At 58.0% G+C, this 57671-nt stretch carries 51 protein-coding genes (2 of these 51 cut by a window edge); 28 read left to right on the top strand and 23 right to left on the bottom strand.

Translation table 11 applies throughout. The features are described from left to right. The 6 genes from puuD to QZ862_RS03585 all read right to left on the bottom strand — a co-directional run. Positions 1-427: the 5' end (the start) of a urate hydroxylase PuuD gene (gene puuD / locus QZ862_RS03610; RefSeq protein ID WP_296097571.1), read on the bottom strand. Its footprint begins 821 nt before the window's first position; only the first 427 of its 1248 coding nucleotides appear in the window; its start codon is at positions 425-427; its stop codon lies off the left edge, out of view. 113 nt (positions 428-540) lie between these two features. After that, on the bottom strand, positions 541-1434 hold the full coding sequence (locus tag QZ862_RS03605) for a LysR substrate-binding domain-containing protein (protein WP_153311811.1): 894 nt from the start codon (positions 1432-1434) through the stop codon (positions 541-543). Between the two features lie 243 nt (positions 1435-1677). Beyond that, on the bottom strand, positions 1678-2508 hold the full coding sequence (gene xdhC / locus QZ862_RS03600) for a xanthine dehydrogenase accessory protein XdhC (protein WP_296097569.1): 831 nt from the start codon (positions 2506-2508) through the stop codon (positions 1678-1680). A gap of 9 nt (positions 2509-2517) precedes the next feature. Next, positions 2518-4857 (bottom strand): xanthine dehydrogenase molybdopterin binding subunit, encoded by a 2340-nt coding sequence (xdhB, locus tag QZ862_RS03595; protein WP_296097567.1) that lies wholly within the window; start codon positions 4855-4857, stop codon positions 2518-2520. 3 nt (positions 4858-4860) lie between these two features. Beyond that, positions 4861-6330, bottom strand: coding sequence for a xanthine dehydrogenase small subunit (xdhA, locus tag QZ862_RS03590; protein ID WP_296097565.1), 1470 nt, complete (start codon positions 6328-6330; stop codon positions 4861-4863). Between the two features lie 55 nt (positions 6331-6385). Next, the gene (locus QZ862_RS03585; RefSeq protein ID WP_296097545.1) at positions 6386-7162 is read right to left on the bottom strand and encodes a 3-hydroxybutyrate dehydrogenase; all 777 of its coding nucleotides are present in this window, start codon (positions 7160-7162) and stop codon (positions 6386-6388) included. Between the two features lie 155 nt (positions 7163-7317). On the opposite strand from QZ862_RS03585, the gene glpK reads away from it, so the two are divergent. From glpK to sbmA, 4 genes are all read left to right on the top strand, one after another. After that, on the top strand, positions 7318-8811 hold the full coding sequence (glpK, locus tag QZ862_RS03580; protein WP_296097543.1) for a glycerol kinase GlpK: 1494 nt from the start codon (positions 7318-7320) through the stop codon (positions 8809-8811). Between the two features lie 141 nt (positions 8812-8952). Continuing rightward, complete coding sequence (locus tag QZ862_RS03575) at positions 8953-10014, top strand: LLM class flavin-dependent oxidoreductase (protein ID WP_296097541.1); 1062 nt, start codon at positions 8953-8955, stop codon at positions 10012-10014. Positions 10015-10069: 55 nt separating this feature from the next. After that, positions 10070-10822: a type I methionyl aminopeptidase gene (map, locus tag QZ862_RS03570; protein ID WP_296014518.1), complete on the top strand. Its 753-nt coding sequence runs from the start codon at positions 10070-10072 to the stop codon at positions 10820-10822. Between the two features lie 184 nt (positions 10823-11006). Then, the gene (sbmA, locus tag QZ862_RS03565) at positions 11007-12278 is read left to right on the top strand and encodes a peptide antibiotic transporter SbmA (protein ID WP_113261591.1); all 1272 of its coding nucleotides are present in this window, start codon (positions 11007-11009) and stop codon (positions 12276-12278) included. A 171-nt stretch (positions 12279-12449) separates the two neighbouring features. On the opposite strand, the gene QZ862_RS03560 is transcribed toward sbmA, so the two are convergent. Beyond that, positions 12450-13442, bottom strand: coding sequence for a polysaccharide deacetylase (locus QZ862_RS03560; RefSeq protein WP_296097538.1), 993 nt, complete (start codon positions 13440-13442; stop codon positions 12450-12452). A gap of 138 nt (positions 13443-13580) precedes the next feature. On the opposite strand from QZ862_RS03560, the gene QZ862_RS03555 reads away from it, so the two are divergent. The 4 genes from QZ862_RS03555 to QZ862_RS03540 all read left to right on the top strand — a co-directional run bounded on the left by QZ862_RS03555 (position 13581) and on the right by QZ862_RS03540 (position 17405). Continuing rightward, positions 13581-14165: an NnrU family protein gene (locus QZ862_RS03555; RefSeq protein ID WP_296097536.1), complete on the top strand. Its 585-nt coding sequence runs from the start codon at positions 13581-13583 to the stop codon at positions 14163-14165. Between the two features lie 157 nt (positions 14166-14322). Continuing rightward, entirely contained in the window at positions 14323-14994 is a 672-nt protein-coding gene (locus QZ862_RS03550; protein ID WP_296014514.1) for a tetratricopeptide repeat protein, read from the top strand. Between the two features lie 132 nt (positions 14995-15126). Next, positions 15127-16551, top strand: a complete 1425-nt coding sequence (gene der, locus QZ862_RS03545) for a ribosome biogenesis GTPase Der (protein ID WP_296097534.1) — start codon at positions 15127-15129, stop codon at positions 16549-16551. A gap of 245 nt (positions 16552-16796) precedes the next feature. Further along, on the top strand, positions 16797-17405 hold the full coding sequence (locus QZ862_RS03540; protein WP_296097532.1) for a DUF2026 family protein: 609 nt from the start codon (positions 16797-16799) through the stop codon (positions 17403-17405). A gap of 157 nt (positions 17406-17562) precedes the next feature. Here QZ862_RS03540 and QZ862_RS03535 read toward each other — a convergent pair whose 3' ends face one another. Both QZ862_RS03535 and QZ862_RS03530 read right to left on the bottom strand, forming a co-directional pair. Beyond that, entirely contained in the window at positions 17563-18612 is a 1050-nt protein-coding gene (locus QZ862_RS03535) for a bifunctional monoglucosyl/glucuronosyl diacylglycerol synthase (protein ID WP_296097530.1), read from the bottom strand. 237 nt (positions 18613-18849) lie between these two features. Then, positions 18850-19767 carry a sugar kinase gene (locus QZ862_RS03530; protein ID WP_296097528.1) on the bottom strand — a complete coding sequence of 306 codons (918 nt, stop codon included), beginning with the start codon at positions 19765-19767 and terminating at the stop codon, positions 18850-18852. Positions 19768-19933: 166 nt separating this feature from the next. On the opposite strand from QZ862_RS03530, the gene QZ862_RS03525 reads away from it, so the two are divergent. Beyond that, positions 19934-21607 (top strand): alpha-glucosidase family protein, encoded by a 1674-nt coding sequence (locus QZ862_RS03525; RefSeq protein ID WP_296097526.1) that lies wholly within the window; start codon positions 19934-19936, stop codon positions 21605-21607. 48 nt (positions 21608-21655) lie between these two features. Here the strand turns inward: QZ862_RS03525 and QZ862_RS03520 are convergent, their stop codons facing one another. The 3 genes from QZ862_RS03520 to QZ862_RS03510 all read right to left on the bottom strand — a co-directional run bounded on the left by QZ862_RS03520 (position 21656) and on the right by QZ862_RS03510 (position 25757). Then, entirely contained in the window at positions 21656-22609 is a 954-nt protein-coding gene (locus tag QZ862_RS03520) for an HD-GYP domain-containing protein (RefSeq protein WP_296097525.1), read from the bottom strand. Positions 22610-22759: 150 nt separating this feature from the next. Continuing rightward, positions 22760-24466, bottom strand: a complete 1707-nt coding sequence (ade, locus tag QZ862_RS03515) for an adenine deaminase (protein ID WP_296097523.1) — start codon at positions 24464-24466, stop codon at positions 22760-22762. Positions 24467-24650: 184 nt separating this feature from the next. After that, positions 24651-25757 (bottom strand): branched-chain amino acid ABC transporter substrate-binding protein, encoded by a 1107-nt coding sequence (locus tag QZ862_RS03510; protein WP_296097521.1) that lies wholly within the window; start codon positions 25755-25757, stop codon positions 24651-24653. A gap of 308 nt (positions 25758-26065) precedes the next feature. Here QZ862_RS03510 and QZ862_RS03505 point away from each other — a divergent pair, with 308 nt between their 5' ends. Continuing rightward, positions 26066-27235 (top strand): DUF3095 domain-containing protein, encoded by a 1170-nt coding sequence (locus QZ862_RS03505; protein ID WP_296014501.1) that lies wholly within the window; start codon positions 26066-26068, stop codon positions 27233-27235. A 314-nt stretch (positions 27236-27549) separates the two neighbouring features. Here the strand turns inward: QZ862_RS03505 and QZ862_RS03500 are convergent, their stop codons facing one another. The 4 genes from QZ862_RS03500 to QZ862_RS03485 form a co-directional block, all read right to left on the bottom strand. Then, the gene (locus tag QZ862_RS03500; protein WP_296014500.1) at positions 27550-27867 is read right to left on the bottom strand and encodes a metalloregulator ArsR/SmtB family transcription factor; all 318 of its coding nucleotides are present in this window, start codon (positions 27865-27867) and stop codon (positions 27550-27552) included. Positions 27868-28434: 567 nt separating this feature from the next. Further along, positions 28435-29481: a choline ABC transporter ATP-binding protein gene (gene choV, locus QZ862_RS03495; RefSeq protein WP_296097520.1), complete on the bottom strand. Its 1047-nt coding sequence runs from the start codon at positions 29479-29481 to the stop codon at positions 28435-28437. Next, positions 29478-30329, bottom strand: coding sequence for a choline ABC transporter permease subunit (gene choW, locus QZ862_RS03490; RefSeq protein WP_296014496.1), 852 nt, complete (start codon positions 30327-30329; stop codon positions 29478-29480). Before choW ends, choV begins: the two co-directional genes overlap by 4 nt. Before the next feature lie 93 nt (positions 30330-30422). Beyond that, positions 30423-31307, bottom strand: a complete 885-nt coding sequence (locus tag QZ862_RS03485) for a choline ABC transporter substrate-binding protein (protein WP_296082071.1) — start codon at positions 31305-31307, stop codon at positions 30423-30425. A gap of 284 nt (positions 31308-31591) precedes the next feature. On the opposite strand from QZ862_RS03485, the gene QZ862_RS03480 reads away from it, so the two are divergent. The 4 genes from QZ862_RS03480 to QZ862_RS03465 all read left to right on the top strand — a co-directional run bounded on the left by QZ862_RS03480 (position 31592) and on the right by QZ862_RS03465 (position 35361). Further along, complete coding sequence (locus QZ862_RS03480; protein ID WP_296014495.1) at positions 31592-32173, top strand: thymidine kinase; 582 nt, start codon at positions 31592-31594, stop codon at positions 32171-32173. A 131-nt stretch (positions 32174-32304) separates the two neighbouring features. Beyond that, complete coding sequence (locus QZ862_RS03475) at positions 32305-32754, top strand: pseudoazurin (protein ID WP_296082059.1); 450 nt, start codon at positions 32305-32307, stop codon at positions 32752-32754. Positions 32755-33019: 265 nt separating this feature from the next. Then, on the top strand, positions 33020-34057 hold the full coding sequence (locus QZ862_RS03470; protein WP_296097517.1) for a hypothetical protein: 1038 nt from the start codon (positions 33020-33022) through the stop codon (positions 34055-34057). Between the two features lie 104 nt (positions 34058-34161). Further along, positions 34162-35361 (top strand): DUF2333 family protein, encoded by a 1200-nt coding sequence (locus QZ862_RS03465; protein WP_296014491.1) that lies wholly within the window; start codon positions 34162-34164, stop codon positions 35359-35361. 108 nt (positions 35362-35469) lie between these two features. Here QZ862_RS03465 and QZ862_RS03460 read toward each other — a convergent pair whose 3' ends face one another. Further along, positions 35470-36186 carry a LuxR family transcriptional regulator gene (locus tag QZ862_RS03460; protein ID WP_296097515.1) on the bottom strand — a complete coding sequence of 239 codons (717 nt, stop codon included), beginning with the start codon at positions 36184-36186 and terminating at the stop codon, positions 35470-35472. 209 nt (positions 36187-36395) lie between these two features. Then, positions 36396-36917, bottom strand: a complete 522-nt coding sequence (locus tag QZ862_RS03455; protein ID WP_296082069.1) for a TIGR00645 family protein — start codon at positions 36915-36917, stop codon at positions 36396-36398. A gap of 361 nt (positions 36918-37278) precedes the next feature. On the opposite strand from QZ862_RS03455, the gene QZ862_RS03450 reads away from it, so the two are divergent. Beyond that, positions 37279-39525, top strand: a complete 2247-nt coding sequence (locus tag QZ862_RS03450; RefSeq protein ID WP_296097513.1) for a TonB-dependent hemoglobin/transferrin/lactoferrin family receptor — start codon at positions 37279-37281, stop codon at positions 39523-39525. Between the two features lie 41 nt (positions 39526-39566). Here QZ862_RS03450 and QZ862_RS03445 read toward each other — a convergent pair whose 3' ends face one another. Beyond that, positions 39567-40520: an extensin family protein gene (locus tag QZ862_RS03445; RefSeq protein ID WP_296097512.1), complete on the bottom strand. Its 954-nt coding sequence runs from the start codon at positions 40518-40520 to the stop codon at positions 39567-39569. A gap of 295 nt (positions 40521-40815) precedes the next feature. On the opposite strand from QZ862_RS03445, the gene QZ862_RS03440 reads away from it, so the two are divergent. From QZ862_RS03440 to queF, 7 genes are all read left to right on the top strand, one after another. Further along, complete coding sequence (locus tag QZ862_RS03440) at positions 40816-43005, top strand: anthranilate synthase (RefSeq protein WP_296097510.1); 2190 nt, start codon at positions 40816-40818, stop codon at positions 43003-43005. 60 nt (positions 43006-43065) lie between these two features. Further along, positions 43066-43773, top strand: a complete 708-nt coding sequence (locus tag QZ862_RS03435) for a TIGR02117 family protein (protein ID WP_363315897.1) — start codon at positions 43066-43068, stop codon at positions 43771-43773. Between the two features lie 156 nt (positions 43774-43929). Beyond that, complete coding sequence (locus tag QZ862_RS03430; protein WP_296097509.1) at positions 43930-44562, top strand: LysE family translocator; 633 nt, start codon at positions 43930-43932, stop codon at positions 44560-44562. A 99-nt stretch (positions 44563-44661) separates the two neighbouring features. Next, positions 44662-45123, top strand: coding sequence for a pyridoxamine 5'-phosphate oxidase family protein (locus tag QZ862_RS03425; RefSeq protein WP_296097506.1), 462 nt, complete (start codon positions 44662-44664; stop codon positions 45121-45123). A 73-nt stretch (positions 45124-45196) separates the two neighbouring features. Then, the gene (locus QZ862_RS03420; protein WP_296097504.1) at positions 45197-45586 is read left to right on the top strand and encodes a glyoxalase superfamily protein; all 390 of its coding nucleotides are present in this window, start codon (positions 45197-45199) and stop codon (positions 45584-45586) included. A gap of 126 nt (positions 45587-45712) precedes the next feature. Then, positions 45713-46630, top strand: coding sequence for a cation diffusion facilitator family transporter (locus tag QZ862_RS03415; protein ID WP_296018002.1), 918 nt, complete (start codon positions 45713-45715; stop codon positions 46628-46630). A 3-nt stretch (positions 46631-46633) separates the two neighbouring features. Next, the gene (gene queF, locus QZ862_RS03410; RefSeq protein ID WP_062426350.1) at positions 46634-47098 is read left to right on the top strand and encodes a preQ(1) synthase; all 465 of its coding nucleotides are present in this window, start codon (positions 46634-46636) and stop codon (positions 47096-47098) included. 98 nt (positions 47099-47196) lie between these two features. Here the strand turns inward: queF and QZ862_RS03405 are convergent, their stop codons facing one another. Further along, positions 47197-47994, bottom strand: coding sequence for a DUF2076 domain-containing protein (locus QZ862_RS03405; protein WP_296097501.1), 798 nt, complete (start codon positions 47992-47994; stop codon positions 47197-47199). A 101-nt stretch (positions 47995-48095) separates the two neighbouring features. Further along, the gene (locus QZ862_RS03400) at positions 48096-48686 is read right to left on the bottom strand and encodes a HupE/UreJ family protein (protein ID WP_296097500.1); all 591 of its coding nucleotides are present in this window, start codon (positions 48684-48686) and stop codon (positions 48096-48098) included. Positions 48687-48921: 235 nt separating this feature from the next. Between QZ862_RS03400 and QZ862_RS03395 the strand changes: the two genes are divergently transcribed. From QZ862_RS03395 to leuA, 3 genes are all read left to right on the top strand, one after another. Then, positions 48922-49503, top strand: a complete 582-nt coding sequence (locus QZ862_RS03395) for an ATP-dependent Clp protease proteolytic subunit (protein ID WP_144621303.1) — start codon at positions 48922-48924, stop codon at positions 49501-49503. 174 nt (positions 49504-49677) lie between these two features. Continuing rightward, entirely contained in the window at positions 49678-50874 is a 1197-nt protein-coding gene (locus tag QZ862_RS03390) for a benzoate/H(+) symporter BenE family transporter (RefSeq protein ID WP_296097498.1), read from the top strand. Between the two features lie 317 nt (positions 50875-51191). Next, positions 51192-52901: a 2-isopropylmalate synthase gene (leuA, locus tag QZ862_RS03385; protein ID WP_296097496.1), complete on the top strand. Its 1710-nt coding sequence runs from the start codon at positions 51192-51194 to the stop codon at positions 52899-52901. Between the two features lie 47 nt (positions 52902-52948). On the opposite strand, the gene QZ862_RS03380 is transcribed toward leuA, so the two are convergent. Next, positions 52949-53914, bottom strand: a complete 966-nt coding sequence (locus QZ862_RS03380; RefSeq protein ID WP_296097618.1) for a metallophosphoesterase — start codon at positions 53912-53914, stop codon at positions 52949-52951. Between the two features lie 186 nt (positions 53915-54100). Between QZ862_RS03380 and QZ862_RS03375 the strand changes: the two genes are divergently transcribed. Continuing rightward, on the top strand, positions 54101-54511 hold the full coding sequence (locus QZ862_RS03375) for an NUDIX domain-containing protein (RefSeq protein ID WP_296097494.1): 411 nt from the start codon (positions 54101-54103) through the stop codon (positions 54509-54511). Here QZ862_RS03375 and QZ862_RS03370 read toward each other — a convergent pair. Further along, positions 54502-55506: a glutathione S-transferase family protein gene (locus QZ862_RS03370; protein WP_296097492.1), complete on the bottom strand. Its 1005-nt coding sequence runs from the start codon at positions 55504-55506 to the stop codon at positions 54502-54504. The two genes, QZ862_RS03375 and QZ862_RS03370, sit on opposite strands and share 10 nt — an antisense overlap. A 288-nt stretch (positions 55507-55794) precedes the next feature. Between QZ862_RS03370 and QZ862_RS03365 the strand changes: the two genes are divergently transcribed. After that, complete coding sequence (locus tag QZ862_RS03365; protein WP_296097489.1) at positions 55795-56361, top strand: N-acetyltransferase; 567 nt, start codon at positions 55795-55797, stop codon at positions 56359-56361. Positions 56362-56449: 88 nt separating this feature from the next. Further along, positions 56450-57671: the 5' portion of an MFS transporter gene (locus tag QZ862_RS03360; RefSeq protein WP_296078680.1), read on the top strand. It continues 92 nt past the right edge of the window; only the first 1222 of its 1314 coding nucleotides appear in the window; it begins with the start codon at positions 56450-56452; its stop codon lies beyond the right edge, outside the window.

The raw sequence follows: 57671 nt of genomic DNA, 5'->3' as shown, positions 1-57671 counted from the left end.
ATTTGCAGAGGAAATCGTAAAACAGCCAGCCGACGGCAAGCGAGGCGAGCGACAGGCCGATTGCCTGCAGCTGCGTCAGTTCCAGCACCGAATGATCGATGAGGAAGAGGTCTGCCCCGCCGTAATAGACGATACAGAGCATGGCAAAGCCGGAGAGCCAGGTGGCGTAGCTTTCCCATTTGAACCAGGTGAGATGTTCCGGCATCTGCGCGGGCGCGACCAGATATTTCTGGATGTGATAGAAGCCGCCACCATGCACCTGCCACTCCTCGCCATAGGCGCCGGGTGGCATGTTCGGGCGTTTGACCAGCCCGAGATCGAGCGCGATGAAGTAGAAGGAAGAGCCGATCCAGGCGATGGCGGTGATCACGTGCAGCCAGCGAACGGCAAAGGCCATCCATTCCCACGCAATGGCGTATTCGTACATTCTGTTCCCCTGTCTTTGCGTCGCACAATGCGAAAAATCGCTTGCCTAGGGAAGGGGCAACATCGCGTTTTGCGCAGGAATGTCGTCAGCCCTTAACCGACCCGTTATCGATCTTATAGATCGTCAGGAAATTCCGACAGCATCCAGTCCCTGAAGATTTTGATCTTCGGCACGTTGCGACGGCTTTCCGGATAGACCAGCCAGTAATCATGCCCATCGTTGCAGACGAGATCGAAAGGCTGGATCAGGCGCCCGGCGGCCATATCCTCGGCAAAATGAGTGGGATTGACGATGGCGACACCGTGGCCAGCCATGGCCGCCGCCGCCTCCAGATATTGGAAGCCAAAATTGCTGCCGGTGCGAGTGTCGAGATCGGTCTCGTGAACGCCGGCCTCTCGAAACCAGTGCTTCCACCACCGGTCCTGCGGGCTGATGATGGTAAGCTTCAGCAGGTCGGCGGGCTCTTTCAGGCCACCCAACTTTTCGACCAGCAGCGGGCTGACGACGGGGGCAAAATCGAGGCGCATGATGCGGTGGCAGATGAGGCCCGGCCAGTCGCCTTTACCCCAGCGAATGCCCAGATCGATGTTCTCGCGCAAGAGATCGACAATCTCGTTGCTAAGCGCGAGGTGAACGGCTGTCTTGGGGTTGGCCGCCTGGAAGCTCCCAAGCCGCCGGGCAAGCCATTGCTGAGCAAAGGTCGGCGTGGCGGAGATCGTCAGCACATCGGAGACGCTCTTCCTTGTATCCGCAACGGCCGCTTCCAGCATGGTCAGGGCTTCGGATGTCTGTCGCGCAAGCTTTTCTGCCGCCGATGTGAGTGTGACCTGCCTTGGACGGCGAACAAAGAGCGTGGCGCCCACATAATCCTCCAGAAGCTTGATCTGATAGCTCACCGCCGTCTGCGTCATGCCAAGCTCGTCGCCTGCCTTGGTGAAGCTCAAATGCCGGGCAGCGCTTTCGAAGACGCGCAGCGCATTCAGCGGAAAGTTTCGCGACATCTTCATGGATAAGCTCTCTTCATCTATTCAGGCTGACGTTTCATTGGTTATCGGCGTCAAAATCAAGCATATTTTTCTCACAGCATCAAAACAGCTCAGGAGAAGAGACGATGGGTGCCATGACGTTGAACGTCTGGCTGCGCTTTTTTGCGTGGCTATGGAAGACCGACTGGTTTGGCGAAGGCTACAGGCCTGCAAACAGGCTCGATGACGATGCGTTGAGCGAACATCTCAAGCGCGATCTTGGCTTCATCGAGGGGCGGAGCCGGATCGGGCAGGGCATTGAACGGCAAAGCGATGAACTGCGTGAAGCACTTCGGCAGTTACCAAGGCCGCTATGACGGCGGGGCGTTTGTCTTTGACGACGGTGCCGCCGATGGGTAGCACGAGATTGTCGAGTGTGCCGCCGTGCCCTTCGCGGGAGAGCCAATTCGCGAAGGTGGCGCGCTTGGTTCTCGATCCAATCATGCCGACATAGGCAAGATCGTTTCGGCCGAGGGCTTCCTTCGCGATCAGAAAATCCAGCGCGTGGTCATGGGTGACGATGATTGCCGCAGCGCCTGCGGGGATGTCGCTGACCATCGCTTCGGGCATGGCTGCCAGATGCGTCGATACATTGTCCGGTAGCCCGATCAACTCCTCGCGGCGCGTCTCGATGACGGAGACGGAAAGGGGCAGAAGCGACAGGCTGTTTGCAAGCGCTTTCCCTACATGGCCAGCACCGAAAATGAAGACGGCGGGTTGCCGATCCTCGACCTCTCTCATCCGTTCGGTCAGCGCAGCCGAGACAGCCTCCGTCACCCGGGTGAAGCGCAGCAGGGTGCGACCGCCGCAACATTGGCCGATTTCCGGGCCTAGCGGAATGTCGAGCGCATCGACATTTGTTCTGCCCTCCAGCATGGCGCGCGCATGATCGATCGCCATATATTCGAACTGACCGCCGCCGATTGTTTCCCAGATGCGGGTTGCCGAGACCAACATGAAGGTACCAGCCTCACGCGGAGAAGAGCCCTTGACGGCTTCGATCTCCACGAGGATGGCTGGGGCTTGAGCGAGGAAGGTGGTCAGTGGTTCCGGCACGGGTTTGCCTCACACCTTCTTCAACCGCTCCACCGCCATCAGCACCCGCTCAGGCGTTGCCGGGGCATCGAGGCGTGGGCAGACCTTGTAATCGGCAACCGAGGCAACCGCCATGGACAGCGCTTCCAGCACCGAATTGGCCAGCATGAAGGGCGGCTCGCCGACGGCCTTGGAGCGACCGATGGTGGGCTCGGCGTTTTCGGACCACTCCGCCAGCTTGACGTTGAAGATTTTCGGCCGGTCGGAGGCAAGCGGGATCTTGTAAGTGGAGGGCGCGTGGGTGCGCAGTCGGCCCTTGCCATCCCACCACAGTTCCTCCGTCGTTAGCCAGCCCATGCCCTGAACGAAGCCGCCTTCGATCTGGCCGATATCGATGGCCGGGTTCAGCGACTTGCCGACATCGTGGAGAATATCGGTGCGCTCCATCATATATTCGCCGGTCAGCGTATCGATGGTGACTTCCGAGCAGGAGGCGCCATAGGCATAGTAATAGAAGGGCGTGCCGCGTCCGGCGGCGCGGTCCCAGTGGATTTTGGGGGTCTTGTAGAAGCCTGCGGCAGAGAGTTGCACGCGGGCGAAATAGGCCTGACGCACAAGATCATTGAAGGCGATTTCTTCATCGCCAATGCGGACGCGGTTCGGCAGGAAGGCGATATCCTGTTCCGTGACGTTCCATTTTTCCGCGGCAAACTTGATTAGCCGTTCCTTAATCTGACGGGCGGCATCGAGCGCTGCCATGCCGTTGAGATCCGTGCCGGAAGAAGCGGCAGTCGCCGAAGTGTTCGGAACCTTGCCGGTGGTGGTGGCGGTGATCTTCACCCGGCTGATATCCACCTGGAACGTATCGGCAATGACCTGCGCGACCTTGGTGTAGAGGCCCTGGCCCATTTCCGTCCCGCCATGGTTCAGGTGGATGGAGCCGTCATTGTAGACATGCACCAGAGCACCCGCCTGGTTGAAGGCGGTCATGGTGAAGGAGATGCCGAATTTGACCGGTGTCAGCGCAATGCCCTTGCGCAGGATCGGGCTTTCGCGGTTGAACGCGACGATCGCCTCACGGCGTGCGCGGTAGTCGCTGGAGGTCTCCAACTCCTCCACCACGCGGGCAATGATGTTGTCTTCTACTTCCTGATGATAGGGCGTAGTGGTGCGGCCCGAGCCGGTCTCGCCGTAAAAATTCAGCTTGCGGATATCGAGCGGGTCCTTGCCCACCGCATAGGCGATTTCCTCGATGAAGCGTTCGGCCCCGAGCATTCCTTGCGGGCCGCCGAAACCGCGAAAGGCGGTATTGGAAACCGTGTGGGTTTTCAGTGGCTTGGAGGCAAGCTTTACATGCGGATAGAAGTAGCTCGAATCCGCATGAAAGAGCGCTCGATCCGTGACGGGGCCTGAGAGATCCGATGAGAAGCCGCAGCGGGCGGCGTATGTTGCATCAACGGCATGAATGCGGCCTTCGTCATCGAAGCCGAGTTCGTAATCGACGCGGAAATCGTGGCGCTTGCCGGTGGCGACCATGTCCTCGTCGCGGTCCGGACGGATTTTGACAGCACGCTTCAGCTTCTTGGCGGCAATCGCGCAGAGTGCGGCAAACTGGTTGCCCTGCGTCTCCTTGCCGCCGAAGCCGCCGCCCATGCGCCGAACCTGCACGGTGACGGCATTGGAGGGTACCTGCAGAATATGGCTGACGATGTGCTGGATTTCGCTTGGATGCTGGGTGGAACTCCACACCGTCACCTCGTCATCCTCGCCGGGCACGGTCATGGCGATATGGCCCTCGAGGTAGAAATGTTCCTGACCGCCGATGCGCATCGTGCCGGTCAGGCGTCGCGGTGCGACATCCATCTCCACTTCAGCCTCACCGCGTTGCAGCACCATGCCGGGCGTCACCAGCGGCTCACCATTTTCAAGGGATGAGTCGATATCGGTAAAGTGCGGCAAATCCTTGTAAGTGATCTTTGCCTTGCGGGCCGCATGGCGAGCAATCTCGCGGGTCTCGGCAAAAACGGCGAAGATCGGCTGGCCGTGGAATTGCACCAGCGTTTCGGCCAGCAGTGGCTCGTCATGGCGCCCGCCGGAGGAGACATCGTTTTCGCCCGGCACGTCCTTGCCTGTCATGACCCAGACAACGCCGGGCGTTGCCTCGACTTCGGAGAGATCGATGGACAGGATTTCGGCATGCGCCCGGTCCGACAGGCCGAGCGCGCCATGGATGAGGCCTGCGGGTTCCGGAATATCATCGATATATTCGGCACTTCCGGTGACATGCTTATGCGCTGAATCATGGCGAAGCGATCCGTGCATCTTGCCATCGACTTCGTTCTTGGCGCGTTCGAATGTGGTGGTGTCCATGGATCAAACCTCCTCAAGCGTGAAGCGCTTGATTTCCTGCGGTGTCCCCGATGTCTCCAGGAAGAAACGGGTCAGCAGGTTCTTTGCCGTTAGCTGGCGGTACTGCGCGGTGGCGCGCCAGTCGGTCAGCGGCTGGAAATCCGCGTCGATGGTATCGCGCGCGGCATCTATGGTACTTTGCGTCCAGGCCTTGCCCTTCAGCGCCTCTTCCAAAGCCGTGGCGCGCTTTGGCGTACCGGCCATGCCGCCGAAGGCGATGCGGATATCGCTGACCGTGCCGTCTTCGCCAAGCGCGAGATGATAGGCGGCGCAGAGTGCCGAGATATCCTCATCGCGGCGCTTGGAAATCTTGTAGATGGCAAAATGAGTGTCGGTTGCAGGCAGCGGCACCTCGATCTTCTCGACGAATTCTCCGGGCAGACGGTCCTGCTTGCCATATTCAATGAAGAAAGTTTCGAGCGGGATCGTGCGGCTGCCGGAAGTGGAGCGCAGCGTCAGCGTCGCGCCGAGTGCAATCAGCGGCGGGGGCGTATCGCCGATGGGCGAACCATTGGCGATGTTGCCGCCGATCGTTCCCATGTTGCGCACCTGTTGCCCCCCGAGGCGGTCGATCAGGCGACCGAAGGCCGGGATATGGTCGGCAAGCGTGTTGAAGGCCTGGGCGTAGGTCACGCCGGCGCCGATCGAAATCATGCCTTCCGACACGGAGATCGATTGCAGCTCGCTCAGGTGATTGATGAAGATGACGGTCTTAAGCTCCCGCATCTGCTTGGTGACCCAAAGGCCCACGTCGGTGGAACCGGCAACGATAGTGGCCTTCGGTTCCGCAGCATAGGCATTGGCAAGATCGGTGAGGTTGCCCGGAATGATGGTGCGATGACCATCCTTGGTCACGGTGATCGTGTCGTTCTGCTGGATGCCCCAGAGACGCGACATGATGGTGGAGCGCTCGCTTTCGATGGGGTCGAAAAGCGTGCTGGGCCGTGCGGCGGTGACACTCTCGGCGGCTTTGACGATGGGCTCATAGCCGGTACACCGACAGAGGTTGCCTTGCAGCGCTTTCTCGATCTCAGCCCTCGAGGGCTTGTCGCTGGAAAGCCAAAGACCGTAGAGCGACATAACGAAGCCCGGCGTGCAAAAGCCGCATTGTGAGCCGTGATAATCCACCATGGCCTGCTGGACCGGGTGAAGCGTACCGTCCTTTCGCGCCAGATGCTCGACCGTGACGATATGGGTGCCATGCAGCGAGCCTAGGAAACGGATGCAGGCATTGACGCTTTCGTAGCGCAGCGAGCCTTCCAGCAACCTGCCGATCAACACCGTGCAGGCGCCGCAATCGCCCTCCGCACAGCCTTCCTTGGTGCCCGTCAGGCGTTTGCGCAGCCTCAGATAATCGAGCAGGGTTTCCGTCGGCGCAAAGTCCGACAGAGTGATCGTCTCGTTATTGAGGATGAAGCTGATTGCGTCTTTCATGCACTGCCTTCGTATCTGTTTCGGAGTCCACCCGAATGAAGTGATTTATTCGGGTCTATTGCGCCGTCCAGCCGCCGTCGATGGAAATATGCGTGCCGGTTATCTGCTTGGCCGCGTCACTTGCCAGGAAGAGCGCGGTGGCGGCCACATCCTCGACATTGACGAATTCCTTAGTTGCCTGCAGGCGTAAGAGAACATCGTTCTTCACGGCTTCCTCGCTGATGCCACGCGCCTTTGCAGTATCCGGTATCTGTTTTTCCACCAGCGAGGTCAGCACATAGCCGGGGCAAATGGCGTTGACGGTGATGCCGGTTTCCGCCAACTCCAGTGCAGCGGATTTCGTAAGCCCCATGATACCATGTTTTGCCGCAACATAGGCAGATTTGTATGGCGAGGCCACAAGCCCATGGGCGGAGGCGATGTTGATGATGCGGCCTCTGCCTGCTGTCTTCATCAGCGGGATGACGGCGCGCATGGTGTGGAAGGCGCTCGTCAGGTTGATGGCGATGATACGGTCCCATTGTTCCAGCGGGAATTCCTCCACCGGTGCTACATGCTGGACACCGGCATTGTTGACCAGCACATCCACCGAACCAAGCTTCTCATGCGTGGTCTTGACGAGGTCGAAAATCTCTTCCGGTTTCGTCATATCAGCGGGGTGATAGAGCACGCGGGTGCCGCTTTCTGCCTCCATCAAAAGCCTGTTGCTTTCGATATCGTCGGAATCGCCGAAGCCGTTCAGCATGACGTTGCAGCCATTATTGGCGAAGGCTTGCGCGATGCCTAAGCCAATTCCGCTGGTCGAGCCGGTAACGATCACTGTCCTTAGCATGCGTTCCCCTTTTTTGACGTCGATGCAAGACTTTAGACAACGTTATGCTCAAACCGGGGGAACTGGCAATTGGATTCGAAACGGACGCCGCTTGTGGCTTGACTTTGTCTGTTGAGCATATTGTGGTGCGCGCGATTGATTTCAGGGAGGAATGAATGGGCGGATACGTTATCGCCATTGACCAGGGCACCACGTCGACGCGCGCGATCATCTTCGATGAGTCCATGAAGGTTGTCGGATCAGGCCAGAAGGAGTTTCGCCAGATCTTCCCGAATTCCGGGTGGGTGGAGCACGATCCCGAGGAAATCTGGGAAACGGTCGTCTGGTCGATCAAGGAAGCTCTCAAGAAAGCCAATCTGCAGGCATCCGACATTGCAGCCATCGGCATCACCAATCAGCGTGAGACGACGCTGATCTGGGACCGCGAAACCGGCAAACCGTTGCACAATGCCATCGTCTGGCAGGACCGGCGCACGGCAAAGCTTTGCGACAAGCTGAAAAAGGCCGGCCACGAAAAGATCTTTGCCAAGCGCACCGGTCTGCTGCTCGACCCATATTTTTCCGGCACCAAGCTTTCCTGGCTGCTCTCCAATGTGAAGGGTGCGCGCAAGCGGGCGGAGAAGGGCGAGCTTTGCTTCGGAACGGTCGATACATTCCTCATCTGGCGACTGACGGGCGGCAAGTCCTTCGTGACCGATGCCACCAATGCTTCGCGCACGCTGATGTTCAACATCGAGAAGAATGTCTGGGACAAGGAACTCCTCGACATTCTTGATGTGCCCAAATCCGTGCTGCCGGAGGTTCTGGATTGCGCCGCAGACTTCGGCGTGGCGGATGGCGAGCTGTTCGGCGCGGAAATCCCGATCCTCGGTGTCGCCGGAGATCAGCACGCCGCTGTTATCGGGCAGGCCTGCTTTTCGCCGGGCATGCTGAAATCCACCTACGGCACAGGCTGCTTTGCGCTGTTGAACACCGGCGAGGACATCGTCCGGTCCAAGAACCGCCTCTTGACGACGATCGCCTATCGTCTGGACGGCAAGTCCTATTACGCGCTGGAAGGTTCGATCTTCGTTGCCGGTGCTGCGGTCCAATGGCTGCGCGACGGGCTCAAAGTCATCGGCTCTGCTTCGGAAACCGGAACGCTGGCAGACAAGGCGGATGATGCGCAGGAGGTGTATCTCGTGCCGGCCTTCGTCGGTCTTGGCGCGCCCTGGTGGGATGCGGAAGCGCGTGGCGCGATGTTTGGCCTGACACGCGGTACCGGTCCTGCGGAGTTCGCGCGCGCGGCACTGGAAGCCGTCTGCTATCAGACGGGTGATCTTCTGGATGCCATGCACAAAGACTGGAAGAACGACGATTGCGATATCGTCCTTCGCGTCGATGGCGGCATGGTGGCTTCCGATTGGACCATGCAGCGCCTGTCCGACTTGATCGATGCGCCGGTGGACCGTCCCGTGATCCTTGAGACGACGGCACTCGGTGCTGCCTGGCTTGCGGGCAGCCGAGCAGGGGTGTGGCCGGACATGAAGGCCTTTGCCGAAACCTGGGCGCGCGACCGCCGCTTCGAACCGAAGATGGATAACGAGGTTCGTGCACGCAAGCTGAAAGGCTGGAAGAACGCGGTGCGCCGCACGCTCAGCAACGTTTGAGCGCTGCTCCATCCATCGAGAAAATCGAAGTTTCCGGTTCAGATTTTGAATTTGCGCCGGGAACCTTCGATGTCTATCTGAGGGCATGAGCGTAGCCAGTTTTTGCAAGCGAGCGCTCCGGACAAAGCGAGGAGCGCACCCATGGAACTTGGCCTTTACACATTTGCCGATGTCAATCCGAACCCGGCTGATGGTCGTGGCCCGGAAGGTGTGCGTCGCCTGAAGAACCTTTTGGAAGAGATCGAGCTTGCCGATCAGGTGGGGCTCGATGTTTTCGGGCTGGGGGAACATCATCGTCCCGACTATGTCGTCTCTTCGCCTTCGACCGTGCTCGCGGCTGCGGCGGTCAAGACGAAGACCATCCGCCTTTCCAGTGCCGTTTCGGTTCTGAGCTCCGATGATCCGATCCGCGTCTTCCAGCAGTTCGCCACCGTCGATCTGTTGTCGAATGGGCGTGCCGAGATCATGGCGGGGCGCGGCTCCTTCATCGAGTCCTATCCGCTCTTCGGCTACAATCTCGAGGACTATGACGATCTCTTTGCCGAAAAGCTCGACCTGCTTCTGGCAGTGAGAGATCGCGAAATCGTCACCTGGTCGGGCGAAAAGCGTGCGCCGATCAACGGGCGCGGTGTCTATCCCCGTCCGTTGCAAGAGGCTCTACCCGTGTGGATCGCGGTTGGCGGCACACCGCAATCGGTGGCGCGTGCCGGGGCCATGGGTCTGCCGGTAGCGCTTGCCATCATCGGCGGCGAGTACCGTCGCTTTGCGCCTCTATTCGATCTTTACCGGGAAGCGGCGCGCCGGGCAGGCCAGCCGGTTGAGAAGCAGAAGACCAGCATCAATGTCCACGGCTTCATTGCCGATACCACCGACAAGGCAGCAGACCAGTTTTATGGCCCGCAGGCGGAGGTGATGAACCGCATCGGCCGCGAGCGCGGCTGGGGCCCGACGAACCGGGCGCATTACGATATGGCGCGAAGTGCCGAGGGCAATCTTTTTCTCGGTGAACCGGAACTGGTGGCGGAAAAGATCATCAAGGCGCATGGCGTCTTCAAGAATGATCGCTTCCTGTTGCAGATGGCAATTGGCCTGATGCCGCATGATCAGATCATGCGCGGGATCGAACTCTACGGCACGAAAGTCGCTCCAATCGTCAGAAAAGAATTGACTGGCACTGCCGATAGGGTGAAAGCCTCGCCATAAGCGGGCGCTTTTTGGCGCCCTTTGCCGAAGACATTGCGCAGGATATGGACGCAGAATGGTTATCTCGACGGAAGAAGAGCTCGACAAGCTGAAGGATGTTGGCCGGATTTGCGCGCTTGCGATGCAGACCATGGCCGACGCGCTTGAGCCGGGGATCACCACCGCCGAACTCGACGCCATCGGTCGCAATATCCTGGAAAGCAATGGCGCGCAGTCGGCACCGGAATTCTGCTACCAGTTTCCGGGCGCCACCTGCATCAGCGTCAATGAGGAAGTGGCTCACGGCATTCCCGGTTCGCGTATCATCAAGGCGGGCGATCTCGTCAACATCGATGTCTCCGCCGTCAAAGATGGCTTCTTTGGCGATACCGGCTCGTCCTTTGCGGTGCCGCCGGTCAAGAAGGAGATCGAGCGTCTTTGCCGCGATGGCAAGCGCGCCATGTGGACCGGCTTGCAACAGGTCAAAGCTGGCCGCCCGCTTGCTGACATCGGCAACTCCATCGGGGCTTTCGCCAAGAAGAACCGCTATACGCTGATCACCAATCTCGCCAGCCACGGCATTGGTCGCTCGCTCCATGAGGAGCCGAAGGAACTTGCCACCTGGCCGGACAAGGATGAAACCCGGATCATGACGGAAGGCCTGGTGTTTACCGTCGAGCCGTTCCTCTCCATGGGCGCCTATTGGGCCGAGGATGGCGATGACGATCCGTGGACGCTGTTCAGCGACCCGAGCGCACCGACCGTGCAGTTCGAACATACGGTGGTGGCCACCAAAAACGGACCGCTGATCCTGACGCTTGCCGAGTAAAAGGAATTCTGTTGCACGGCTGCGCTGTAGTGCTGTCGTAATGATCAAGCCAAACTTGCCCGTTTTGCCTTACATCTTCGTAACTTAGCGTTTGCTGCATTGCGTCGTGCAAATCTCTGGCCTAATTTCTCCCCAAATCTGCTTCGCCAATAATGGCTGATCTCAAGCTCGCGAGAGTTCGAACGTGTTTCATTCCTTCTTTCCCAAACCCAAGCTGTTTTTTACCTCTGCCATTGTTTGGGCGCTGGTTGCGATCTTAGGCTGGTATTTTGTTGTCGATCCGTGGGGGCGTTCTCTTGGCTACGTGATGCCTGAGCAGGAACCCTACGATCTCACCTATTTCCTCGTTCCAGCAAATCTCTTTTTCTATTCATATCTGGCGCTTTGCCTTGCAGCTTTCGGTCTGTTCTGGACCATCGTTGCACGGGAGCATCCGTGGAAATATTGGTCTGTCTGGGGCTCGCTTCTGATCATTGCCGTCACCTATTTCGGTGTCCAGGTCACAGTCGTCATCAACAACTTCCGCCGCCCCTTTGGTGACCTTTTGCAGAATGCGCTCAGCAAGCAACCCGGTATCACCACCTGGGATTTCTACAGCCTGCAGATCGTCTTCGCGAAGCTTGTCTTTTTCAGCATGGCGGTGTCGATCCTGACCGACTTCTTCACCAGCCATTATATCTTCCGCTGGCGCACGGCGATGAATGATTTTTACATGTCGAAGTGGGAGAAGCTGCGTCATATCGAAGGTGCATCCCAGCGTGTGCAAGAAGACACAATGCGCTTCTCGGCTACCCTGGAAGGCCTTGGCATCACGCTGATCAATTCCGTCATGACACTGGTCGTGTTTCTACCAATTCTGTTTGGGCTTTCGAGCTATGTGAGCGAGTTGCCGATCATCGGCGAGGTGCCGCACGCGCTGTTCTGGCTTGCCATCCTCTGGTCTGCCTTCGGCACCGTGTTGCTGGCAACGGTCGGTATCAAACTGCCGGGGCTTAACTTCCGCAACCAACGTGTCGAAGCCGCTTATCGTAAAGAGCTTGTCTACGGTGAAGACCATGCTGACAGGGCCGACCCGATCACGGTCAAGCAGCTCTTCTCAAATGTGCGGAAGAACTATTTCCGTATGTATTGGCACTATCTGTACTTTAATGTCGCGCGGTATTTCTACATTCAGGCAGATGCCGTGTTCCTGCTGCTGATGCTGGTCCCGACCATCGTTGCCGGCAAGATCACCTACGGTATCTATCAACAGATCGCGACCGCTTTCGGTCAGGTCAGCAATTCGTTCCAGTATCTGGTGAACTCCTGGACCACGATCATCGAGCTGCTCTCGATCCATAAACGCTTGAAGGCATTTGAAGCGGCCATTGATGACAAGCCTTTGCCGGAAATCGACCAGCGCTATTTGAAGCGTGAAGCTGAAGAGGGCGAGTTGGCTGCAAATAAGCCCACATAACGTGGGTTGAAGCCCTTAATGCTGTCTTTTCTTGATCCTCGGGCTCGACCCGAGGATTTTTGTTTCAACGGTTACGAATGGTCGGGTAACGCACGACCATCGCGCGGAAATGGTCGTCTGTTCTTCTGCGCCATGCAGCGGACAGGCGCGAAACCTACCGCTAATGCTCTCTCACCCTTGCGACTTTTCCTTACGCCGCGCGTCGATCATCGGCATCGCCTCTTCATAGCTGACGCAGGCGACATCATCCTTTTTGCAGACTTCCCGCAGCAGGCGCTCATAGGCGTTCCAATAGGCACCGCCGTTCATCTTGACGAAATGGAAGCCGAGCTGGAGCGGAATGCGTTCGCCCTCGTATTGCTTGTCGAAGGCGGCGCGGAAAGCCTTGTAGGCGCGCTCTTCGAACTCGGCTGACTTGGCGGGCGTTTCGATCGCCATGGAGTGGCGGACGAAGAGATTGTAATCCATGGCGATGATCGGCCGGTCGCCCGGTCCTTCAGGGATCAGCGGCAGGCCGAAATGTTCGATGCCGTCCTTGCGGATGGGCCATGCCGGTCCTTTGGTGATGCTGGTGGCGTCGAAGACGAAGCCGTGCTTCTTCTGGGCTGCGGTGAGGGCATCGCTCTGCGATAGATAGGGTGCGCGAAAGCCATTGATGCCCCGCACGAAATCGTGCCAGCCCTGCGGCTCCTCATCCTTCTTGCCGATTGCCGCCCAGGCGTTTCCAAGCGTGCTGGTGAAGGTGGTAAATTCTGCGTCCCATTGATCCGCCGTCCAGTTGCCGCCATCGAAATGGCCGCAGGTGTGGTTGGCGATTTCGTGGCCTTCCTGGTGAGCGTCCCAGATGTGTCGCAGGCGCGTTGCCACCTCTTCCACCGACTGGCCGAAGCCGACATTGGAGCGGCCGAGTTTCTGGCCGGGGCCCTGATAGCTCTTGGCGCTGGTCTTGCGGTCCATCACCAGCGTGCAGGCAAGAAAATAGGTGAAATGCGCGCCGACTTCCTTGGCGGTCGCGCGGCTTCTTTGCCAGAGCGCGTTGTCGCCTGCGCCATCAAAGGATACCAGCACCAACTGCTTTGGCCTGGGTGACGCTTGCACATCTTCCGCCTGCGCTATCGACGCAGAGGCAAGGAGGAGGGGCAGGAGGGCAAGCGAACGCAACATCAGGAACCACGCAGAATTTTCAAAAGCGGCCTTTTGAGCTTGGAATAAGGCGAAGCTTTGATTTGACTGGCTTTTCGGGGGATTTAGCCATAACTCATTGTCAAAAGATTATCTTCCCTTCCGCGCAAGGACGCCCACATGCTTCTGCTCGTCGTTTCCCTCATCCTGTTCTTCGCCACCCATTCTCTCAGGCTGGTTGCTCCAGCGTTTCGTGCGCGTCTGATCGACGGGCTGGGCGAAAAGCCCTTCAAGGGCGTCTATTCGGTCGTCAGCGTTCTCACCATCGTTTTCATTGCCTACGCCTTCAATGAAGCGCGACAGGTTACGGGGATGCTATATTACCCGCCAGTCTGGATGGCGCATATTGCCGTGACGCTGATGCTCATTGCGATGATCTGTCTTGTGGCGAGTGCCTTGCCAGCCGGGCACATCGTGGCGAAGACGAAGCATCCACTGGTGCTGTCGGTGAAGATCTGGGCTTTTGCGCATCTTCTCGCCAATGGCGAAACATCGTCTGTCATTCTGTTTGCCTCGTTCCTCGCTTGGGGCGTGGTGATGCGGATATTCCTGAAGCGACGTGCGCGTGCGGGCGAAAATCTCGTTCGTCCGTTCGTTGCGGCGCGTTACGATTTGATCGCGGTGCTTCTCGGCGTCGTGCTGTGGGCCGCTTTCATCTGGAAGCTGCACGAATGGTTGATTGGCGTCCAGCCGATTGCGATGTAGGAAACTGACGTTTCCCCCTTACATCTCAAGGAAAATAGGCTAGAAGGCCCACCAATAAATGTGGTTGGCCTTTTTGCGGCTTGCCGCAACAAGATTGCCTTGGCATGTCCGCAGACCGATCGGCGTTCGCCTCTCGGTGCGGGTAACGGAGAATTCGATGGCGCACGAGAATGACAGCTTCATCCGCGAAGTGAACGAGCAGATCCGCTCCGAGCGGTTGAGCAATTTCTGGGGACGTTATGGTGCGGTCGTGATTGGCGCCGCCATTTTGATCGTTCTGGCTTCCGCTGGCGCCGGCATCTACGAATATTGGAGCAACAGCCGTGCCTCGGCTTCCGGTGACCAGTTCGCCAACGCCTTGAAGCTTGCTTCCGAAGGAAAGAACGACGAAGCGCTGAAGGCCCTGTCCGATCTGGAAACGGCGGGCCACGGTTCGTATCCGGTTCTGGCCAAGTTCCGTGCGGCCACGCTTTTGGCACAGAAGGGCGACACCGCCGGAGCTGTCGCTGCGTTTACCGCAATTGGCAACGATACCAGCGCGCCCCAGATTTTCCGTGACATCGCCAAGGTGCGCGCGGCGTGGCTCCTCGTTGATAATGGCACCTACGAGCAGGTTTCAGCGCAAGCAGAAGCCCTCTCGGATGATGCTCAGCCGCTGCGCAATTCGGCACGCGAAGCGCTTGGTCTTGCTGCTTACAAGGCCGGTAACTTTGCCCAGGCAAAGCAGTGGTTCGAACTCATTACCGGCGATGCTCAGGCACCACGCAATGTCGCGCAACGCGCGCAGATCATGCTCGATAATATTGCCGCATCCGGCAAGGCAGCGTAAATTCTCATTTCCTGCGGCACGTTGCTTGGCCCATGGGTGGGGCATGACGTGCTGCAAAGGTTTTCTGTTGAAGGCGTCGGACCGGAGCCCGTTGGGTTTCCGGTCCGACGCTATAGAAGTTAGGGCACTATCATGACTTTCACCGTCGCCATCGTCGGACGTCCGAATGTCGGCAAATCCACGCTTTTCAACCGTCTGGTCGGAAAGAAGCTGGCGCTCGTGGACGACACGCCGGGTGTTACCCGCGACCGTCGTCCGGGCGACGCAAAGCTCATAGACCTGCGTTTCACCATCATCGATACCGCAGGTCTCGAGCAGTCCGCACCGGAGACGCTGCAGGGCCGCATGTGGGCGCAAACGGAAGAGGCGATCGAGGAAGCCGATCTGACGCTCTTCGTCGTGGACGCCAAATATGGCCTTACTCCTGCCGACGAAACGCTGGGTGAAATGTTGCGCCGTCGCGGAAAGCCCGTCGTGCTCGTTGCCAACAAGTCCGAAGCGCGTGGCTCGGACGGCGGTTTCTATGACGCCTATACGCTCGGTCTTGGCGAGCCATGCCCGATTTCCGCCGAGCATGGTCAGGGTATGATCGATCTGCGCGATGCCATCGTTGCCGCTATTGGGGAAGATGTTGCTTTTCCGCCGGACGACGCTTTCGAAGAGGCCGAAACCGATGTCGTGCTTTCCGGCGACGAGGAAGAAGACGAAGATTACGAGCCCGCCTATGACGATACCAAGCCACTGCGTGTGGCGATTATTGGCCGTCCGAATGCTGGCAAGTCGACGCTGATCAACCGCTTCCTCGGTGAAGACCGTCTTCTGACCGGCCCGGAAGCCGGTATCACGCGTGACAGTATTTCGGTCGAATGGGACTGGCGCGGCCGCACCATCAAGATGTTCGACACGGCCGGTATGCGTCGCAAGGCGAAGGTGACGGAGAAGCTCGAGAAGCTTTCGGTGGCGGATTCGCTGCGCTCCATCCGCTTTGCCGAAACCGTCGTCATCGTCTTCGATTCGACCATTCCTTTCGAAAAGCAGGATCTGCAGCTCGTCGATCTGGTCATTCGCGAAGGCCGCGCTGCGGTTCTGGCCTTTAACAAGTGGGATCTGGTGGGAGACGCGCAGGCATTTCTTGCCGATCTGCGCGAAAAGACCGAGCGCCTTCTGCCACAGGCGCGCGGCATTCGCGCGGTGCCGATTTCCGGCCAGACGGGCTACGGCCTCGACCGGCTGATGCAGAACATCATCGACACCGACAAGGTCTGGAACCGCCGCATCTCCACCGCCAAGCTTAACCGTTGGCTGGATATGCAGGTCACCCAGCATCCGCCACCGGCTGTATCGGGCCGTCGTCTGCGCCTGAAATACATGACGCAGGTCAAGGCTCGCCCACCGGCCTTCATGATTTCCTGCACCCGGCCTGAGGCTATTCCGGAATCCTACACGCGCTACCTCGTCAATGGTCTGCGCAAGGATTTCGATATGCCGGGCGTACCGATCCGGGTGCATTATCGCGGCTCCGACAATCCGTTCGAGCACAAGGCGAAGAAGCGGTAGTCGGTGTGAAGTTGAGGCACGCGTAAGTCCGTAAGTCCGTCACTCCACGCTCTGCGTCATCCTCGCCCTGAGGCGAGGATCCATGTTTGGAAGCGCTTGACGGTGACTTTGTGGATCCTCGGCTCAAGGCCGAGGATGACGGCAGAGGAATTGGCGGCGCGGGAGAGAGCGTCTTTTGTCCATGCCAACATCGCGACCTACCGCCCGCATGCGTCTTACGAACTTGAAATGACAGGTCAAACATCATGCTGATCAAGCAGAGCGACTATCATCGCATCTATCGTGTCATCAACAGCCTGCTTCTCAACGAGAACGCCGATCCGGCGACGGCGTCTATGTATTTCAGCACGTTCGGCGCGTTCATTCTGGAGCATCATTACAAGGTGAAGGCGAAGCCGAAGGGTGGGCTGGCGGCCTATAACCTCGGCGGCACGATGCTGCTCTTTGCCGATCATCGCGATGACGGGCATGTGACGGGTGCTGGCGAAAACTTCCATTGCTGGGTGGAGGCGGAGGACTGGGTCATCGATTTCATGGCACCGGCGTTTCCGCAGGCCGCGCAGGGTCTCTCGGTTCCGGCTAAGATGTTTCAGAAGCCCTTGTCATCCATGGCTTCTTCCATCAACGACCTTTCGCAGTCGGGCGACTTCTTCTTCAAGCATGAAGCAGATGCGATGGCCAAGCGCTTTGCCGACTGGCGCAAGCATGGCATGATCGGCGATCTCGCCTCGATCGCCGCCGGCTGGTTTCGCAAATCGCCGAAGCAGATGCAGAGTGACATCTCGGTCAGCGACAGCAACGGCAAAAGCCGCACTATTCCGCTTGTCGGCAATATGCTGATCGGTTCGTGGTGAGTAAATAGGACGGCCTGCGTAACCTCGCGGCAGCCGCCTGACGTCAATCAGCAGCCCGACCCCGTTCTAAAGATAACGGCAGTCGCGTCCTGACGCCTTCTGACAGTAATGGGCGCGTGCGTCTACTGAAAATGCAGGCCGCTCACTCGTAATCCGCTCACAGCGCATGGGCGGCGCAGAAGCCCGGGAGGCCGCTGGTTGCCGCAGAGGTCACATTGTCAAGGAACTGGCGCGACGCCTTTTCCCAGGAGTAGTTGCGGGAAACCGCAAGAGCTGCTTCCGGTGAGCAATCCAGCGCGGCAAGGCAGGCCTTGCGCAGATCCTCAGACAGCGCACCGGCTTTCGGATGACCGCCGAGAATATCAACCGGACCGGTTACCGGAAAGGCTGCAACGGGAACGCCGCTCGATAGCGCTTCCAGAATGGTGTTGCCGAAGGTATCGGTTTTGGAGGGGAAGACAAAGACATCGGCCTGAGCATAGGCCCTTGCCAAGTCTTCACCGGTCTTCACGCCGGTAAACAGGACGTCCGGGTGTTTCTGTTGGAGCTCGGTGCGCGCGGGTCCGTCGCCCACCACGACCTTGGAGCCCGGCAGATCAAGATCGAGAAATTCGGGGAGGTTCTTTTCCACCGAAACGCGGCCGATCGTCATGAAAATCGGGCGGGGCAGGCCGAAGGGGCGTTCGTCCTTCGGTCTGGGACGGAAGAGCTTGGCGTCGATGCCGCGGCTCCAGCGCTTGAGGTTCTTGACGCCCCTGGATTGGAGTTCCGTCTCAAGGCTTGGCGTTGCCACCATGCAGGCGCTGCCGCCATTGTGGAACCAGCGTACGAAAGCGTAGAGCCAGCTTTCCGGCACGGGGAAGCGGGCCGCCACATATTCCGGGAAGCGCGTGTGGTAGCTCGTTGAAAAGCGCATACCGTGCTTGATGCACCAGCGGCGCGCCATGAAGCCGAGTGGACCTTCCGTGGCAATATGGACGTAGGACGGCTGCCCCTTCTCGATCTCTGCCGAAACGCGACGATAGCTTGCGACTGAGAGACGAATTTCCGGATAAGTGGGGCAGGGTATCGAGTGAAAGCTTTGTGGCGTGACCATGCAGACGTCCACACCCATGCGCTCCAGCTCGGCATTGGTGTTCTCGATGGAGCGGACGACGCCGTTGACCTGTGGATGCCAGGCATCCGTGACGATGGTAATTCTGGTCATGCTGTGCCGACCCTCGCGCACTTGCGACTCCCGGTGATTTACCGGCCTTCGCGTGTATGCGACGGACGTGTTACAGCATCATGTCACAGCCTATCCAACAATCCCCGTTGGCTGCCTGGAAATGGCAATTTCCCATGCTTGCGGTGCTGATCGACGCTCGGCAGGCGGCGCTCCGGTTCCCGAAATCGACATTTTCGGCAGCACAACGACAGGTCTCGAACAGACTGTCCTCGTCTTCTATGCCTTGGGCAGGAGCTCGGGGCTGATCAGAGCGCCGTGGTGACCGATGACGGTTGCCGCTGCCTTGGCCGAAAAGGTTGCGGCTTCTTCCGGTGTGCTGCCGGTGACGAAACGTGAAAGGAAGGCGCCGTTGAAGCTGTCTCCGGCGCTCGTTGTATCCACGACCTTGACCGCCTGAACGGCTGGCGCATGGCTGCGCTCACCGCCGAAATCGAGTGTCGCGCCCTTTGCGCCATCTTTCACCACGATATTGGCGACGCCGAGTGCGCGGTAGCGGGCAATGGTGGCTTCCACATCGACATCGCCGAAGTTGCTCGCCTCGTCGTCGAAGCTTGGCATGACGAGCGTAGCCGCGCGCGCGCCGTTTGTGATGGTTTCCAGCATGATCTCGCGATTGGCCCAAAGGCGGGGGCGAATATTGGGGTCGAAGACCACCTGTTTTCCAGCGGCTTTCGCACGACGCAGTTCAGACAGGAAGCTGTCGACCGCTAGCGGGGTGGCAAGAATGGCGAGCGTGATGCCGGAGAAATAGACGATATCGGCAGCCTCCATGGTGCTGCGCAGATGGTCGGCATCGGTGGCAAGCTGGCGGGCGGCAGAGGTGCTGCGCCAATAGCTGAAGGTGCGCTCGCCGTCTTTCAGATTGATGAGGTAGAGGCCGGGCGTGCCGCCCTGGATTCGGGAGATGTGTTTCGTGCCGATGCCAGCACCTTCGATGAAGGACAGCATTTCCTGAGAGAGCGGATCGTCACCGAGCGCGGTGAAATAATCCACCGACCAGTCCTGCGGCAGGCAGGCGCGTGCATACCAGGCGGTGTTCAGCGTGTCCCCGGCAAAGCCCTTGCGCAGAAGACCGTCGCCAGCCTGCGAAAGCTCCACCATGCATTCGCCGATCGAAAGAAACCGTCCACCCACTGCACTCTCCTCGTGTCGTGACGCTTCGCCATTACGACGCCACAGCCCCGCTTGCAAGGGCGATGGATGCCGTTTGAAGGCGCGATCTCACATTCAATCGGCATTCGCCGTTTACGGATCAGTCTGGGCTTTATATGGTTGGGCACCTTCACTTCGGAGATCGTTCATGCCGCAAGCCACGTCTACCACCGGACACAAAGTTCACGATGCAGACTGGTGGAGGGGAGCGGTCATATACCAGGTCTATCCACGCTCGTTTCAGGACACGACGGGGGACGGTTTCGGCGATCTTGCCGGCATCACCAAACATCTGCCCTATATCCATGCGCTCGGCGTGGATGGTATCTGGCTCTCGCCGTTCTTTACCTCGCCCATGGCGGATATGGGTTATGACGTTTCGGATTATTGCGACGTGGACCCGATGTTCGGCACACTTGCGGACTTCGACACGCTGATCGCCGAGGCGCATCGGCTGGGACTGAAGGTCATCATCGATCAGGTGATTTCGCATACGTCCGATCAACATCCGTGGTTCAAGGAAAGCCGGACCAGCCGCACCAATGCGAAAGCGGACTGGTATGTCTGGGCAAACCCGAAGCCGGATGGCACGGCGCCCACCAACTGGCTCTCCGTTTTCGGCGGGCCCGCCTGGGAATGGGATGGAGTGCGCAAGCAATATTACATGCACAACTTCCTCGGCTCGCAGCCGGACCTTAATTTTCATAATCCGGAGGTGCAGGATGCACTGCTGGAAACCGTCCGGTTCTGGCTGGAGAGGGGTGTGGACGGTTTCCGCCTCGACACGGTCAACTACTACTTCCACGACAAGCTGCTGCGTAACAACCCGCCGCACGAACCCGATAGTGACGATGCCGGTCTCGATGCGCCGGACGTCAATCCCTACGGTATGCAGAGCCATCTCTACGACAAGACACAGATCGAGAATCTCGCCTTTCTCAAACGCTTTCGTACTCTTCTGGATGAGTATGAGGGGCGAATGACCGTGGGCGAGGTGGGCGATGGCGCACGTTCGCTGAAAACGGTTGCTGCTTACACGGCGGACAATGACAAGCTCAACATGTGCTACACCTTCGATCTGCTTGGGCCGGACTTCACAGCCAGCCATATTCGCGGCGCAGTCGATGGTTTCCAGAAAGCCGTGACCGACGGCTGGGTGTGCTGGGCCTTCTCCAATCATGACGTGATACGCCATCTGACGCGCTTTGCGGAAAATGTGGAGGAGCAGACCCGTGTCGCGAAACTTGCGATTTGCGTGCTGGCATCGCTGCGCGGCTCCATCTGCCTGTATCAGGGAGAGGAACTGGCGCTGACGGAGGCCGACCTTGCCTTCGAGGATCTGCGCGATCCCTATGGTATCCGCTTCTGGCCTGCCTTCAAGGGTCGCGACGGGTGCCGCACGCCGATGGTGTGGGAAACAGGCAAACCGCATGCCGGCTTCACCACCGCCGAAAAGCCTTGGCTGCCGGTTCCCTACGCCCACGCGATGCTGGCCGCCGACGGGCAGGAGCGCAAGCCGGATTCGGTTCTCAATCACTATAAGGCGATGCTAGCCTTCCGGCGCAGCCATTCTTGTCTTCGTGACGGTGCTATGGAGTTCCTGGAAACCAATCAGGATGTGCTGGTCTTTACCCGTCACAAGAACGGCGAGAGACTGCTCTTTGTCTTCAATTTGACACGCCGGCCCGTCGACTTCCGTCTGCCGCCGGAGCTTCGCCTGATCGAGCATCTGGGACTGCCGGGGTTTGAGCCGACATTCCACAATGACGGCGTGAAGCTGGAGCCGCTGGATGCCTTTTGCGGTCGCGTGGAGAAGGTGTGATCGGTCGAGCTTTTACTTGGCCGTTACGCCTTCACGCGACATGCTTTCTCAGATCACGCCCTTGGTCATCTCCGGATCGAGGCTGATGATGAAGCGGCGCAGGAGTGTCCTGTCGAACTGCTCTTCATGCGCCATCATCCAGGTCAGGGCCTGTTGCGACGACCAGCCTTTCTTGTAGGAGCGGGCCGAGGTCAGCGCGTCGAACACGTCGCAGATCGTGCTCATCCGGACCTCGTTGCTGATCTTGTTACTTTTTATTCCGTTCGGATAGCCCTTGCCGTCCAGACGTTCATGATGAGAAAGGCAGATGTCCAGAACGATCTGAGGCATGCCCTCCTGCTTCTTCAGAATCCGATGGCCTTGTTCAGTGTGATTTTGAACGATAATTCTTTCTTCAGCGTCGAGCGGTCCCTGTTTGTGCAGGATATGGATCGGGATTGCGAGCTTGCCGACATCATGCAGCAGGCCTGCAATACACAAGAGCTGGACGGTCTTTTCGTCCATCTCGAGCGACCGGGCAAAGTGGACGAGAAGCGCTGCGACGGAGAGCGAATGCACGAAGGTGGCCGTATCGCGCGACCGCAGGCGAGACATGCCCATGAAAAGCGAGGGATTTTCGTCCATCGTCCGGCCAACGTCGTCGGCAAGCGGAGTGAAGGCATCTATGCTGATGTCTTTACCCTCGAAGACGCCCTGAAGAAGCGTTCTTGTCTCGTCCGCCTGAGAATGAATCTGCTGCGCGACGAGAAGTTTTTCCTCTTTGGTTGCAGACTTCATGCTTTTTGAGGCCGGTCGGGCGCTGTTGTCTCGAACGGTGTTGTTGCCAAGTGCGGTGTTGATGAAAACGCCGCTGACTTTGCCGTTCAAGATTGATGCCAGTTGAGTAGCGTCTTTGACAACAAAACGTCTCCCAACGGATGAATCGTTTTGCCACGGACCTTCTATCGCTTCGACGAACATCCCAATTTCAAGTTGATTTTTGTCGATGCGCTTTATGACCAATATTTCTCTCCCATCTTATCGGTCAAGGATAGATGTATATACGATAGTTACGCTGTATTAAATTGATGTTATCATCTGATTGATCGTGAAGTAAAACTCCAGCTCAATGCATGGTTTTTATTGTCATTCCGCGACTTTGCCCATTTTTAGTCAAGGCGCTTCATCAATGAGTTGGAAGAGATCCACGTCTACCAGCCCTTTGTCCGAAAGTTTGAGATGTGGAATGACCGGAAGCGGTAGAAACGCGACCTGCAAGAAGGGTTCCTCCAACGTGGTGCCAAGCGCATAGGCGGCCTTGCGCAGCGTGTGCAGCGTATCGCGCACCGTCTCATAGGGCTCCAGGCTCATGAGACCGGCCACCGGAAGGGCAATCTCGCCAGTGATCTCTCCATTCTCCACCACAACGAAGCCACCCTGGATTTCTCCCAGGCGATTGGCCGCAAGCGCCATATCGTCCTCGCTGACGCCGACGACACAGATATTGTGGCTGTCATGCCCGACGGTGGATGCAATGGCGCCTCTCTTCAGGCCGAAACCCTGCACGAAGGCGTTCGCATGGTTGCCGTTCTTTCCGTGCCGTTCGATGACGGCCACTTTGATGATGTCGTTGTCGAGATCGACGGTCGTCTGATTGCCATCGCTCGGCAGTTTGAAACGGCGATGTTCGGTGATGATCTTGCCTGGCAGCACGCCGAGAACGGACGTTTTTCCTTGCCTTGCCGGCACACCGAAATGTGCCGCAAGAACGGGCCGCGCCTTGACGCTGTCGAGGCCGACTGGTGCGACGGGTTTGCGCGTGGCAAAAAGCTCTGGCGTAACGTGTCTGCCCGCAGAAAAGACCATTTCCGCTTTGCAGTTCTGCAATGTGTCGATCACCACGAGATCCGCGCGCCAGCCCGGCGCCACAAGACCTCGGTCTCGCAGGCCGAAGGCTCTTGCCGCCGAAATTGAGGCTGCGCGATAGATGGCAAGGGGCTCTACGCCGTTGGCGATTGCGGTTCGGATCATATAATCCAGATGGCCTTGCTCGGCGATATCGAGGGGATTGCGGTCATCGGTGCAGAGAGCCAGATAGGGCGACAGGCGTTCTGTGATGATCGACATCAGCGCGTGCAGATCCTTGGACACGGACCCTTCGCGCACCAGAACATGAACGCCCTTGCGAATTTTTTCCAGCGCCTCTTTTGCGCTGGTGCATTCATGCTCTGTGCGGATGCCTGCCGAGAGATAGCCGTTAAGCCCTGTCCCGGAAAGAAGCGGCGCGTGCCCGTCGATATGCTGCCCTTGAAACGCCTCGAGTTTCGCCATGCAGATCGGATCTTTGTGGATCACGCCCGGAAAATTCATGAACTCTGCCAGGCCGATGACCTTGGGGTGATCGCGGAAGGGGAGAAGCTTTTCAATGGGAAGGTCAGCGCCCGCCGTTTCCAGATGCGTGGCCGGTACGCAGGAAGACAACTGGACACGGATATCCATGATGGTCTGCAGTGAGGACTCCAGGAAAAACTGAATACCCTGCGCGCCCAGCACATTGGCGATTTCATGCGGATCGCAGATCGCGGTCGTCACGCCATAAGGCAGAACGCAGCGGTCGAACTCATGCGGCGTGACCAAGGATGATTCGATGTGCAGATGGGTATCGATGAAGCCGGGAACGACGATCTTGCCGCTGATGTCGATTTCCTCGACACCATGATAGGTCTCACAGGTTCCGACAATCGTATCGCCGCAGATCGCAATGTCGGAGGCGACAATTTCGCCAGTGACAAGATCGAAAAAGCGACCGCCTTTCAGGACGATATCTGCCTTTTCGCGCCCCGCACCCTGGTCGATCCTGCGTTCAAGTTCAGATCCCACGCTGTACCTCATTTCGATTCTTGCCTTGGCCAATTAAGCCCGGAAAGGCATCCCCATGCAAAAGAAAACCGGGCGCGAAGAACGCGCCCGGTCTATCAAGTCGATGTTTCGGTCGGATTGTCTGGTGTCGTACCGCTTGCTTCAAGCCGCGACTACGAGGCTGAGGCAAGCGAGACGCCACGCATCACTGTGCCGAAACGATCTTGCCGCCCTGCCACTTGTAGAGCGAGAAGGCCTGCGAGGTCAGGTCGCCCGTTTCGCCATAGGTCAGCTTGCCGATGGCAGTCGCAATCGGTTCGCCGCTTTTCAGCGCCTTGGCAACAGCTTCGGAATCTTCAGCAGAGCCGGCCTTTTCGATGCCGGCTTTGAGCACTTCCACGGCTGCGTAAGCGTTGAGCGTGAAGGCTTCTGCCGGGATGTTAGCGGCCTTGAGGGCTTCGGACGCAGCCTTGGAATCGGCGCTCTTCGTCGCATCGGCGGCATTGGTGAAGATGGTACCGTCGGCAGCCGTGCCGCCGATGTTGGCGAATTCGGAGTTGGACAGACCGTCACCGGCAATCACGGTCGCCTTGGCGCCGATGTCGTGCAGCTGACGGACCAGGAGGCCGGCTTCAGGATGGTAGCCGCCGAAATAAACGACATCCACGCCTTCCGACTTCAGACGCGCCGTCAGCGCGCTCAGGTCCTTTTCGCCCGGTGTCAGGGCGTCATACATGACTTCCTTTACGCCGCCTTCGTTCAAGGTCTTCTTGAACGCATCCGCGAGGCCTTTACCATAGGCGCCCTTGTCGTGAATGATGGCGATCTGCCGGTCCTTCAACTGCGCCAGAACAAATTTGGCGGCGACTTCGGCCTGCTGATCGTCACGACCGCAAGTACGGAAAATGTTCCAAAGATCACGGCTGGTGAGATCCGGTGCAGTCGCCGTCGGCGTCACCATCACAACGCCGTTTTCAGCGAAAACGTCGGAGGCCGGAATGGCAACGCCTGAGGTGACGGGGCCAACGACGAACTTGACGCCATCTGCAACCAGCTGGTTTGCGGCAGATACGCCCTGCTTCGGTTCGCCTGCGTCGTCCGCCAGCTTGAGAACAACCTTCTCACCGAGAATGCCGCCATTCTTGTTGATGACATCCACGGCCGTCTGGGCGCCGTTCTTCACCTGATCGCCATAAGCGGCAACTGGACCCGTGAGCGGTGCTACCAGACCGATGACGATATCGGCACGCGCTGCCGGTGCGAAGGCCACGGACGCGGCAAGGGCCAGGCCCGTCAAAATCTTGGTTTTCATTCAATTTCTCCTTGGGTTGGGCGTCTTGCCCGATGCGACCCGGCTGTGGCTACGCGAGCTTGCTCGAGGCAAGCCTTCGTCTTCCGGGCAAAGGAGTTCCGTTTCACATTTGAATTCCGTACCCCGGCGCTCGTTGTGGCAAGGCGATGGCAATTTAGCAAGCCGTGTTTGATCCGAAACGGTCCCGCCGGCGTAAAAGCTCAGGTAAAAGCTATGTTATCGCGAGCATGCTACGATCTGCGCTGCTTGCCCTGAATATCCTGAGATCACCACTGGCTTTTGCAACGAGCGGGGAGGATAATGCGGGTATGCTGTCGTCCGATGAAGAATTTCTACGCACCCTTCCTGTCTTCCGGCATTTCGAGGACGTCGCGGAGCCAGCACTTTATCGACCTCTGCCGGACGGCTGGGTGCTGGCGCTTGCCGATATCGTCGATTCCACTGAAGCAATCGCCAGCGGTCGATACAAGGCTGTCAACATGGCCGGCGCCGGTGTCATTTCTGCCGTTCTCAACGCGCTTCAACGTCACGACCTGCCGTTTGTTTTCGGAGGAGACGGCGCGGCGATTGCCGTCCCGCCCAACGCGATCGATGCTTCCCGCGACGCTCTCTCGAAGGTGCGGGCGTGGGTCAGCGACGATCTTGGGCTGGCATTGCGAGCGGCCATCGTTCCGGTGACGGAAATCCGGGCGCAAGGACTGGACGTACGCGTGGCGCGGTTTCAGGCGAGCGACGATGTTTCCTATGCGATGTTTTCGGGTGGGGGAAACAATTGGGCAGACATGCAGATGAAGGGCGGACGCTATACGGTTGAGAGCGCTACACCCGGCGAGCGGCCCGACCTATCAGGTCTTTCGTGTCGCTGGAACCCCATCGAGGCGCGGTACGGAACCGTCGTGTCGATCATCGCGATGCCGCGTCCAGGTGGCGACATGACAGGCTTTCGGCGACTGGTGGCTGACATCGTAAGCCTTGCCAACGAGGATGGTCGCGGTGGACATCCGGTTCCGGTCGAAGGGCCTCCGCTTGGCTTCATTCGCGATGGACTCGTCATGGAAGCCAAGGCGCTGTCCGGCTTCGGCGATCGGCTGTCGCAACTGCGCAAAGGGTGCTGGGTGGCGTTTCAGACAGTGTTGATTAGTGTTCTCTACCGGCTGCGAAAGCCAATCGGGCGCTTCGATCCGGTTCAGTACAAAAGTGCGGTGGCCAGCAATACGGATTTCCGCAAGTTCGACGATGGTTTGAAGATGACAGTCGATGTGGATAGTCACCGCCTATCCCTGATCAAGGCGCGGCTAGGAAGCGCCGAACGGGACGGCGTGTGCTTCTACGGTCTGCATGAGCAGGGCGCTGCGTTGATGACGTGCATCGTCCCGAGCCCGCTCTCGCGAGACCACATGCATTTCGTGGACGGCGCCGCCGGTGGCTATGCGCGTGCCGCGCAAATACTCAAGGAGCAAGCGGCTTTATCAGCCTGAAACCTAAGGGATCGACTGTACCCGTTCGAAAATCGGGGCCGCTTTTCAGAAAAGCACGATGCTTCGATAAAAAACATAAAGCGTCCTATGTGCGTCCAACGAGACGCGCATAGGACGCTTTATTGCCGAGAGATCGCCGTTTCCTCTGACGAGCAACTCTGACCTGAGTGCAGTGTGCGCGCAGACATACGTGAAGCAATTGGTATTCAAGACCATAAAGCCGATGGGCAATTGCCGAAAAATATCCGGCGTTGCTGGCTGGCCGACATTAAGCAAAAACCAGGAGCAGCGGACTCTATCAGCTGCTCATGCGTTCAGGCTGCAGACTTGTTATCGCTTTGCGCGCAATAAATCTCTTCCAGCGTCGCCAGGACTTTTTTGACGGAGTCTGATGTGCTGGAATAGTAGATCGTCTGCGCATCGCGGCGCGTCTTGACCAGCCGCTGTGCGCGGAGCTTCGAAAGGTGCTGCGATAGTGCCGACTGGCTCAATCCAACCTGCGTTGCAAGAACGCCCACCGGGACTTCGCCTTCGACGAGGCTGCACAGTATCATCAGCCTTTTCGGGTTTGCCATTGCCGACAGAAGGCCTGCCGCCGAATTGGCTTGTTCTGATAATGTCTGCGTCGTCATTCACGCTCTCCTGAATCGAAGCCGCCCCTTGGCCACTCCCCTGAGGCACGAATGCCCCCAATAGGTGATAGTGTATCAATGCGGAACCCGGACTGTATATACCTAAATCTAAGGTAAAGGCTATTCTTTATTAGTGTTTTGTTGAATAATATATTTCCGTTTGGTCGGTGTATTTTTTAGCATCATTTTCTGAATTTCGGCATTTCAGATGAAAAATAAGAAATGTTTATCGCCAAACAGACGGTCAAATGATCTTTTTTGTTTTTGGGCAGTTTTTGGGCTCCACCATCGGTGTTTTAGGCTTGGTGTCATGACCGCCTAAAATCAAGTGCTAACCCATCTCAGGTAGAACCGGGTCGTCGGTGTGACGCGCGGGTGGGTTCTACTCTTGCGTGCTTGGGCGATTGTCATTTTTGTTTGATCTGTCTTTAGACAGCGCGCTCAGTCATCTTCAGGCGTTGCGATCTGTTGTTTGCCTGCAGAGCACCGCTTGATCTGTGGTGCTCTGCTTCTTCGTGTCAAGGCAGCTCTTCGGTTAAGGCCGCTGATCGTTTTGCCGCGAGGACATCATCGATTGCGATGACGCGTCAAACCGCGAACGATATCCTCCGGGCCGATCGTGCCAATAACCGCGCCGTGTTCGACAATGCCGATGGTGCCTGGCTGTTTTGCCATCGCGTCCAGTATATCGACCAGCGGCAAAGAGGGACGGGCGGTCGCAACGACCGGCATGTTGCCGGTTTCTGCCGTTACGCCAGGCCGCATGACATCTGCTGCCGTCAGCATGGAAATCGGGTTCATGTTCTGAACGAAATCCGCGACATACTGATTGGCAGGGTTGCGAACGATGTCCTGCGGCGTGCCACATTGGATAATGTGACCGCCTTCCATCATGGCGATGCGGTTGCCGATGCGAAATGCCTCGTCGAGATCGTGGCTGACAAAGAGGATCGTCTTCTTCAGCCTGCTCTGGAACTCGAGAAGCTCATCTTGGAGACGGCTGCGGATCAAGGGATCGAGAGCTGAAAACGGCTCGTCCATCAGAAGAATCGGCGCACCGGTCGCAAAGGCCCGTGCAAGGCCAACGCGTTGCTGCATACCGCCCGAAAGTTCACCCACCTTGCGGTTGGCCCAGTCGGACAGATTGACGAGTTCGAGCTGTTCGGCCACCCGCTTCTTGCGTGCGGCTTCCGGCATGCCTGAAAGCTCCAGCCCGAAGCCGACATTGTCAGCCACATTTCGCCAGGGCAAAAGGCCGAACTGCTGGAAGACCATCGATACGGTGCGCGCACGAAGGTCTCGCAGTACCTTCGTCGACGCCATGTAGGGATCGACAAAGCCGGTGTCGGTCTTGACGCTGACATTGCCGCGCACCACAGGGGCAAGCCGGTTGACGGCGCGTAGCAAGGTCGATTTGCCAGAGCCCGACAAACCCATCAGGACAAGGATTTCGCCCTCCTTGACCGACAACGAGGCATTGGCGACGCCAAGGACGAGGCCGGTTTCCTTGTTGATGTCGCTGCGGGTTCGCCCTGCATCGATCATAGGGAGGGCGGCGCTGGGATTGTCGCCGAAGACGATATCGACGTTTCCGAAGATGATTGCGTCACTCATGCCTCATCCTCCGAGCCTGGCAGGCGAAACAGCCGGTCCAAAATGATCGCGACGATGACGATGCAAAGACCCGCTTCGAAGCCCATCGCTATGTTGACGGTGTTCAGGGCGCGCACGACAGGCACGCCAAGACCGTTTGCGCCGACGAGCGCCGAGATGACCACCATGGACAGCGATAACATGATGGTCTGGGTCAGGCCCGCCATGATCTGCGGCATGGCGAAGGGCAGTTCGACCTTGCGCAGGACCTGTGACGGCGTTGCGCCGAAAGCCACTGCGGCCTCCACCAGCGCCGGCGGCGTGGAAATGATGCCCAGACGTGTGAGACGGATGGGAGCAGGGACCGCGAAGATCACGGTTGCGATGAGGCCCGGCACCATGCCCAGTCCGAAAAGCACGAGTGCAGGGATGAGATAAACGAAGGTCGGGATCGTCTGCATCAGGTCCAGCGCGGGGCGCATGACGCTATAGACCCATTTTCGCCGAGCCGCGAGGATGCCAAGCGGAATGCCGATCAGCATACAGACCGAGCTTGCGGCAATCACGAGCGCCAACGTTTCGGTCGTTGCTTTCCAGTATCCGAGATTGATGATGAGAAGCAGGCCGAGGGCTGTGAAGAGCGGCATGCCAATCGAGCGTCTCATCCAGGCGGAGAGCGCGGTCAGTATCGCCACTATGACAAGGGGGTGGGGCGCCTGGAGGACATAGAGGATGGCGTCGATGACGCTTCCGAAAATAAAGGCTAACCAATCGAAAAAGAAAGAAAGATTTGTGGTCAGCCAGTCAATTGCCTCTTTGGCATAACGACCGACCGGTAAACGATTTTGGGGTGCACTGAGCCATTCCACGGTAAGATTTTGCCTTTCGTGAACGGGTTCATTTATTCGGCTTCCGACGCTCAAGCGTTCGGAAGCCGGGCGTGATAGGAAATTTACCGGCCGTTACAGGCCGATATTCTTCTTGGCTGCCGCCAGCGCATCGCCGCTGCCGTCCTTGGTCTTCACGCCTGCAAGCCATGGCTCGATAACGCTCGGGTTGGCCTTCAGCCATGCGGTGGCTGCGGCTTCGCCTTCCATGCCGTCATTCAGGATTTTGCCCATGATCTCGTTTTCCATCGGAAGCGAGAATTGCAGGTTCTTCAGGAAGGTGCCGACATTCGGACATTCATCCAGATAACCCTTGCGAACGTTCGTGTAGATCGTCGCGCCGCCGAGGTTCGGGCCGAAGACGTCGTCGCCGCCTGTCAGATAGGTCAGCTTGAAGTTGGAGTTCATCGGATGGGGTTCCCAACCGAGAAATACGATGGGCTCACCGGCCTTATCGGCGCGTGCTACCTGCGCCAGCATGCCCTGCTCGGAGGATTCCACTACCTGGAAGTCCTTCAGACCAAAGGTATCTTTTTCGACCATGCCGAGAATGAGGCGGTTGCCGTCATTGCCGGGCTCGATGCCGTAAATCTTGCCGCCGAGTTCGCTGCTATGGGTTGTGATATCCTTGAAGTCCTTGATGCCGAGTTCGGCACCCTTGGCATTTGTGGCGAGTGTGTATTTCGCGCCCGTCAGGTTCTCGCGCACGGTTTCGACGGATTTGTCTTCGCGATAAGGCTTGATGTCGCCTTCCATCGTCGGCATCCAGTTGCCGAGGAAGACGTCGATGTCCTTGTTTTTCAGAGAATTGTAGGTAACCGGAACGGAGAGAAGCTTGACGTCGGTTTCGTAGCCAATGCTTTTCAGGATGGCAGATGCAGTGGCTGTAGTTGCGGTAATGTCGGTCCAGCCGACATCCGAGAAGCGAACCGTTCCGCAGCTTTTGGCTTCAGCCGCCATGGCGCTCGAGGAAAAGACTGCGATTGCGGAGACTGCCGCGGCAAGAACCAGACAGCGACGATGTTGTGCAAGCATTGCTTACTCCCTTTTTTGTTCCCGTATCATTATCAATATCCGCCAATCACAATCAACTCATGCGTATTTGCGTGGGCAATGGCGCTGTTTGCGACATTGTCGGCTACCGGCTGCGACGAGCGGAGCGAAAGCTGTGACTTTTGCGCTTGCACCCTTCCTTCCGCTCTCCGTGCGGGGCAAAAGAGCACAAACCTGCATCGGAGGCCATGATGGCGAAGCTCTATTTCAACTATTCGGCAATGAATGCCGGAAAATCCACCATGCTTCTGCAGGCCTCCTACAACTACCAGGAGCGTGGAATGCGCACGCTCATTTTTACCGCAGCCTTCGACAACAGGGCGGGTGTCGGCAAGGTCGCATCGCGCATCGGCTTGTCATCGGATGCGATGATCTTCGAAGACAGCACGGATATTTTTGCCGAAGTTGCGCGACTGCACTCGGAGGAGCCGGTGGCTTGCGTCTTCATCGATGAGGCGAACTTCCTTTCTGAGCACCATGTCTGGCAGTTGGCGAATATTGCCGACAGACTCAATATTCCGGTCATGACCTACGGTCTGCGCACGGATTTTCAGGGCAAGCTTTTTCCCGCATCGAAAGAACTTCTCGCCATCGCGGATGAGCTTCGGGAAATCCGGACCATCTGCCATTGCGGTCGCAAGGCCACCATGGTGGCGCGCTTCGACGAAGGCGGCGCGGTCGTCAAGGAAGGTGCCCAGATCGACGTCGGCGGCAATGAAAAATATATTTCCTTCTGCCGTCGCCACTGGGTCGAAGCGGTGAAGGGCGAGTGAAGGCACGCTCCTGGCACGGCGGCAGGATCTCACGCGCAATTTGACTCTGGTCAAAGAGGCAGCGCTCGTTCAGGCGTAGGACCTTTTGCCGACGGACCGCATCAAGCGGTTCCCTTTCAGGAGTAAGCGCTATGCAGAACAGGGTTCTTCACCTTCTCACCGCGGCAGTCGTTGCCGGCATCTTCAGCTTTCCGGTTGCGGCTGCCGAGATCGAGATCAAGATGCTGAACAAGGGAGCGGATGGCGAAGCCATGGTCTTCGAACCCGCAGCGGTCAAGGCGAATGTCGGCGATGTGATCACCTTCGTTCCAGTCGACAAGGGCCATGACGCCGCCTCGATCAAGGAGTTGTTGCCGGATGGCGTTGCCGAGGCCAAAGGTAAGATGAACGAGGCGCTAAAGGTGACGGTGGACAAAGAGGGCGCCTACGTCTTCAAATGCACGCCGCATTTCGGCATGGGTATGGTGGCGCTGGTGGTTGTTGGCGATGCGCCGAGCAATCTCGATGCGGTCAAGGCGGGAAAAATGCCGAAGAAGGCGCGCGACCGCCTGGACGCGGAGCTGGCGAAGCTCAATCTGTGAGGCTGCGCCCCCGCTCGACGGTGTGGTGATGCGCTTGTCCTTTAATCCATCGCGTTGAGAATCGGGCCGTTCGTGGATAAATGAAAGCGGGCGGTCTACAGGAAAGCACGGTGCTTGGTTCAAGGACGACAGGGCGCGTCGCCATCTTTTCCGATACGCTCTCAGCTTTGATTCTCTGTTGAATGCCTGGCGTTATCGCAAAACCTTTGCGCGTTTTTTTCTGGATCATGCTTTAGTGCCAACTCGATTCGGGGAGAGGAACGCCATGGCGAAGACGCCGCCACTGGAAGGTGAGATTGAAAAGGTAAAGGCGGCAGTGAGCGCGATGCGCCTGGCCGAGGCTGATCTGCTTGAGCGGCTCAAGGGCTTTTCCGTAACAGGGAATGTCGCCGTCAAAGAGGAGGGCGATGATGGTGCCGAGCGGCAGGCTCTCGATGCGGTCTTGGCGCGTTATGACGAGGCCGAGAAAACTTTTGCCAATCTCACACTCTCCCTGTCCGGCGAAATCGAGAAAGCCTTTGAAAGCTTCCACGCGGCCAGTGAGCGTACGCGCTATGAAAAGCTGATGACATTCTTTTCCCGCAGCAAGGCCATGAAACTGAGGGCCGAGCGGGTGAAAAAACTTGCCATCGCACAGGAGCTGAAGCGATTGCTTTTTCTGTGCGATGATGTGGCCGCACTTCTGTCGGAGGAGAAACGCGCTGCGTCCGACCTTCATGAAAAGTGTGAAACGCCGCTGGTCGACCTTATGGAAAAGCGTCGGGAAGCGGCAACGACGATTGAAGCCGGGCGACAGCGGCTCAAAGAGATCAACGCAACCCTGGCAACCGTGCAATGGAAACTGGGAAGCGTTACGGATGACAAGCGGCGGGTGGTGCTGGAGGCCGAGCGCGAGGCGCTTTCTCTCACGCTTGAGGAGCAAGAGCGGGACTATCGCCTGACGAGGGCGCGCCATGAACGGCTCGAGGAGCATATTCTGTTACAGGAAGCTCTTTCGCAGCAAGCCACCCAGCGCCTTTCAGCGCATGCAACGCTTTATAACATTCTGGTGCTGGATATGGAGCGCGCCATTCAACTCTACGGCGCAGTAACGATGACGCTCGACGCGCTGATGCAGGATATATCCCAGGTAGACAATGTCCCGCGACCGCATCTTCTCGATCTTCTGAGAATACACGCCCATAATACCATCACGCTCGATGATATCGATAAGCGCCGGATGCCGGTGAAGGATGCCTTTACGCGTCGTTACACGGTCGCGCGCGCTCGCGTGGTCGCCATTGAAAGCACGGGTCAGACCTAAAAAGATGGCTGCGCGCTTTGCAACGCTCCAGCGCGCACCTATTTGAGGATGGCGTCTTACTCAGATAGGGGTTGGCCGTCCGATGACAATCGAGAGAGGTGAGCATGCTTGATTCCGTTTTGGCGTTTTTTCGGCGCATTTTCAGCGCGGTTGGAAGGGGCCTTTCGGTCATCGGTGCAGCGCTGATCTGGCCGTTTCGCGCCCGGCGGGGCCACGCGGGCGAACGGACATGGATGATACAGGCGCCGCTCGCCGTCTGTCTCGTGCTGCTTTTTGGTCTTTATGGCTATTTCATCTGGCAAACCCAGGTCTGGACGAACTTCAATCCGGATTATGTCGACGATTACAAGCTTTCGACCCGTACCGTTAGCGCCGGGCAGGAACTGCCAGCCGCTCCGGCAACTGTGCCCCAAGCGCAAACCAGCGCGCAGCCTGCGGCCGAGGCAACGACAGCTACTGCGGCTCCGGTAGCGCCAGCGTCGTCTGCGCGCAGCTGCCAGCCTTCCGCCACGGTGGATGTCGCGGCAGGTCTCATCGACTTCAATGTCGATCAAAATGCCTGGATATCCTCGATGCTGCTGTACAAGCTCGGATTGTTCGGCATGGATTGGGACAGCACGCCTTTTCTCGATAACAAGGCGTCTTTCCAGCGCGGTGTAAACCAGGCGGTTCGCCGCACGGCAGTAGAGCTGGTCGATACGCTCGGTCGCGTTCGCGGTACCTCCGGCATCAATAACGACCTTCAGAATGCTCGCGGCAATCTGCAATATGACGAATATTCCTGGTATTTCGGTCTGAGCCCCTTCGGTCCGAAGACGCCAACGCCAAGCTATTATCGTTCAGCGGCGGAGAGCCTGCGCAAGTTCAATGTCAGCCTCAGCCAGTGTACCTCGGTTTTCGATACGCGCGCGGACAATTTGATCCAGTTCATCGATCGTATCGCCAACGATATCGGCGGCACGTCCGCAATCCTTCGTGAACGCTCCGAGAACTACAATGGCGGCTGGTTCGACACGCGCGCAGATGATCGCTTCTGGTTCGCCTATGGCCAGCTTTACGGTTACTACGGCATCCTCTCGGCGGCGGGCGTGGATTTCCAGCAGGTCATTCGCGAGCGCAATGTCACAAGCCTATGGAACGATACGCTGGCGCAGACGCGGGCAGCCCTGCGGATACAACCATTCGTTATCTCAAATGGTGACGAAAGCGGATGGATCATGCCTTCGCATCTTGCGACGATGGGTTTTTACGTGCTGAGAGTGCGCTCTAACCTAGTGGAACTGCGCTCCGTCCTTGACCGCTGAACTGAGATCGCGCTTCCGGTGAGTTTTCATCGGGAGGGCGGTCAGTGTTTAAGGTCTAAGTCCTTGTCGAGTTGCGATATTTTGCTTTTTAAAAAGGTTCGCAGACGCTCAACTAATGACCTTCAGCCGGATCGCCTTGGCGACGAGCTGCGTTCTGTTGACGCAGTCAAGCTTTTTGATGGCATTGTTGAGATAGGCATTGATGGTGTGGTCCGAGAGAGACAGGATCTGACCAATCTCGGACGACGTTTTGCCGTGGGATGTCCAGCGAATGACTTCGATCTCCCGCTTCGTCAAGGATCTCGGCACCGCCATTTCAGCCTTGCGAACGCGGTCGTATACGTCGAACGCGTGGATGGAGATGATGCCGATTTCGTTGAGGACGGCTTGGCTTGGCTTTGGCGCCCGACCTTCGAAACGCAAAACGTAACGACGGCCGTTCAGAAAATTGATCGGTGCGATCACGCCGGTGTCAATGCCTTGTCGTGCCAGTCCATCTTTGATGACTTGGCAAACCGAGGACGAAAAGACCTCTTCGCGCATAGACCAGTACTGCGGTATCGATGAGTGGGCGATCTTTCCCAGGATGGGACATTCCAGCAGCGTGGAATGCTCGTCCATTGCCCTGATGAAGCTGGCAGGTAGTGTCGTCTCGAGGATAATAGGGGCTAGAAGCTTTTCCTCCGTGCACGGTACTTTCATCAACGTCACGTGCGAGAAGCCAAGAGTTTCAGCCATGGCGGAGACAGTTTTCAACCAATCGGAACGGTTCTGAGAAGCCAAGATTTCCTGACTGAATAGTGACTGCCGTTCCAATGTCGTCATCTTAACCACATTCAATGCGCTCATATGTTATGCTTGAGGCATATATCAATCACCACAAAATTCCACCCCTTACTTCCAATAGTCACACATTTGAATGTGCCGCGGATTCTTTTAATCGTTTAAACTTGAATAACCGTTCGCTGGTTGCCGAAAAGGAAGCAGCGAGCGTTATGGTGTGGGACCTTCACAAGCGTTGCCGGAGCAGGGCTTCACAAGTCGGGGTTGACCTTGGACGCTTTCTGCTTGTTCATCAGCTTTTCCAGGAAACCGAGCATCACCGCCGAAACAACGAAGGCAAGATGGATTATCGTGAACCACATCAGCTTGCTGTCGGAATATTGGTTGGCGTTCAGGAAAATCTGCAACAAATGGATGGAGGAAATAGCGACGATGGACGAGGCGACCTTGATCTTCAGGCTACCTGCATCCAGCTTACCGAGGAACGAGACCTGATCGTCAGCTTCATCGAAACGGCTGACGAAGTTTTCGTAGCCTGAGATCATCACCATGACGATCAGGCTCGCTACCAATGCGGCGTCGATCAAGGCCAGCATGGCGAGGATCATCTCGGCGTCGGTGTAGACGAAAACGTTTTTCGCGATCTTGAGAAACTTCAGGATGAAGGAAAAGGCATAAACGCCGAGAGCTGCGACAAGGCCGAAGTAAAACACGACCAGAAGCCAGCGGCTTGAAAGAATGATTCGTTCGATAATGAGTTCAAGTGATTTCATATTGGCGGGGCGCCTCCGGCCTGCGTTGCGATACGTTTACGATCGTAGAGCGGTGATCTAGGCGGAAGAAATTGATCTTCAAGTTAGTGGTGTTCGCAAATCTTGGTTGTCAGCGTTTTTTGGCGATTGAGCCGTATGCAACTGGTCTCCGGCTTCGTGTCACATTATTGCAACACATTGCATCCGCCTAAATGATGATAATTATTATCATGTTTATTATGTTGACTCGAACAATCATGTTTTCTACTCCTCCGTTCACGGCATAGCCGTCACATTTCAGCACATATCCGTCGAGCTAGCCCGAGGCTGTAGCGCGCACCGCCGCGCGTGCTTCTTGCCGCTCGTCATCAGGGGGTCAATCATGCTTATCCGCGGTTCTCAGTCCGCCTTGTTCGTCTGCACGGCGCTTGCGCTTGTGCTGTCCACTACCGTTGCCGCAGAGGCGCAGCCCGCACCCACACAGGACGATCAACAACCCACCGTGCTGAAACGAATCATTATCAAGGGTGCGCGTATCGCTTCGGGTAATTCGGCCACGAACGCAGCGTCCGACACGCCGCTTGCGAGCGGCACGACTGCAGATAATATCCGCAAGAAGGACATCAGCAATCTGCGCGATCTCGGCAATACGACGGAGCCAGGAGTGGACTTTGTTGCCAGCCGCCCGGGTGTTGCAGGCGGCACCTTTATCCGCGGGCTTGGTGGTGCGCGCATCGCCACCCTCATAGATGGAATCCCAATTCCGTATCTGGAAACCCTGACGCGAAGCGGGTCTTCCTCGCCGACTACCGGCATCAGCGACAGCACTGACAGCTTCGATTTCTCGTCGTTATCAGCGATCGATATCGTACGTGGTGCTGATTCCAGCCGGATCGGCTCGGGCGCGGTCGCCGGCGCGATCGTGCTCAATACTCTCGAACCTGAAGACGTAATCGGGCCGGACAAGGATTGGGGTGCCATAGCGAAGACAGGTTATGACAGTTCCGATCAGAGCATCAGCGGCTCCGCCGCAATTGCAAAAAGAGTGGGAGGAACGTCCGTCCTTTTGCAAGGCGGCTACAAGCGTGGTCACGAATTAGACAGCAAGGGTAACGACGATATTATCGGTATATCGCGTACTAAGAAGAACCCATCCGACAGTTACCAGCGCAGCGTGATGTTCAAGATGCGGCAGGACCTGGGCGAAAGGCACAAAATAGGATTTACGGTTGAGCGGTTTGATAAGGATATCGACACGGATCTAAAGACATTGCAATCGTCCGCGACGGCCACTTCTTTTCGTCCGGGGGATTACTGGGGATACGATGAGACTAAGCGCGATCGCATCTCGATTGATTACCGCTACGAGGCTGCGGAAGCTGGTGGCCTATTCGATGCGGCCAGCCTTACCCCCTACTGGCAGCGGCTGACGAAACAATCTGGTTCGTTTGGATTCAGGAACAACGGTACTCTCTACGAGCGCCATAATATGACTGAAGAAAGCGCGTTTGGACTAACGGGTGGCACGGTCTCAAATTTCGAGACGGGCACATACCATCATACCGTTCGGTTTGGCGGTAACGTGCAAATGTTTGATTATAAACAGTTTCTAACTTCCATTACCGGAGCAGCGTCCGCATCACAGGCCGATGTGCCTAAAGTTGATGGCACTCGCCTTGGAGTCTACCTAGATGACGAGATCGCATTCGGCGATAGCGGTTTTAAACTGACGCCAGGAATCCGGTTCGACTGGTACGATTACAATCCCAAAAACTCCTCTGGCTTTACTGGAAATAGTGGCTTCAACTATTTTGGCCTGCCAAGAGATAAGAGCGGTTCTCACTTGTCGCCGAAGCTTCTTGCGACCTATGATCTGACGACAGCTGTGCAACTCTTTGCGCAATGGTCTATGTCCTTCCGCGCACCGACTATGACGGAGCTTTACAGCAACTTTACCAACAATGCGGTCGGCTATACTGTTATCGGCAATCCAAACCTCAAGGACGAGACCGGGAACGGATTCGAAGTCGGAGCTAATTACGACGCTGGCGATCTGAGCGGAAAACTCACCGTATTCCACAACCGTTACCGCAATTTCATCGACACGACGTTTGCTGCCACACCGGACTTTCCAAATGGCTATAACAGTTGGGCGAACCGTGATAGCGTTCACATCTCCGGCGTCGAGGTTTCCAGTCGGAAGGACTTTGACAACGGCGTCTTCCTCCACGGCTCACTGGCTTATGCCTATGGCAAGGATCAAAACTCCGGCGAATTCATTCGGACTGTTGCTCCAGTCAAGGCGGTAGTTGGCATAGGCTATGAGCAGGAAAGGTGGGGGACGGAGCTGTCCGGGGTGATTGCAGGTGGCATGCGGGACGACAACAAACCCCAAACCTTCGATGCGCCGGGCTACGGGATTGCCAATTTGACCGGTTGGTGGGAGCCAGAGACGCTGCAAGGCCTCCGCGTTCAGGCAGGTATCTACAATATATTCGACAAGACATATTGGAACGCTGTTGGCGTACGCGATATTAATCCAAACACCACTACCACTATTAATCAGCCGACGGCTTACTACACCGAGCCCGGTCGTACCTTCAAAGTATCTTTGACGAAGACATTCTGAAAATCGATTTGCACGAATATAGGGCGGCGTCAGCCGCCCTATCATCTTTGCCGGCAGTACAGGTAGCCGCCCTTCCGCTCCAGCACGTCCAGATGCAGATGGTCCTGGTGGGTGGCGTCGCTGCCGGGGGAGAGGACTGTACGGAAAAACAAACAGGCGGCGGTGGTAATGGAGCGTTGGAAGGCGCCTTCCATGGTGCCGTCTTCGGCCCTCGGTTTCATCACCAGAGGTTCGCCCTTGTCGAATGTCATCGTGGCAATGTCGACGGCGTTGCCCTTGGCGTGTTCGGACATCTTGCCCGTGGCCGCACTGTTGCGGTTGCGGCAGATATAGGTCGAGGCGTTTCCAAAGGCTGTGACCTGGCGGTCGGGCATGGCGATTTTGGCGGTGGGGAGGACGATGTCCTTCGTCCAGCGGGAAAGCGCGAGCGCTGCCTCGCAACGCATCGTTCCCTTCGGCTCGAGCTTGATGCCGGGCAGCACCGCGGCGACTTCCAGCGGCGAGGCAATGCCGCAACCATCTTCCTCGCCCTTGATTGGCTCGATCTCTCGAAACTCGGCGCCAAGTTCTTTCAGTTGCGACAGACAGGCTTTCAGCTCTTCCGGGTTCTCCTGCTTCACTGGTTCGGGCGCGGGTTCCTCGGCTTTCTTTTCCTCGACTGGTTTGCCGTCGGCAGGCTTTCCATCCGTGGCTTTGTCCGTCTCCTGCTTTCCATCCTCCGATTTCTTCTCGCTAGCCGTCTCGCTGGCTTTATCGCTCCCTGCCGGTACAGCCTCCTGAGAGCTTGGGGTCTCGGGTTTGTCCTGCGGCTTTGGCACCGTGTTTTCCGGCGGGGGCTGGACCTGCTCTTGCGAGGCCTCGCCTTTCTTCGGTGAGGTTGGCTGTTCAGGCGTTTCCTGCTGAGGTTTGGCTTCTGGAACTGGAACCTGTTTGGGTGGTTCGGATGCAGCGATCAGCAAGGATGCCGCGGCCAGAATGAAGAAACGTTGAAGCATGTTGGTCTGTCGCCCCCTGTTGCGCAATTGGTTGCGCGAAAGCGACAACGCGCCAATGAGCCATCCGGTTCAGGCGTGCCCGCAAATCCGCTTGCCAAGGACGCCTGTTGCCGCTAACAATTTGGCCCATGAACACAACGTCGAAGAACATTGCGATCTGGTGGTGGGGCAGCTAAGGCGGCCTTGACCAGTCATGTTCACACGACACGTCCAAGCCGCCCGAAATTTCAGGCGGCTTTTTTGTTATTTTGCCGCCGGTCATCAACGGGTCTAAAAAACGGGAACTGCAAGTAAAATGGTTACAATCACTCAGGATGACGGTTCGGAAACCTACCAGACCAAGGGCGGCATCAAGGTCTCGCGCACGCGTCGCGCCGCCGATTATGCCAGCGCGATCGACGGCTATGTCGACGGTCTTGATTCCCGTCGCGGCGCGGTCTTCTCATCCAATTACGAATATCCTGGCCGCTATACCCGTTGGGATACCGCGATCATCGATCCGCCGCTTGGCATTTCCTCCTTCGGCCGCAAGATGTGGATCGAGGCTTATAATGGTCGCGGCGAAGTGTTGCTGTCCTTTATTGCAGACAAGCTCAAGGAAACACCGGATCTGACGCTGGGTGCATTGACGGCTCGCCGTCTCGATCTCATGGTCAATGAGCCGGACCGTGTCTTTACCGAGGAAGAGCGTTCCAAGATCCCGACGGTCTTTTCGCCGCTGCGCGCCATTGTCGATCTGTTCTATTCCAGCGCGGATTCCGCCATTGGGCTTTTCGGCGCCTTCGGTTACGATCTTGCCTTCCAGTTTGACGCCATCAAGCTGTCGCTGCAACGCCCGGAAGATCAACGCGATATGGTTCTCTTCCTGCCGGATGAAATTCTGGTGGTGGATCACTATTCCGCCAAGGCCTGGATTGATCGCTACGATTTCGAAAAGGCCGGTGTGACCACACTCGGCAAGTCGGAAGAGACCGCGCAGGAGCCGTTCAAGACAACCGACACGATCCCGCCGCGTGGCGACCATCATCCTGGCGAATATTCCGAACTGGTGGTGAAGGCGAAGGAAAGCTTCCGCCGTGGCGACCTTTTCGAAGTAGTGCCGGGCCAGAAGTTCATGGAGCGCTGCGACAGCAATCCATCGGCCATTTCCCGTCGCCTGAAGGCGATCAATCCGTCGCCCTATTCCTTCTTCATCAATCTCGGCCATCAGGAATATCTGGTCGGCGCCTCGCCGGAAATGTTCGTGCGCGTCTCCGGACGCCGTATCGAGACCTGCCCGATTTCCGGCACCATCAAGCGCGGCGACGACCCGATTGCCGATAGCGAACAGATCCTCAAGCTACTGAACTCGAAGAAGGATGAGTCCGAACTGACCATGTGTTCGGATGTGGACCGCAACGACAAGAGCCGCGTCTGCGAGCCGGGCTCGGTCAAGGTCATTGGCCGCCGCCAGATCGAGATGTATTCACGCCTCATCCACACGGTGGACCATATCGAAGGCCGTCTGCGCGACGATATGGATGCCTTCGATGGCTTCCTGTCCCATGCCTGGGCTGTAACCGTCACCGGTGCGCCAAAACTCTGGGCCATGCGGTTCATCGAGAAGCATGAAAAGAGCCCGCGCGCATGGTACGGTGGCGCCATCGGCATGGTCGGCTTCAATGGCGACATGAACACCGGACTGACGCTGCGCACCATCCGCATCAAGGATGGGATTGCAGAAGTCAGAGCAGGGGCGACGCTTTTGAACGATTCCATTCCACAGGAAGAAGAAGCGGAAACCGAACTGAAGGCATCGGCCATGATTGCAGCCATTCGCGATGCGAAAGCCCAGAACTCCACCGCCGGCAAGCGTGATGCCGCAAAGGTCGGAACCGGTGTGAAAATCCTGCTGGTGGATCACGAAGACAGCTTCGTGCATACGCTCGCCAACTATTTCCGCCAGACGGGTGCAACGGTATCCACCGTACGCACGCCCGTTCCGGCAGAAATTTTCGAGCGCTTCCAGCCGGATCTCGTGGTTCTGTCGCCTGGACCTGGCAACCCCAGCGATTTCGATTGCAAGGCGACGATCAAGGCTGCCCGTTCTCGCGATCTGCCGATCTTCGGCGTGTGCCTCGGGCTTCAGGCGCTGGCGGAAGCCTATGGGGGCGAGTTGCGCCAACTGGCAATTCCCATGCACGGCAAGCCCTCGCGCATCCGCGTGCTGGAACCCGGTCTCGTCTTCTCCGGCCTTGGCCGCGAAGTAACGGTCGGTCGCTACCACTCCATCTTTGCCGACCCTGCTACGCTTCACCGCGATTTCATGATCACGGCGGAAAGCGAAGACGGCACGATCATGGGGATCGAGCACACGAAGGAGCCGGTCGCGGCGGTGCAGTTCCACCCGGAATCGATCATGACGCTCGGCGGCGATGCTGGCATGCGGATGATTGAGAACGTGGTGACGCATCTGGTGCGCAAGGCAAAGACCAAGGCTGCCTGATTACAAATCCTTGGCGGCGTCTTTGGACGCCGCCATGTCTCCTGCTTTGCGTGAGCGCTGGTGAAAGTCCTAAAATATATATTTCTGGTTTTCTTGCTGGGCTTCATCGGCATTGCGCTTGGCGTAGCTGTGCCGAGACCACTTACGCACAGTGAGGCCACCACCGGCGAGACGTCCCGCCGTATCCTGGTTCTCAGCAACCCCATCCACACCGATATCGCGGTGCCGGCGGATGCGGAGTTGTTGTCGCGCTTTGCCTTTCTGCGCGATGCCGATCTCGAGATCGATCATCCTGGTCTTCGCTACATCGTCTTCGGTTGGGGCGGGCGGGCATTCTATACCCAGACACCCACATGGGCCGATCTGCGACCGATGCCTGTGTTGAAGAGCCTTACCCTTGACCGTTCGGCCATGCATGTGGCGCTGGCTGGCGATATCGCTCTTGCCGACCCCAGCGTCTTGCCTGTTGATCTGTCTGCTGCGGGATATGAAAGACTCATCGATTTCATTGCCGCGAGCTTCTCAAAGGCGGATGGCGAGCAGGTCCCGCTTCCCGGCGAGTCCTACGGCAAGGACGATGCGTTTTTCGAAGCCGAAGGTTGGTTCAATGTGCTGGTGGGCTGCAATATCTGGACGGCTGCCGCGCTTCGACAGGCGGGCGTGAGCACCGGTTTGTGGACGCCCTTGCCGCGCCTTCTGACGGCGTCTTTGCGGTTGCATAATGATGCGGGCGTCTTTTCCGCAGGGTTTCTTCCGGTTGGCAGATAGCGATAGCGACAGTCGAGCCGGTGAATTCTGTGGCTTATATCCCTCGGTCCTGAACGACATCTCCGCCGCAACACTTCGTCTCCCCGCGAATTGACACGGCCCCATCGCTCGGATGACATAGCGCCACAAAAGCCCTGCGCAGAGAAAGTCCAACAAATGCTCGACTTGCACCAACTGCTGATCGTCTATGTCGCCTATATCATCGCAGTTGCGAGCCCAGGTCCGAGCAATATGACGATCATGGCGATCGCTATGAGCCAGGGCAGGGCGCCGGCCATCGTGCTCGCGCTTGGGGTCATGACGGGCTCTCTCACCTGGGCGGCTATTGCCGCGACGGGGCTATCAGCTGTGCTCGCCACCTATGCCAATGCGCTCTTCGTCATCAAGATCGCCGGTGGCTTCTATCTGCTTTATCTCGCCTACAAATCCGCACGGTCTGCCTTTGCCAAGGCTCCGCAGGCTGAGCCCGGCATTGCGACCAGCAGCAGGGCGGATTATGGCAAGCTTTATCGCCGTGGCCTGCTGCTGCACCTCACCAATCCGAAGGCGGTTCTGGGGTGGCTCGCCATCATGTCGCTTGGCCTCAAACCCGGCGCCGGGCCTGCAACGCTTGCAGCGATTATCTGCGGGTGCGCGTTGCTCGGCCTCGTGATCTTCTGCGGTTATGCCCTGCTATTTTCAACGGCACCCGCAATCCGGATTTATCAGAAAGCCAAGCGTTCCATTGAGGTGACGCTGGCGCTGTTCTTTGGTTTTGCAGGCATCAAACTGCTGCTCAGCAGGGTTTAGCGAGCGCGGCAGATGGCGGTCGGATCGAAGCCGACAGGTGGCAATCCATTTCAGCCAGCCTGACATCGGAGCCCCATCGTGAATGGAGCAAGGCAAAATTTGCAGATCAATGACGCGATGAGAACCGATATCGCCAACTCGGTTTTATGCTGGCTGGCAACGGTCGATGCCGATGGGACGCCCAATGTCACGCCGAAGGAAATCTCTTCCTCCTATGGTGACGATCGTATCGTCGTGGCTGACATTGCCTTCAGTAATACTGTTCGAAATATCCGCGCGCACCCTGCGGTATGCGTCAGCTTCATCGACGTCTTTCGCCAGCGTGGCTTCAAAGTGACGGGCCAGGCTGTGATTATCGGGCCAGACGACATTGATTTTTCCACTGTTGGCGCGCGGTTGTTGCAAATGGGGGGCGATGATTTTCCCATCCGCCATATTATCTCCATCCAGATGGAGAAGGTTTCCCGTATCCTGGCACCAAGCTATCGGCTTTTCCCGGATCGAACCGAAGGCGAGAGGATGGCTAGCGCCTATCAAGCCTATGGTGTCGAGCCCATCTGATCTGGCCCGGCTGGCAGATGTGTCCGCGCGCCTCGATCAAGCAAGCGTTTTGATGTTCGGAAAGTGAGTTTTCATGTCGAGCGACAAACCATCCTTCACCCGCGTCTGCCCCATCCTGCGCATCTTCGACGAGGCCAAGGCGCGTGAGTTCTATATCGATTTCCTCGGGTTTTCGGTGGATTGGGAGCATCGCTTTGGCGATAATTTTCCGCTCTACATGCAGGTCTCGCGTGCAGGCCTCGTCCTTCATCTAAGCGGGCATCATGGCGATGCGACGCCTGGTTCGACCGTGTTTGTCGAGACTGTCGGTGTGGAAGCCTATCAGCGCGAGCTTGCGGCGAAAGATTACACCTACATGAAGCCCGGCATCGAGCCGCTGCCCTGGGGACTGCAGATGGAGGTGACCGATCCTTTCGCCAACCGCATCCGCTTCTGCGAGCGGCAAGAGGCGAAAAGCGCTTGACCCTGCGGTCAGATTAAATCATAGAACGCGCCAACAGCGAACCGCCTGCACGAACCCTCGTGCGGGCGGTTCGTGCGTTTTAAGGGCCATTTCTGCAATTCGTTTGCATCTGCACGGGGTTTCGTCATGAATGCTGAAGGTAACGCTCTCGTCCGAAAGCTGGCTTTCTGGGGCATTCCGTTTTCGTTTCTCGTCCTCGGACTGAAACTTTCGGCATGGTGGGTGACCGGCTCGGTCGCGCTTTTGTCCGACGGTCTGGAGTCGACCGTCAATGTGGTTGCGGCCTTCATTGCCTATTTCGTCATCCGTTATGCGCAAAAGCCCGCAGATGACGATCACCAGTTCGGCCATCACAAGGCAGAATATATATCTGCCGTGGTCGAAGGTGTGTTGATCGTCGTGGCCGCTCTCCTGATCGTCAAGGAAGCCTGGGGCGGATTGTTCGAGCCGCGCTTGCCAGAGGCGCCGGTGCTGGGTCTGGCGATCAACGCCTTTGCGGGCGGGCTGAATGCCGTCTGGGCAACCATTCTTATCCGCGTTGGTCGCAAACACGCTTCGCCTGCGCTAACGGCCGATGGTCATCACATCATGTCGGATGTCGTGACTTCGATCGGTGTCCTGATTGGCCTCGTGCTGGCGATCGTCACGGGCTATGCGATCCTCGACCCGCTGCTCGCCATTTTGGTTGCCATCAATATTCTCATCCAGGGCTCCAAGGTCATTCTCCATTCGCTCGGCGGGCTGATGGACAAGGCGGTGGAGCCGGAGGAGGACGAGGCGATCAAGAAGGCGATCGCGGAAAATTCCGCTGGCGTGCTCAATGTGCATGACTTGAAGACCCGCAGGGCAGGGGCGGCGGCTTTCATCGATTTTCACGTCGTCGTGCCCGCCAGCATGTCGGTGGGCGCGGCGCATGAGATTTGCGATCGCCTTGAAGATGCCATAAGGGGCGTGATACCCGGCGCCACGCTTGCCATTCACGTCGAGCCTGAAAGCGAACAGGCCCATGGCGTCCGCGTCAATGTGTTAGAACCAGGAGTTTAAGCCATGTCAGTGACGGATGTTTCCGGCCTGTCCCAGCTGGGCGCGCAGGTCGCGGCCCCTGAAAATCCAGAAAGTGCCGTTCTGGAGCGCGTCCCGAACGGCAATGCGGGAACGGATTACGTCGTGCGCTTCACTGCGCCGGAATTCACCTCGCTCTGCCCGATGACGGGACAGCCGGATTTTGCCCATATCGTCATCGATTACATCCCGGGTGATTTCCTTGTGGAATCGAAGTCTCTGAAGCTCTTTCTGCATTCCTTCCGCAATCACGGCGCATTTCACGAGGATTGCTCGATCTATATCGCCAAGCGCCTCGTCGACCTGCTGGCGCCCAAGTGGCTGCGCATCGGCGCTTACTGGTATCCGCGCGGCGGCATTCCCATCGATGTGTTCTGGCAGACCGGGCCAGCGCCCGAAGGCGTCTGGCTGCCGGATCAAGGGGTGGCGACCTACCGTGGTCGCGGCTGACAGCCTATCCAGGAATCTCCGTTGGTTACCTAGAAATCGTGGCTTCTACGCTTCGGATTGTTAGGCTACGGGAGTTCTGGCACAGGCATCATAAAGGCTCAGACGAAAGAGCTATCGTCGCCTGAGTCGAAGTCCATGTCGTTGCTGCTATCGTCATAACTCGTGTCGTTGTCGTCCGGCGTATAGTCCGCCTGCTGGACGTCATTGTCGTTGTTATCGGCGTTGGCCTGCTGTGGGTCGTCGCCGTAATAATTGTTGATCACGGTTTCTTCGACCGGCGCATTGCCAACCGGGTTGCCGCCGGAAAATGGCGAGCCCCAGCCGGATGAGGCCATGTGGTTGGAGAAAATGCCGCTTAACGAATTGGCGAGCAGCATGCCGCCGGCCACGCCCGCTGCAGTGCCAAGCGCACCCTGGAGGAATCCTCCGCCTCCGCCACCGGCGCGTCCGAAGCCGGAGGCCTGCTGGCTCCACGGACCGCTCGGCTGCTGCGCATCCTGACTTCTACCCCAGGGTCCAGCGGTCTGCCCGGACATGTCGTTGCGGTAGGTCGACTGCGGTTGTGGCGGCTGTGGGGTTGGTGCAGGAGCGGGCGCCTGCGGCTGGTTGGTGCCGAATATGGAGCTCAGAAAACCGCCCTGGGTGCCGCGCTGCTGGTCGCCGGCGCCGGATTCGAGCTGGTGGATACGCTCTTCAAGCTGCTTGATGTGGGCGGCTGCGGCTTCCAGGCCCTTTTCCTGCACGATGACGGCCTGTGCGAGGTAATAGGGTGCATGCGGCTGATCCCGGACCGACTGGTCGATCAGTGCTTCGGCTTCCGGGTCACGGGCGGTGGACGATGCGGTCCTGATCCTGTCGAACAGGCCCTTGAGCAGTTGGGTTTCTTCTGGTGACATCTCTTGCCTCCTTGGCATGTCGAGAAACGCATACCAAGGAGGTAGAGTTCAAATCGGATTTTTCAAAGCCCCGATTTCTTACATTTCTGTAATCCGATACCTCATCCGCCGAAAGCGAGAGAGAGACCGGCAAGCGCCGTCAGGGCGCCCGCGATACGGGCTGCGGTGGAACCGAAGCGCGAGACGCCCAGACCAAGGGCCACGCCGGCAAGGTGCAGGAGCGCGGTTGCGATCATGAAGCCGATGCCGAACTGCAGCGCGCCCGCCGTTCCAAGCTCGCCACCATGCGCGTGACCGTGGAAGAGTGCGAAAACACCGACGATGGCTGCTGCCGCTACGGTCGGAAGCTTGGCAGCGATGGCCACCAGGAGGCCAAGGCCGATGACGGAGGCGAGGATGGCAGGCTCGACGAAGGGCAGGCCAACGCCGTAGACGGCGAGGAAGAAGCCCACTGCCATGGTGCTGACGAAGGCTGCCGGAACGGCCCATAATGCGTTTTTGCGGTCCTCACTCATGGCGATCTGCGATGCCCACAGGCCAACGGCGACCATGGCAAGGATATGGTCTGCGCCGAAAAGCGGATGCGACACGCCGGCCATGAAGGAGCCGTGCTCTTCCGGGTTCAGGTGGGCAAAAGCGGGCAGGGCGGTGGCGCCAAGGCTGGCTCCGGCGAGAATAAGTCTTTTCAGCATCGTTCCCTCTTCGAATTTGGCTGGTCCGGTGCCTGCCGTTCTTGGGAACACGACATCACCTTCGATGCCAACGATATGTCAATCGGTGAGAGCCTGTCCATGCGGCATTTGCCGGGGGTCAGCCGATTGAGCGCTTTTATTAAGCAGTTCCGCGCCTTGTCTTTTTCGCTCATTGTTTTACGACACAAATCACACTATGTCCGATAGGCAATGAATTATGTTGGAGACCGTCCGTATGAACGAAGAAGAAGACGACAAGAGCAAGGAACTGCCGATCGGTAAAGAAACGGAAGCGAATCTTTTCAAGTCGCGTTCGATCTTCATTTATGGCGGGATTACCCAGGAACTGGCGCAGAAGGTCTGCACGCAGCTTGTCGCCCTTGCTGCTGCAAGCGATGACGACATCCGCGTCTACGTCAATTCGCCAGGCGGCCACGTCGAGTCCGGCGACAGCATCCACGACATGATCAAGTTCATCAAGCCGAAGGTCTATATCATCGGCACGGGCTGGGTCGCATCTGCTGGTGCGCTGATCTACGTATCGGTGCCGAAGGAACGTCGCCTCTGCCTGCCCAACACCCGCTTCCTTCTGCACCAACCCTCCGGTGGCACGCGCGGCATGGCTTCCGATATCGAAATCCAGGCTCGCGAAATCATCAAGATGAACCAGCGCCTGATCAAGATCTTCTCCAAGGCCACTGGCCAGACGGAAGAAAAGATCGCCAAGGACATCGATCGCGACTACTGGCTCGGCGCAGATGATGCCGTCTCCTACGGTCTCGTCGGCAAGATCGTCGAGCACCAGTCGGAAGTCTGACGGACTTCGCGACGTATTGATTTGAATTGAAAGCCCGTGCCGGTGAAAGCTGGCGCGGGCTTTTGCTTTGTGTTCAAACGAGAGTGCCGGAAGGTACTCGGATTGGCTGCAACGGCCTTGCACGACTCTGCGTTTTTTGGTCAGCCTCTACGTGAAATATTATCCGGGTAGGCCATGTTCAAAGATTTCTCCCTCCAGGCCCTGTTCATGGGTTGCCTCACGGCCTTTGTAGGCTTTGCCAGCTCTTTCGCTGTGGTGCTGCAGGGCTTGAAGGCTGTCGGCGCAACGGATTTCGAGGCGGCATCGGGGCTGATGGCGCTGTCCGTCTCCATGGGGCTTTGCGCCATCGTGTTGTCGGTTGCGACGAGACTGCCGGTCAGCATTGCATGGTCCACGCCGGGTGCTGCACTTCTGGCGACGACGGGTGTCATCGAAGGCGGCTTTCCGGCAGCGGTGGGTGCTTTCATCATCTGTGCCGCGTTCATCATCATCGCAGGCTTGTTCAAGCCGCTCGGTCGGGCAGTGGCCTCCATTCCGGCACCGCTTGCCAATGCCATGCTCTCCGGCGTCATCATTGGTCTCTGCTTTGCACCGATCAAGGCGATTGGTTTCAATCCGGCGCTCGGCCTCCCGATCATTCTGGCCTGGATCGTCGTAGGGGCCTTCAAACGACTTTTCGCGGTGCCTGCAGCGCTTTTGGCCTTCGTGCTGGTGATGATCTTCGGTGTGGACATCCCGGCCGGCGCTTTCGACACGCTGGCGCAGTCCCTGACGCCGCCTATGGAGTGGGTCACGCCGATATTCAGCCTGCATGCGGTCGTCTCGATCGCATTGCCGCTCTTCATCGTTACCATGGCATCGCAAAACATCCCCGGCATCGCGGTGCTGAAGGTCAATCATTATGATCCGCAGCCCGGACCACTCTTTGCCACGACAGGCTTCTTCTCAATTCTTTCGGCACCCTTTGGTGGCCATGCGGTGAACCTTGCGGCGATCACCGCTGCGATGTGTGCGGGCGAGGATGCCCATTCAGACCCGAGGCGTCGCTATTGGGCGGCAATCATTGGCGGTGTCGGCTACATCATCCTTGGCCTGCTGGCCGGTGTCGTCACCGCTTTCGTTGCGCTGGCGCCGCCCATTCTTATCCAGGCGGTGGCGGGGCTCGCACTCGTCGGTGCCTTTTCCGGCTCGGCTGTTGCGGCCTTCAAGGAGCCGGAAACACGCGAAGCGGCAGCGATCACATTTCTCGTGACAGCGTCCGGGCTGTCCTTCGCGGGAATCTCCGGCGCTTTCTGGGGACTGCTTGGCGGAGGGTTGATGATGGCGCTTCAGCGGGCGGTGGTCGCTATAAGAGCGCGTTCTCTAAAATGACGGGTGACGGCAGAAGATTACTTGTCAGATCAAAAACCGCTGTTTATAGAAAATGCATGACCAATTGCACCGAGACCTTTTCCGGCATGAGCGCGCAGATTTCTGCGAATGCTTCGCCGTGCGGTGCACTCTCGCTTCTTAGCCTCGACCTTACACGCGGTTGCCGGGTCCAGTGAGGAGCGCCCGGCGGCCGAAAGCCCGCTGGTGCCAATGCTCCTCAACTCGAAATCTCATTTCATTCTGGATTTAAGGCCCGACCAAGGGCACGGCATCTGCCAGTGGCTTATCAGCCCGCGGATGCTTGAAGGAGCAAAACGATGGACGCGAAGACAAACACCATTTCCAAGGGCATGCCTGAAGCCGGCGTCAAATATCGCCCCTATCCCACCATCAACATTCCCGATCGCACATGGCCAAGCAAAACCATCGAGAAAGCGCCGATCTGGTGTTCGGTGGATTTGCGTGACGGCAACCAGTCGCTGGTCAATCCGATGGGTCATGACCGTAAGGCACGCATGTTCAAGCTGCTGTTGGACATGGGCTTCAAGGAAATCGAGATCGGCTTCCCGTCCGCCTCGCAGACGGATTTCGACTTCGCCCGCTGGTGCGTGGAAGAGGGCAATGTACCCGATGACGTGTCGCTGCAGGTCCTGGTGCAGTGCCGCCCGGAACTGATCACCCGCACCTTCGAGGCGCTGGAAGGCGCCAAGAACCCGATCATCCATTTCTACAACTCCACCAGCGAATTGCAGCGCCGCGTTGTATTTGGCAAGGACGTCCACGGCATCAAGCAGATAGCCGTCGATGCGGCGAAGATGATCACCGACATGGCGGCAAAGGCTGGCGGCGGTTATCGCTTCGAATATTCGCCGGAAAGCTTTACCGGCACGGAGCTGGAAGTTGCGCTGGAGATCTGCAACGCGGTGATCGACGTGGTGAAGCCGACGGCCGACAACAAGCTGATCCTGAACCTGCCCTCCACCGTGGAAATGGCAACGCCGAACATTTATGCCGACCAGATCGAGTGGATGTGCCGCAACATCGACAACCGCGAAAACGTCATCATTTCGCTGCATCCGCATAACGACCGCGGCACGGGTATCGCGGCCACCGAACTCGGCCTGATGGCCGGCGCCGACCGCGTGGAAGGCACGCTGTTCGGCAATGGCGAGCGCACAGGCAATGTGGACGTGGTAACACTGGCACTGAACATGTATACCCAAGGTGTGGACCCGGAACTGGATTGCACCGATATCGAGCGCATCAAGGCCGTCTACGAATATTCCAACGAAATGACGATCCCTGAGCGGCACCCTTATGTCGGCGAGCTGGTCTACACCGCCTTCTCCGGCTCGCATCAGGATGCGATCAACAAGGGCATGAAGGCGATCAAGGTTGCCAATCACCCGGTCTGGGAAGTGCCCTATCTGCCGATCGACCCGAAGGATGTCGGACGTTCCTACGAGGCGATCATCCGTATCAACTCGCAGTCCGGCAAGGGCGGCATCGCATATATCCTGCAGGAGGATTACGGCCTCAACCTGCCGCGCAATCTGCAGGTGGAATTCCGCGAGGACATTCAGCGCATCACCGATGAGGAAGGCGTGGAACTGCCAGCCAAGCGCATCTATGAACGCTTCATGGAGCGCTATGTGACGCAGTCCAATGCACGCCTGAAATTCGTCGATCACCACACCTATCCGGCAGGCGATTTCAAGGGCGTGCGCGTCGTGGCCGCCGAAATCATGGACAAGGGCGAGGTGAAGCGGATCGAGGGCAAGGGAACGGGTCCGATCGATGGCTTCATCAACGCGCTGTCCACCTATCTCGGCATCGATCTGTCGGTGAACGATTATTCCGAACACTCGCTGCAGCACGGCTCCAACGCATCGGCCATCGCCTATGTGGAAATGGAGCACCCGGGCGGCAAGCTCTTCGGCGCGGGTATTAACACCAACATCGTGGGTGCTTCGCTGGAGGCAATCGTGTCTGCCGCCAACCGCGTGTTGGAAGAGCGGGCGAATTAAGGCTGGTACTTCGCCTCACTCTGTAACGAGGAAAAGCCGGAGGAAGCCTACTCCTCCGGTGCCTGCTCCACCGGGTTGCCGAAGCCCAGGGGGCGGCCATTGTGGTAGAAGACGCGAATGTCTTCCAGCTCGATGCCAGTCGATTTCTCGTTGAGGCTGAAACGTTCGCAGGTCACGTCCCATTTTCCGGGGCCGCCGGAGATATTGAAGAGGTTATAGCCGGCGCGCGGCTTTTCTGCTCCTGGTCCCTGGCTTGCGGAGGCAATGCCGACGACGGGGATGTGGTCCTGACCCCGATGGGTGCTCAGCCAGTAGACCGTGTTGAGGTGGGTGTGGCCATGCAGCACGAGTTCTGCGCCACCGGTACCAAGTGCTGCGGCAAAGCGGCGGATGCCAATCATGCGTTTATGGGTCGCGGCAGCGCCGCGCACCGGCGGATGATGGATCATCACCACGCGGAACAGGCCTTGTTCACCGGCCTTTTTCAGCAGATCCGCCGTGGCGCGTGCCTGGCGACGGCCGAAATAGCCCGTCGCGGAAAAGGGTGGTGTGGCGATGGAGGTGGAGCAGCCGATGAGCGCCACAGGGCCGCGAACCCGCATATAGGGGAAAATCTTCAGGTCCTCGTTCCAGCTATCCGCATCGCCATCGCCGCGCACATAAGGATACCAGGCGGCCATCGCCTTGTCGTGCGCGCCGGGAACATAGGCGTCGTGGTTGCCGGGTACGACCGAGACTTTCAGCGGATCGCCCACTTCCTCCAGCCAGTCGGCGGCGGCGCGGATTTCGATGCCGGTGGCGAGATTGACGAGGTCGCCAGTAATTGCGACGTGATCGGGCGCCTTGGTTTCCATATCGTCCACCAAACGCTCCAGCGTATCGGTGAAAAGATGCTTGCGGCGGTTGAGCCGCCAGTTCACAAAGCCGGTGATGCGCTTGGAGGCCAGTTCGCGGAAAGTGAGCTTGGGCAATGGCCCGAGATGAACGTCAGAAATATGGGCGAGCTTGAACATGGGGTCAGACATATCGTATCCGTGTTGAGGCGTGCAATGCGAAACCTCGGTATTTCAAGGGGATAAGCGCTTCAACCGGGCAAGTTGACGGAGAGTTGAACTTTGAGTGAGAACCGCAAGCTCAGTGAAGGGTTCCGGCAGCTGTTTCGGAATATCGCCAAAAGGATCGTGCACGGGTTCTTTTTTATGCGCCGCGGCATGACCCTTGGGGTGCGCGCCGCCTGTTTCGATGATCAGGGTCGCATTTTCCTCGTGCGGCATACCTATGTTTCCGGCTGGCATATGCCGGGCGGCGGTGTCGAGCGAGGGGAAACCGGATTGCAGGCGCTGCACAAGGAAATCCGGGAAGAGGGCAATCTGGTTGCCACGTCTGTGCCCCAACTTGTCCATGTCTATTTCAACAATCGCACCAGCGACCGCGACCATGTGCTGCTCTATCGCCTGACTGTCAGGCAGACCGCTTTGAAGGCGGCGGACCGTGAGATTGCCGAGAGCGGGTTCTTCCCGCTCGACGCGCTGCCCGGCGAGACGACATCCGCCACGCGTCGTCGTCTTGCGGATCTATCCGGTCACGCTCTGCCGGACGATTACTGGTAGCCTCCCGCCAACCTTGCGCGATCATGGGCCTTTTCGAGCTCCAATTCCGGTCCAACCGGAACGATGCCGGTCGGGTTGATCGTCTTGTGGCTGCGGTAATAATGCTCCTTGATGTGGCGAATATCCACCGTCTCCGGCACGCCGGGCGTCTGGAACAGGTCTCGCAGATAGCCCGTCAGGTTCGGGTAATCGTGAATGCGGCGGATATTGCACTTGAAGTGACCGACATAAACAGGATCGAAACGCACCAGTGTGGTGAACAGCCGCCAATCGGCTTCGGTCTGTTCCGGGCCCAAAAGGAAGCGTTGGTTTGAAAGCTGCTCCTCAAGCATATCCAGTGTCTCGAATACCTTGGTCGCACTTTCTTGATAGGCGTCCTGCGTGGTGGCGAAGCCCGCCTTGTAGACGCCGTTATTGACGGTGTCGTAGATGAGGTCGTTGAGCGCATCGATTTCGCCTCGCTTTGCTTCTGGGTAGAAATCGAGTTCCGATCCGGTCAATGCATCGAAGGCGCTGTTGAACATGCGGATAATCTCCGCCGACTCATTGGAGACGATGGTGTTCTGCTGCTTGTCCCAGAGCACCGGTACGGTGACGCGGCCGGAATAGTGCGGATCGGCCTTGGTATAAACCTGCCAGAGAGCCGACGATCCGAAGAGGTGATCCTCAGTCGCGCCCGGCACGCGCTCATCCTCAGGCTTGAATTCCCAGCCATTTTCCAGCATCAGCGGATCGACCACGGAAACCGGGATGTAGTCTTCGAGTTTCTTCAGCTTGCGGAAGATAAGTGTGCGGTGCGCCCAGGGACAGGCAAGCGAGACGTAGAGGTGGTAACGGTCCTTCTCTGCCTTGAAGCCGCCCTGGCCGGAGGGGCCGGGCTCGCCATCGGCAGTGATCCAGTTACGGAACTGCGAGGCGCTGCGTTTGAAGTGCCCCTTGGTTTCCTTTGTGTCGTACCACACATCCTTCCAAACGCCGTCTACCAGCATGCCCATCTGCTATCTCCTTGTTTCGTCGCTCACTCTAGGATGGGAAGGCGCTAAAGCGAACCCTCGCATCGATGAACAATGCGTTCTCGCTTCGTGAATGCGGCGGTGCGGCCTTTTGTTCTGGACCCTGCGATAATTTCCTGATATCCGCGATGTTCATATTGCTGAGGAAATTTTGATCTATGACCGAACCACGGACGCTCCGACGACGCTGACGCTCTTCTTGCCCTGTCAGGCAATGTCAGGCGCACCGTCACACATCGTCATGTCCGTATTCAACGTTCCGGTCTCCTCATGTCCAAGCACGAACTTGTCTACCTCACCGAGGACGCGTCGCACGACGCCGTTATCGAACTTATCAATGCAGAAGCTTTTGGTCCTGGCCGGCATACGCGGGCTGCCGCGCGCATCCGCGAGCAGGGGCCGCACGACCGTTCGCTCTCCTTCATCTGCGCCGATGATGGCGAGACCATCGCATCGGTGCGGATGACGCCGGTTCGGGCCGGTGAGGTCAACGGCCATATGCTGGGACCGCTGGCGGTGCGGCCATCGCACAAGAATATGGGGATCGGGCGTGAACTGGTGCGGATTGCGATTGCCGCCGCCAAGCGTAAGGGTTCGGAGGCAGTCATCCTGATTGGCGATCCGCCCTATTACATGCCGCTCGGTTTCGAGAAGGTCGCTTATGGCGCGCTCGATTTTCCAGGTCCGGTCGACATGAACCGTGTGCTCGTGGTGCCGCTGGCGCATAACGTTCATCAGCGGCTCAGAGGCGAAATTGGCTGGCAGCCATTCGACGGCAAGACCGGAGAAAAGGAGGAAGAGCTTGTTTTCGAGCTGCCGCTCCGCGCTGTCGGTTGACGCAAAACGCTCTTTGACGCCTTGACACTGCCCGCCTGACCTAAGCAACGTGCGCCGCACATTGAGTTCGGGTCGCAAGGGGGCGATGATGACGTCGATTACGATGAACGATGCGCTGGATCGCGCAGGCGCCGGTGCTTATCAGCGCAGGCTGATGGGTATCTTCGGTCTGGTCTGGGCGGCGGATGCCATGCAGGTGCTGGCGGTGGGTTTCACCGCCGCCTCGATTGCCGCGACCTTCGGGCTGACTGTCCCGCAGGCCTTGCAGACCGGCACCGCCTTCTTCCTCGGAATGTTGCTTGGCGCTATCGGCTTCGGCCGCATGGCCGACCGCTACGGTCGCCGCCGCGTGTTGATCGTCACCGTCGCCTGCGATGCGGTCTTCGGTATTCTCTCGATCTTCGCGCCGGATTTCACCATTCTTCTCGTGCTGCGCTTCCTGACGGGTGCAGCCGTCGGCGGCACGCTGCCGGTAGATTATGCGATGATGGCGGAGTTTCTTCCGGCCAAAAACCGCGGCCGCTGGCTGGTTCTGCTGGAGGGCTTCTGGGCGGTCGGCACGCTGGTCGTGGCCCTTGCCGCATGGCTTGCGAGCCTTTCGGGCGTCGAGGATGCGTGGCGCTACATCTTCGCTGTCACCGCCTTTCCCGCGCTGATCGGCATCGGCCTGCGTTTCCTCGTGCCGGAATCGCCGCTTTACCTTTTGAGGACCGGTCGTTCGGAAGAAGCGAAAGTCGTCGTCAACTCCATGCTCAAGACCAATGGTCGCGCGACACTGGATGAGCGGACCGGCATTGCGCAGTCTGAAGCGTCGAAAGGGCAGGGCCTGTTTTCGCCAGCACTTCGCCAGCGCTCCATCATGATCCTGGCCATCTGGTTTCTGGTCTCGGTCTCCTATTACGGCGTCTTCACCTGGATGCCGGCGCGCCTTGCGGGCGAAGGTTTCGGCTTCGTGCGTGGCTATGGATTTCTGGTTCTGGTCGCACTCGCCCAGATCCCCGGCTATGCGCTGGCGGCCTATGGCGTGGAAAAATGGGGCCGCAAACCCACATTGATCGGTTTCTGCCTGCTGTCTGCTCTTGGCTGCCTGCTCTTCACGCTCGCCACCACCGGCGCGATGATCGCCACGTCACTGCTGCTGATGAGCTTTGCGCTTCTCGGCACCTGGGGCGCGCTCTACGCCTATACGCCGGAGCTCTACCCGACGGAATCCCGCGCCACCGGCATGGGTGCTGCAGGCGCCATGGCGCGGCTCGGCGGATTGCTGGCACCTTCGTTGCTTGGCTATGCCATTGCGCAAGGCTTCGGAT

The organism is uncultured Agrobacterium sp., assembly GCA_913777615.1.
In the GTDB taxonomy this organism is placed as follows: Bacteria; Pseudomonadota; Alphaproteobacteria; order Rhizobiales; family Rhizobiaceae; genus Agrobacterium.
Note: the sequence above shows the minus strand (reverse complement) of the source record. Positions and strands in the feature narration are given on the sequence as shown.

Excerpts from the sequence above, each read along its gene's own strand:
- QZ862_RS03480 (WP_296014495.1), top strand. The coding sequence starts at position 31,592 with ATGGCGAAGCTCTATTTCAACTATTCGGCAATGAATGCCGGAAAATCC.
- QZ862_RS03455 (WP_296082069.1), bottom strand. The coding sequence starts at position 36,917 with ATGAAATCACTTGAACTCATTATCGAACGAATCATTCTTTCAAGCCGC.
- QZ862_RS03505 (WP_296014501.1), top strand. The coding sequence starts at position 26,066 with ATGCTGTCGTCCGATGAAGAATTTCTACGCACCCTTCCTGTCTTCCGG.
- xdhB (WP_296097567.1), bottom strand. The coding sequence starts at position 4,857 with ATGGACACCACCACATTCGAACGCGCCAAGAACGAAGTCGATGGCAAG.
- QZ862_RS03445 (WP_296097512.1), bottom strand. The coding sequence starts at position 40,520 with ATGCTTCAACGTTTCTTCATTCTGGCCGCGGCATCCTTGCTGATCGCT.
- QZ862_RS03605 (WP_153311811.1), bottom strand. The coding sequence starts at position 1,434 with ATGAAGATGTCGCGAAACTTTCCGCTGAATGCGCTGCGCGTCTTCGAA.
- QZ862_RS03400 (WP_296097500.1), bottom strand. The coding sequence starts at position 48,686 with ATGCTGAAAAGACTTATTCTCGCCGGAGCCAGCCTTGGCGCCACCGCC.
- QZ862_RS03485 (WP_296082071.1), bottom strand. The coding sequence starts at position 31,307 with ATGGCGGCTGAAGCCAAAAGCTGCGGAACGGTTCGCTTCTCGGATGTC.
- QZ862_RS03390 (WP_296097498.1), top strand. The coding sequence starts at position 49,678 with ATGTTCAAAGATTTCTCCCTCCAGGCCCTGTTCATGGGTTGCCTCACG.
- QZ862_RS03500 (WP_296014500.1), bottom strand. The coding sequence starts at position 27,867 with ATGACGACGCAGACATTATCAGAACAAGCCAATTCGGCGGCAGGCCTT.
- QZ862_RS03460 (WP_296097515.1), bottom strand. The coding sequence starts at position 36,186 with ATGACGACATTGGAACGGCAGTCACTATTCAGTCAGGAAATCTTGGCT.
- QZ862_RS03585 (WP_296097545.1), bottom strand. The coding sequence starts at position 7,162 with ATGCTAAGGACAGTGATCGTTACCGGCTCGACCAGCGGAATTGGCTTA.
- choV (WP_296097520.1), bottom strand. The coding sequence starts at position 29,481 with ATGAGTGACGCAATCATCTTCGGAAACGTCGATATCGTCTTCGGCGAC.
- QZ862_RS03540 (WP_296097532.1), top strand. The coding sequence starts at position 16,797 with ATGCTGATCAAGCAGAGCGACTATCATCGCATCTATCGTGTCATCAAC.
- QZ862_RS03365 (WP_296097489.1), top strand. The coding sequence starts at position 55,795 with ATGTCCAAGCACGAACTTGTCTACCTCACCGAGGACGCGTCGCACGAC.
- QZ862_RS03555 (WP_296097536.1), top strand. The coding sequence starts at position 13,581 with ATGCTTCTGCTCGTCGTTTCCCTCATCCTGTTCTTCGCCACCCATTCT.
- QZ862_RS03370 (WP_296097492.1), bottom strand. The coding sequence starts at position 55,506 with ATGGGCATGCTGGTAGACGGCGTTTGGAAGGATGTGTGGTACGACACA.
- QZ862_RS03535 (WP_296097530.1), bottom strand. The coding sequence starts at position 18,612 with ATGACCAGAATTACCATCGTCACGGATGCCTGGCATCCACAGGTCAAC.
- xdhA (WP_296097565.1), bottom strand. The coding sequence starts at position 6,330 with ATGAAAGACGCAATCAGCTTCATCCTCAATAACGAGACGATCACTCTG.
- der (WP_296097534.1), top strand. The coding sequence starts at position 15,127 with ATGACTTTCACCGTCGCCATCGTCGGACGTCCGAATGTCGGCAAATCC.
- QZ862_RS03550 (WP_296014514.1), top strand. The coding sequence starts at position 14,323 with ATGGCGCACGAGAATGACAGCTTCATCCGCGAAGTGAACGAGCAGATC.
- QZ862_RS03575 (WP_296097541.1), top strand. The coding sequence starts at position 8,953 with ATGGAACTTGGCCTTTACACATTTGCCGATGTCAATCCGAACCCGGCT.
- QZ862_RS03420 (WP_296097504.1), top strand. The coding sequence starts at position 45,197 with ATGTCGAGCGACAAACCATCCTTCACCCGCGTCTGCCCCATCCTGCGC.
- QZ862_RS03525 (WP_296097526.1), top strand. The coding sequence starts at position 19,934 with ATGCCGCAAGCCACGTCTACCACCGGACACAAAGTTCACGATGCAGAC.
- QZ862_RS03440 (WP_296097510.1), top strand. The coding sequence starts at position 40,816 with ATGGTTACAATCACTCAGGATGACGGTTCGGAAACCTACCAGACCAAG.
- QZ862_RS03450 (WP_296097513.1), top strand. The coding sequence starts at position 37,279 with ATGCTTATCCGCGGTTCTCAGTCCGCCTTGTTCGTCTGCACGGCGCTT.
- QZ862_RS03415 (WP_296018002.1), top strand. The coding sequence starts at position 45,713 with ATGAATGCTGAAGGTAACGCTCTCGTCCGAAAGCTGGCTTTCTGGGGC.
- map (WP_296014518.1), top strand. The coding sequence starts at position 10,070 with ATGGTTATCTCGACGGAAGAAGAGCTCGACAAGCTGAAGGATGTTGGC.
- QZ862_RS03375 (WP_296097494.1), top strand. The coding sequence starts at position 54,101 with ATGCGCCGCGGCATGACCCTTGGGGTGCGCGCCGCCTGTTTCGATGAT.
- QZ862_RS03510 (WP_296097521.1), bottom strand. The coding sequence starts at position 25,757 with ATGAAAACCAAGATTTTGACGGGCCTGGCCCTTGCCGCGTCCGTGGCC.
- QZ862_RS03380 (WP_296097618.1), bottom strand. The coding sequence starts at position 53,914 with ATGTTCAAGCTCGCCCATATTTCTGACGTTCATCTCGGGCCATTGCCC.
- QZ862_RS03470 (WP_296097517.1), top strand. The coding sequence starts at position 33,020 with ATGGCGAAGACGCCGCCACTGGAAGGTGAGATTGAAAAGGTAAAGGCG.
- QZ862_RS03465 (WP_296014491.1), top strand. The coding sequence starts at position 34,162 with ATGCTTGATTCCGTTTTGGCGTTTTTTCGGCGCATTTTCAGCGCGGTT.
- QZ862_RS03560 (WP_296097538.1), bottom strand. The coding sequence starts at position 13,442 with ATGTTGCGTTCGCTTGCCCTCCTGCCCCTCCTCCTTGCCTCTGCGTCG.
- QZ862_RS03405 (WP_296097501.1), bottom strand. The coding sequence starts at position 47,994 with ATGTCACCAGAAGAAACCCAACTGCTCAAGGGCCTGTTCGACAGGATC.
- queF (WP_062426350.1), top strand. The coding sequence starts at position 46,634 with ATGTCAGTGACGGATGTTTCCGGCCTGTCCCAGCTGGGCGCGCAGGTC.
- QZ862_RS03395 (WP_144621303.1), top strand. The coding sequence starts at position 48,922 with ATGAACGAAGAAGAAGACGACAAGAGCAAGGAACTGCCGATCGGTAAA.
- glpK (WP_296097543.1), top strand. The coding sequence starts at position 7,318 with ATGGGCGGATACGTTATCGCCATTGACCAGGGCACCACGTCGACGCGC.
- QZ862_RS03475 (WP_296082059.1), top strand. The coding sequence starts at position 32,305 with ATGCAGAACAGGGTTCTTCACCTTCTCACCGCGGCAGTCGTTGCCGGC.
- leuA (WP_296097496.1), top strand. The coding sequence starts at position 51,192 with ATGGACGCGAAGACAAACACCATTTCCAAGGGCATGCCTGAAGCCGGC.
- QZ862_RS03430 (WP_296097509.1), top strand. The coding sequence starts at position 43,930 with ATGCTCGACTTGCACCAACTGCTGATCGTCTATGTCGCCTATATCATC.